This window comes from Carnobacterium funditum DSM 5970 (genome assembly GCF_000744185.1).
Lineage (GTDB): Bacteria > Bacillota > Bacilli > Lactobacillales > Carnobacteriaceae > Carnobacterium_A > Carnobacterium_A funditum.
The window spans coordinates 1211101-1268771 of record NZ_JQLL01000001.1; the positions used below are offsets into that span (position 1 = coordinate 1211101).

Below are 57671 nucleotides of genomic sequence, written 5' to 3' on the forward strand. Positions count from 1 at the left end.
CTGATTGATTCCATCATCGACTGATCTAGCTTTTGATTCTGCACCTGAATTAAAAATTACGGTTACGGATTTACCTTCTTCTTGTTGAATCAATCCAATTTGTTGTTTTCCTGCTGATAAAGACAATTCAATAAATCCTTCTTTGTTATTAGGCGTTTCTTTTATTTCTATTTCGATTTTTTTATTTCCTTTTGTCATAAATAAGCTCCTTTTAGTTGGTTTCTCTTTTTTAGTATACTCTATTTCATTATTTTTTTCACTTCTCATCCATTACAGAATACGGAAAAAGAAAAAAAGCTGAGGCATCCAAAAACATGAATGTCTCACCTTTTTAACTTCTTTAATAAATGAACGTTTTTTATTAAATCAAGTTATGCAATTCCTTTACCTGTTGCTTTATTCAGAAACGATGGCTACTCCAGCACTTGCGCCAATTCTTGTTGCTCCTGCTTTGACCATTTCTTCTACATCCGCTTTTGAATGAATCCCACCAGATGCTTTGACTCCAATCGTTTCTCCAACTGTTTTTCTCATTAATGCGATATCTTCTTTCGTTGCTCCACCGGTTGAAAAACCAGTTGAAGTCTTCACATAGTCTGTACCCGCTTGAACAGCCAGTTCACAAGCACGTACTTTTTCTTCATCCGTTAATAAGCATGTTTCAATAATCACTTTCACTAATGCTTTTCCTTTAGCAGCTTCAACTACTTTTTGAATATCATTTAAGACTTGCTCATCTTCTTTAGACTTTAATGCTCCAATATTAATAACCATGTCTACTTCTGTTGCTCCATTATTAATAGCGTCAGTTGTTTCATATACTTTTACAGCTGTTGTATTCGCACCTAATGGAAATCCAATAACCGTACAAACATCAACATCTGATCCTTTTAACTGTTTTGCAGCTTCTGTTACCCATGTTGGATTAACACACACTGAATAGAAACCATATTCTTTAGCTTCCGCAGTTAGTGTTAGGATTTCTTCCTTTGTCACAGCTGGTTTTAAGGCTGTGTGATCAATTAGATTAGCTATTTTATTCATTTGTTTTCCCCCTAGTTTTTTTAAATAGTTTTTTGAACATATGTCCATATATACAAGAAATTACGTTCAAGTTCGAATACTTCTATTATATCTTAAACGCCATAAAATGTAAACGTTCTAACATGAACTATTAAGCTTTTTCAACTCCACTCCAGAAGCTCTTTTGCAGTGAATTGATCAATTATTAACACGTTCGCATACTGTCCTTTTAAGGCTCCGTCAATGGCGGCTAGTTTTCTGTGTCCGCCAGCTACTAAAATAGATTTTTCTTTGTGTCTTAGTTCTTCTAAATCAATACCCATCGTACGATTATTTATTTCTTGATCACTTATTTCTCCTTGGTCATCAAAAAAGCGCGAGCAAATATCTCCAACGGCTTGTTTTTTTAAACGGCCTTTTTCTTCTTGATCAAAATACCCTAGTCTGAATAACAATGCATTTTCACGCACTGTTCCGACCGTAAATAGCGCTACCGTTGCTTGTTTACCCTTTTCAATGATGTATTGCATATGTCGGTCTTGCTCCACTAATTCCTTAGTCGTAACATGATCAAAGATAACAGGTAACAATAGATTAAGCGGTGTCGTTTGGAATGCAGCAGAAAACAATGAAATCGTTTCGTTAGCATAAGTCTGAACGGTTGAATGACTAATACCACCTTTTAGCTGAACAACTTCAACACCGTTAACTTTTTTAGGGGTTAATTTCCTGGCAATTTCGTGCATTGTCGTCCCCCAACTTACTCCTAAAATAGTCCCATCTACAATCACCTGTTCTAGATAATCTGCTGCAAAGCGAGATAAATAAGCTGTGATGATTTCATAATCAGATTCCGGTGAGAATACAACATGAACTTCTGCTAGTGAGTATTTTTCTTTTAATTCTATTTCTAAATGAGCGAGGTCAAAAAAGGGATCTATTATTTTTATTTGGATATACCCTTTATCTTTAGCCCTCTTTAATAAGCGAGAAACAGTTGGTCTTGAAATACCAAGTTTTATTCCAATCTCTTGTTGGCTATAATCCGATTGATAATACAACTTAGCCACTTCAATCATTAGTTGTTCTTTTGCTTCATTTTTTATAGTACCCCTCCTCACTTTGTATCTTTTACTCAGTATAACGGATTCCAAACCTTTGTGGAATACATGTTAGTCGAGTTGGTTTTTAGCAAACAAGAGGCTGGGACTTTTTGTCCCAGCCTCTTCACATATCCGAATTTTCATTCTAGAATGTGCTTCAAAAAAACAAACCTGAATCACTTCACGAACAATGCTCGATGGTTACTTATTAAAACAAGTGCTTGCTTCGAAAAATTCCATGTCTAAAGATTGAGCAACTTCTTTTTTAGTCAATTTATGATGCATAACGTTTATTCCACCATATACAGTCGGGTTTTCTCGTGCCGCTTTTTCGACACCTTTTTCAGCGATTTCTAATGCATAAGGAATCGTTACGTTAGTTAAAGCCATTGTTGACGTTTTCGAAACGGCTCCTGGCATATTGGCAACTGCATAATGAAGAACCCCATGACGAGTATAGACAGGGTCATCATGTGTTGTTACTTTATCAGCTGTCTCAACAATTCCACCTTGGTCGACTGCAATATCTACAATCACTGATCCAACTTCCATTGTTTTAACCATTTCTTCTGTTACTAATGTTGGTGCTTTAGATCCATGGATCAATACCGCTCCAATAACTAGGTCAGCTGTTTTAACTTGTTTTGCAATATTAAATTTGTTTGACATCAATGTTGTCACTGAATTACCGAAGATATTACCTAACTCAGCTAAACGAGCCGGATTGACATCTAAAATAGTGACATCAGCACCAAGACCAACAGCCATTTCAGCTGCGTGCATTCCTGAAACACCACCACCGATAATAACAACCTTACCTGCTGAAACGCCTGGTGCGCCACCAAGTAAAAGACCTTTTCCACCATAAGTGTTTTCTAAAAATTGTGCGCCAATTTGAATAGACATCCGACCAGCTACTTGACTCATTGGAGTTAATAATGGCAACTGGCCATCTTTCGTCATTGTTTCATATCCAATAGCGGTTACGCCTGATTCAACTAATTTAGCTGTTAATTCTTTAGCTGCTGCTAAATGCAAATAAGTGAACAGAATTAGACCTTCACGGAAATAGCCATATTCTTCAGGTATCGGTTCTTTTACTTTAATAACCATATCCGCTGCCCAAATATCTGCAACACTTTCCACCATTTTTGCTCCTGCTTCTACGAATGCTTCATCAGTGAAGCCTGCTTTTTTTCCAGCTAATTCTTCAACAATAACTTCGTGTCCTGCTTCTACGAGACTGTGAACTCCCGCTGGTGAAATAGCCACTCGATTTTCGTTGTTTTTGATTTCTTTAGGTATACCGATTATCATAATCATTTACCTCCTATTGGAAATACACTGACCTCAATTCGGACAGCTTTATTCACCACTATATCGCTTAACTTGCAAAAAATGAAATATGAACCTAAATTTTTTTATGAAAATCTTTAATTCTTTTAGTGTAAGCATGTAGCGGTTCTTTATTTTTTTAAACAATCCTTTTTTGTCCTTATTTAAACCTTATTTAAGCCCTATTATTCTATTATTTTTTGTACTCTTCCAACTTGATCCTTTTCTTTTAACATCACTTTTATTCCATGAGGATGTTGTGCACTATTTGTCAAAATCCGCTTAACGTGGCCTCTTGTTAACGTCCCTGTACGTTGATCTTTTTTAAGCACAATATCGACTACTGAATCTAGTTTTATGTTCACTCTTTTCTTTCCATCCATTTTATTTCCTCCTTATTTCGTTTACTTTATTTTTTTATTGTACCACATTTATTTTCCTATTCGCTTTGTCATTTTTTTACCATTCAATTTAATTGGCTAACCAAGAGAAATTAAGTTCTCGTCACTTTTTTCTGTTTGGCACTTCTTTATTTTTCAGCCTTTCAACAAATTACTTTCCAAATACACAGCCATGTCGCATAATAGATAAAGGACAGGGGGATTAATCTTGACATACAATCGAACTATTGATGTTGTAAAGGGACTTGCGATTCTTTTTGTTATTTTGATACACAGTTTAACAAGTGAAACCATGTTAACTATCGGCGGACCTTTTTATATTCTACAAGCTGTACCTTTATTTCTTATTATTGCAGGATTCAATAATGCTATGTCGTATGAACGGCATCACACTCAAACACTAATTGATCTTTATCAGCCAACCTTACTTTTAAAAAAGTTGAATCGTATTTTATTACCTGCTGTTGTTGCTTACCTAGTTCAAATGATTATCGGTCCATTTATTGGAAAAGAAGCCACTATCTTCTTTTATTTATTTGGCCGTGGTGGATTTGGCGGTTTTTTCATTTCGATTATGATTCAGCTTATTTTCTTTTTACCTTTTCTTTATTATCTTGCAAAAAAAAATCATCATCTAATGTTAATTATGAGTTTCTCTATTAATTTGGCTTTTGAGTTGGCTAGCGATATTTTGGGACTGCCACCGTTTTTATACCGGTTATTTTTCTTTCGATACTTGTTTGCCATCGCCTTAGGTATTTGGTATTTCTTTATTCAAGAAGACAAAAAAGCTCTGAATTTGATGAAAATAAGTGCCTTATTAAGTATTCCTTATCTTATACTGGTTCATTATTTTGAGTATGAAGCGCCTTTTTACTCTTTTGATACGTCATGGAGAGGTCAAAATCCCTTGACATTCTTTTATCCTTTATTGCTGTTTCATTTAGGGCTCACTTACTTGCCTAAGTTAAGATGGAATATTATTTATGAAGGTTTAGCGCGTTTAGGCACTCAATCGTACCACATCTTCATTGTTCAAATGGTTTACTTTTGGATTATCTATTCCTATACTGATAAGACAGAATCTTTGCTAATTGTTGATTTAGCTATTTGCTTAGTTGTTGGGATAGGGTATTATCACCTAGAGCAAACTTATTTAAATCGCAAACAGTAAAAAAGCTATTTCCAGCATCTATTTGTCGTGAAAATAACCTTTTTACTTTTTTAAATAGGAAAGATAAACCTATTCGACGTTTACTTACTAAAAGAAAGCTGTTATACTATTTGAGTAAGTTACCTTAAAGGAGGAATTATCCACATGGAAAACCCATTCATAGATTTATTAAAAGAGCGTCGTTCCATTTACGCTCTAGGAAAAAATGTACCCTTATCTAATGAGCAAATTACAGAATTAGTACAAAAGGCTATTAAAGAAAGTCCAACTTCATTTAATTCACAAACATCCCGTGCCGTTGTATTGTTTGGAGATTCCCATGATACATTATGGGATCTAACAGAAGCAGCTTTAAAAGTTGTTATTCCTGAAGGACAAGATTTTGCTCCCACTGTTGGAAAATTAAATTCTTTCCGTGCTGGTTATGCAACAATCTTATTCTTTGAAGATATGAGTATTGTCAAAAACCTACAAGAACAATTTGCACTATACGCAGATAATTTCCCAGTATGGTCAGAACAAGCTTCTGGAATTGCACAACACTCAGTATGGACGGCATTAGCTACTGAAAATGTTGGTGCTAGCTTACAACATTACAATCCACTAATTGATAACGTTGTTCATTCAGAATGGAACTTATCTTCTGACTGGAAGTTGCGTGCACAAATGCCCTTTGGCTCAATTGAAGCACCCGCTCAAGATAAAGAGTATATGGATGATGATGAACGAGTTCTTTCGTTTAATTAATTCAAAAAGGAAAGAGGCTGGTGCAAAATATGTACCAGCCTCTTTCCACATACTCAGATTTCCATTCTAGAATTTGCTTCAAAAAGCAAACCCGACACCTACTTCACGAATAATGCTCGGTGGTCTGTGACCACCGAGCATTATTCGCGAAGTGATTCGGGTCTAACTGCTTTATGTGCCACTCCTTTTATTTTTATAGTCTTTTGTACTTTTTTCCACATAATCAGGTAAGTTAACATCATTTTACCTTTCATCAATAACTAGCCTTGTCTTGAGCTAATTTATGCCCTTTATAATCAAACAATTGACCAAAGTAATTAGGATAAGAATGCGTTTTGTAAACCTGAACCACTAGTTGCATTTGATTATTAATGATAGCTTCTTCCATATCCTTTTCAACATCGTATATAAACTTATAGGTCTTCATACCCACAACTAAACAGTCAAACGTTCAATCATCAAAAACAAGTTCGAACTTACAGAATGGATTTGAACTCATAGCGTTCATTACTTTTATTTCAGATATAATTATTCCTGTGACAATAGCTGAGTTCACCCTTCCTCCTCCTACTCTGATCTTTTATTTATTTTATAATTCTTCTAGTCATTCCATCCTCTATTTAAGTACCTTCGTCAATTTTTATTCATTTCTTCAATAACCACAATTACTGGTTGACAGCCAAAAGGGACACCATCCAATCTATCCCTTCCAATGGTTCGCATATTTATATCAAAAAATTCAGCTGCGTACTTAGAATAAAAATTTTTATTTTGTGTGGGATCTATATAATCTATTACTTCCTTACTCACATCGCTCATCTCATCTTTTATAAAGACTTTTTTTATCCACAAATATATAATTTAAATCATACTTTTCGATACTTACTTTTTTATCTGCCATCTCTCTCACCTCAATCCTTATCGTACGAACGAGTGTTCGGTAATTAAAGAGAAATCCTCAAAAAAGATTGCCGTTCCTGCGACTTAGCAGCACGTGCAATCTTTTTTAGGTTAGATCATTTAGGGTCTGGTGATAGCTATTTTAACCCCCTACGTTTTTCATTCATCAGATTTTAATGGAATAATGTTTTTTCTCTCTAGCTTAATTTCATATCTAAGTTAGTCCTTTTTTCTTTTGAAAGCTCAAGAGCTAATCTGAGTTTTAAAGATAAGTTAGGATCGTTGATGGGTGTTTCAAAAATTTCTTCACATTTAGCAATCCGATATTTAACGGTATTGCGATGAATAAATAATAGTTTAGCAGTGAGGGTGATATCACATTGAGATTCCAAATATACTTTCAATGTTTTTCTTAATTCTTTATCCATTTCACTGATTGGAAAAGCTAGTTTTTTTAAAGTAGTGGTACAAAAATGTTCTACTTGTGCTAAAGGAGTATGCTCAATTAACTTATTAAATCCTTTAGTTTGATGATAATGAACGATTCCAAGAGAATTGCTTTGTAAAACCATTTTACAAGTTTCTCTTGCTTCTTTGTAAGAAAAATAGATTGAGGTTATCTTGCTTACATCATTCCCAATTGAAAAGTGAAGTGTGATTGGCAATCTATCTTTTAACTGCTGATGAATGAGGCAAAGTTTATCTTTTAAATTTGGTTCAGCTTTTTGCAAAAGTATTCCATAATAACTAGTATCTTTAATTGGAAACAGTAACGCATTCTCAAAATCATTAGAAAATTGCCTTTCTAACCATTCATATGTCAAATGATACCGATCTATTTCAAGGCCATTATCCATTATATCCGACTCTTGATTCTCAAAATGAACGATAATGATAGTATAGATAGATGAATCAACTAGACCATAATCTTTTCCATAATCTAACCAATGAATAACAGGTTTACTTATTTGATTGGTTTCTTGCATTAATTGAGAGAAAAAAGTTTCTCTTAATTGTAACCTACTTTCGGTTATTTCCAGATTTTTATAAATGGTATGTAAAAGAACTGTATTTGTTTGTTCAATGGCGAATTGAGAAAAAGGATAAGGAATCTGATCCGCTTTAAAAATTACTAATAAATAAGGAAAATACGCATTGATTTTAATTGGAAACACCGAAACAAGTAATTTATTCTCATCATCTATTTCAAAAAGAAACCAAGATTCTTTATCCTTATTTTGAATTTTTTTAAGATATGGAATTAATTGTTGTTGATGATAATTTTCAAAACGTAGATCTTGTTGAAACTGTTTTGATTCTGCAATAATCTCTGTAAATGGATTAACCAACATAACTGGACGTTTTAAAATAGTCCCTAAATGATGGATTAAAGTCTTTAAATCAGCTCCTTTAATCATCAAGTTAGAAAATTTCTTCTGAATGTCTAATGCATAATATAATTTGTCCGTTTGCTGGTCCCAAATATAAGAAAGCATTTGATGAGAAATGGTTCCTAAGTTAAGGGTACATGGAATTTGTAATAAAGGGAAGTTTAGGCTATCCGCAAAGGTTATCACCTCTTCGTCTAATTCACTTATAAACCTCCCTAACTTAATTCCTAACCCAGCCACTGGTAATTCATAAAGCGATTGAATGAAGTCGCATAACATTTTGGGATTATCTTTGAAAGCCATAGCTGTTGTTAATAAGAACGTGTTTTTAGGTAAATATAAAGCAACGTCTGGTGTTTCGGTAATTTTAATTGCCTCTACTTCTTTAGATAAATCAGCTTGCTTATTTAAAACCTGAATATCGGAAAAGTGTGGTATTTCTAGTATTGCTTTGAGAGTAGTCATTTTATTGCCTTCATACTTGTATACGGTTGATTTAATTAGATAAACTTCTAACTTACAGTCACTTTTTCGGGGGTGTTTGTGCTAAAACTAATGCATGTTTTAGTTGTTTTAAATAATGATAGTGGCACTTAATGTACTATACACTAGTAATTAAAGAATTCAAATTACTAAAAAAAATTTTTATCAAGTGTATTAGCTGCAATGAAATTTTATAATAAAAAAGAAATGACTATTTGAGCAATAAAAAAGGCCAACGATTTAAAACGTTTGGCCTTTTTTGGAATCTTTTAGATTGATAGTTGCTTAAAGGTTTCACCAACAGCATCTTCAATAACTAAATCAATTGGAAAATCAATTTTCAGAGGCGTTTTATTAATGACAACAACCCGTTTCCCTTTAAAATAGTGAATCAAATTTTTAGCCGGATTAACAGTTAAAGACGTGCCTGCAATGATGAGTAAGTCAGAACTAGCAATGAGTTCTTTTGCTCTTTCTAAAATTTCTGGCTTAATATTTTCTCCAAATAAAACAACATCTGCTCGAATAATGCCATTATCAATAGGACACCTTGGAATATTTAGTTCATCTCTTTGGATTTCTTTTGGCTTGTATTCTCGGCCACATTCCATACAGTGAAAATGACGATTGTTACCATGTAATTCAACGACAAGTTTACTTCCAGCAGTTTGATGCAGACGATCAACGTTTTGAGTGATGATCCGGACATCTTTCGGTTTACTTTCTAGCTCTGCCAAATAAAGATGAGCGGCATTCGGTTCCGATTTTATTCGTTTCTTCTTATTATTAGTCTGATTAAAAAATTTTTCAGGAGAATTTAATAAATAGCGTTTACTCATCACTCTCCTAGGATCCAACTTTTGTCTCTCTAATTTAGTATATGCACCATTATCTGACCGATAATCTAAGAGTCCACTTTCAGTCGATACTCCAGCCCCTCCAAAGAAAGCGATATGCTCTGCCTCATCAATAAATTGTTGTAATGTGTCAATCGGATTGGCCATATCTATGCCTCCTTTTTATAATTGTTAAGCACTACTATACATATAGTAGAAAAATTTATAAGATAGGCTACTCTTATTTTCTTAATAAAAAGTAAACAGTCAATAGACAATAAATTTAATACTATTCCGTTATTTCAACGGCATGAATAAAGAGTCTACCATCTTTAACATCGTAATTACAAGTAACAAGAGTTAAGATATTATCTTCTGGAGAAACAGGAGTATCTGATGAGAAAATGGATTCATTTTTTAATGTTTCAACAAAATCAGGAAATTCATTCTCTTCAAAGGATACATCGAGAAATTTAGGGTTAGCATCAGAAGGGTGTACGGAAAAAATTTTATACGTTCGTTTTGTAAAGGAATCAGTAAAAACAAATTCAGAATGATTCGTTAAAAAATCTTCTGATAGATAACGATCCAAATCCTTGAACATTTGTCCGTATTTAGCGTAATGACCATAAAGAATTGTGTGCTTGTCCAGACCCATACCAGCGTTTCGATAGTCCATAAAGATTGCACCTAAAACATCTTCTTCTTTATAAAAGTTATGTTTTAAATAAAATTCGTTATCTTTTCCGCGTACAACTGGATAATCAACAGCTGTATCCTCAATATTTAGCCAACCAACATAATCAGAGTTGAGATCATAATATTCTGTTGCCGCGTTTTTTTCAAATATTATTTCTTCTTCAGCATTTTTTTCGGTATCGGTTTTTGTAGTAGAAGTGGCTTCTTTTGGGACTTCATTATCTTTAGCAGTTGTTTGAATCAGAGCACTTTCTGGAACTTTAACGTCTTTGCGTTGAGCCGTTACAGTATTGTAATAATAAACGATTTGCACTAATAGTAGACTAGATAAAATCGCTAACCAATATTTTTTTTTCATGTAAATCCCCCATCTTCTTTTTTCGGAGTTATCTTTTGACAACGGTTACGTTATGATGATAGTATAACTTATGTAGACAGAGATCACAAAATATAACTCTGTCGCAAAGGAGATGGATAGAAATGAAAAAGTTTTCGAAGATTGCATTTTCCCTTGTCACTCTACTGTTACTATCGCCAATTTTTGCCGCAACTGCTAATGCAGAAAACCATATTACAGATGACGTAGTAGGTGTCGCTCTAGGTAACCCTGATTTCAGTATCCTTGTATCGGCTCTTCAAAAAGCTGAACTAGTTGAAACACTTCAAGGAGACGGACCATTCACTGTATTTGCACCAACTAATTCCGCATTCGAAAAACTGTTAACAGAATTAGATATTACAGCAGACGAATTACTAGCACAACCTGATTTAGCAAAAGTTCTTACCTATCATGTTGTTCCTGGAAAAGTTATGGCTGCTGATTTAACAGATGGAATGAACGCTGCAACAGTAAATGGTGAAGAGTTAATGTTTGATCTTTCAGGAGATCCAATGGTTAACAAATCTATGATTACTACAACAGATATTGAAGCAACAAACGGTGTTGTCCATGTTATTGATACTGTCTTGGTTCCTTCAGACTTCATGTTACAAGAAGTTGATATGGAAGAAACAACAGTGGCAAAAACAGGCCTTGAAAGTAGTACACCGCTTCTTGTAGCTATGTTGGTTACAGCTAGTGCACTTGTTTTTATGGTTATCAAAAAGAAAAAAGCATAAACTAAAGGCTAAATGAAATCAAATAAATAATCTAATAAACAAAACCCTTTGAGAGACTATCTTTATTTTCTCAAAGGGTTTTGTTTAAAAAAGATTGCCGTTACTGCGACTTGGCAGTACGTGCAATCTTTTTTAATGAGGATTCAGAACAAAAAAAGACTTTACAAAAGTTTACATGACCATTGTCATATCAACATTTGTAAAGTCTTACCATATTATAACATGGAGACGGCGAGAGTCGAACTCGCGTCCAAATATGTCGGCACCTAGATATCTACGCTTATAGTTATGTTATTTAAGGTTCGCTGGGTATCAGCCACACAACCGGCATCATACTTTGCTAGTCTGATGATCTCTTCTAAAACTTGCAGACGGAAACTTTTAGCGTATCCCACTAATTATAGGACCCTTGCTCGAGCACATGGGCGATGCCGAGAGGATCTACACTAAGCTGTTATTACGCAGCTAAAGCGTAAGAGTTGTTATTGTTTTTATCAGTTGTTTTAACTGTAACGTTTTAACGTAGACGTAACCTACGAAGCGCAACCCAAGCTCGACCTATACCTGTCGAATCCGTAACGCCCCCGAATGGGAAGTGTATACAGAGTTGTAAAGTTACCTCTTAAAATCCATTACCTGTTTAACTCTCTAAAATAAGTATAACATAAAGTTAACAAAGTGGAAATGAAAAGATGTTAGGGAGATTATACCTAACAAGAAACCATCGCTTAAAATGAGATAATCAAATACAATACATGAAACCCTCCGTATCTTAAAAGAATTCGGAGGGTTTTATCATATAAATTTAGTTAATTATTTAATCAAAGCCTGCGACTTCATCTTCTTTAACGAAACTAAAGACAATCATCCCTACCAATAGTAGTACAGCAGATACGTAAAAGCCTATTTGCATGGATCCGAACTGGTCTGTAATCCAACCTGTTAAGAAAGGGGCTATAATCGAACTAGACATTCCGATAAAGTTATATGCACTTAGAGCAGTAGATAGAGAGCCTTTTGGTGCGTTTTTAGCAACAAATGCTACTAGAATAGGGTCAAGGGCTAATTTGCCAGTTAAGCCGTAAGCGATTAAAGCAACGATCAACAATGTACGATCTGTTACGAAAGCAATAGAGAAAATAGAAATCATTGCGATAGGAACTAGAATGTAAACAAATATTTTTGTACGATTAACTTTATCAGATAAACGAGCAAATATTAATGCTCCAGGAATAGAAGCCCAAGGAACTAGGGAAGAAATGAAACCGACGCTTGTTCCTTCAAAACCACGTTCCACCTGTAAGAATTGTGGCAGCCATGTGAGTACGACAAAGAATCCGTACAGTGAACAAAAACATAAGATAAAGGTTAAGAGTAGATTACGATTTTTAAAAATAGAAGTGAGCGATGCTTTTTTAACCACTTCAGCAGGTTTATCATCATTTTCAGTAGATGCATTTTGGTCTTCTGGACGAACAACTTTTTCCTTTAGCAGAAAAAAGAATAACAACCCTATAATAACGGTAGGAATTGCCATTATTTTAAAGGGTAGTGTCCAGTGTTCTCCGTTTTCTAAAACTAATTTACTAGAAAGTAACTATCCTGCAGAAGTTCCCAAGGCCATTCCACTATTTATAATGGCATTTCCTAGTGTTAGATTCTTTGTTGGAATTGCTTCAGTTGATAAAGCGTATTGCGGACCGTAGTATGCTCCTTGGCCTGCCCCTGTAAGAGCCCTAAATATCATGAACATACCAAAACCTGAAAGAATCCCGCTAAAGTAGGTTGTGATTCCCATTATAACAAAACCAATTGAAATAACCATTTTTCTTCCATACTTGTCACCTATCACTCCAAAAGGAATTTGTGTGACTGCGTAGGTTAAGAAAAAGAAACTGCTGACTAATCCTAATTGTGAATTATTTAAGCTAAATTCTTTAGCGATTTGTGGCATTAGAGGATTTAAAATCGTTCTATCTGCATACATTAATACCCATCCGAAGAAAAACAAGGTAACTGTTTTCCACCAATATTTTTCTGATACGTAAGTTGCCCCATTGACTACTCTGAGATTTGCTTTATTCTTTTGACTCATTTTTCATTCCTCCATTGTTATGATTGCCTAAAATGATAACGCGTGCATCTATATAAAAAATTTTGATTAAAGTAATCAATAAAAACAGTTGGTTCACTGGTAGCTAAGGCATTTCGAGAGTGGCTTAGCTGAAAATTTATAAAATGATAGGTACCATAAAAAAATCAATCGTTACTTTTTAAAAAGAAAAGAATTTCTATAATGGACATCTATCTGAGATTCATTCAGCATAGTAGCCTACGTGAACTTCTCCGCGGGAATGACTCCCATGCGCATCTGCAAAAACTAACGTATCCGCAACGCAGGAGAAGACTATTCTTTGGAAAGACTCGCTTTTTCAAGTTCGGCTTGCATCAAATGATAAAACTCTTCTTCTATAACTTTTACCATCTCTAACTCCGTTGTTTTTCCTACCTGCTTTCTGTCTTAAATTTTAGAATCATGGTTACAGTATTTTGAATAGATGTAGCTTACTGTCTTGCCGCGCCCTACTGCATAAGTTGCTTGTGGTGCGTCTGTTCCCATAAAGACAGATCTCCTTTTCCAACTAGAATCGACTCTTTGTTTAAAACACTATTTCCTTCCCTTCTCTTTTAAAGCACCCCTTCATTTTAAGGTCATCCTTTACATCTTTTATTGTAAGTGCTATCTACTTTGATTACATTGTACAAATAAGCTAAAAATTAATAGGCTATTTTGTTCTATTCAAACAATTTTCATCTTCGTTGTCATGAAATCCCTTATAGGACAAGAGCTACTGGCAACTAAAAAATGCTAAGCATCCCTTTAAATTGTATTGAGATAAAGAATATATGTAACGAATAATAAAAAAGGGTACAAAAAAAAGGAGGAGTTCAATATGAACTCCTCCAATAAAACTAACTTTTATACTTAATCTCACACCCTATTTATAATACTCTTTTTTAGGTACCAAAATAATACGTAAAGTACTTCAACTACCCTCTTTTAGAAAAAAGATAGTTCAACCAGATTAAAAACAGCTCTTTTATTCGTTTAGCTTAAATAATAATTAAATCAAATCAAAGTATTTCAAGCCTTCAATAATTCCACCGTGAGTATTTCCAGAAGTAACATACGTGGCTTTCTCCTTTAAAACAGGTATTCCATTTCCCATTGAAATGCCGTAATCAACATGGTCAATCATTTCGATGTCATTTGGTCCATCCCCAAATGCATACGTTGGCAGATTTTCAAATGCCATTTTTTTCATTAATTCTGTAATGCCTGTAGCCTTAGAATTTCCTTTAGGAATGGTATCTATGCTATAAGGTGTATTGCGGTAAAAGGAAAGTTCTGGGAAATGCTTTTTGAAATAAGCATCTTCTTCTTTATTTGTACTCAAAATTAATGCCATCAGTATTTCTTCAGTCAAATGTAAAGAACCATCTATTGAAGGTGCGTCTGAATGGATAAATTGATAGGCTTTTTTTAAACTAGACGTCTCACGAGTTGCTCGTATTTTATCAGATGTATAAAAGGATAGAGCAAAATAACGTTCTTCAGTCGCTTGTTTTAAACGAATTAGTGTATCTGTGGAAATGCTGCTACGATGAACTTCTTTTCCTTGATACACAATGTATTGTCCATTAAGCGAAATAAAAGAATCTATCGTTGTTGACTTCAAAATAAATTGAATTTCCAGTGGACTACGGCCTGTCGCGATAAATGGGATATGGCCATTAAGTTGCATTTGTTCTAACGCTTTTACTACTTCAGGTTCAACTTCTGATTCATTGTTTAATAACGTACCATCTAAATCAAAAAATACAAATGATTTTGGTTTCAAGCTTTTTATCTCCTTTAAAATCAGTTTAATCTTTTTCTAAACTTTTAAAATGATCTATCTGATTGTAGCTTTTTAAATGATAAAGTCCATCATAGTAACTTACTTTTGACACGCTTGCATTTAATAATGGTTGAGGATCTATTAGTTCTGGTACTAATCCACTTAACATATAACGTATCGTGTTGCCATGAGCTACAACTAAAACCGTATCACCAGTATCTCGATGAGTTTTTATTAGTTCTATTAATCCTTTTTCGATTCGCGTCCAAAATTCAAGGTAATTTTCAGCATGATGATAAGGATCTGCTTTTTTTGTTGCATTCATTCGCTCAGGTACAGTTGCTCTTGACCATAAATCGCCAACCGTAGGATAGCCCATAACTTCATTGATGCTCGCCCATACTTCATCCACACCCAAAGCTTCAAATGATCCAAAGAAGACTTCTCTCAATTCAGGCATAGCATGAATAGTCAAATCGTCGGCCTCTTTATTCTCTTCTAAAATAATACCGGCTGTCTCAATTGTACGATTAAGGTCACTCGTATAAACAGCATCAAATTTAACATCTGCTAATCCTTTGCCGCTTCTTCGAACATCATCTCTTCCTTTTTCAGTTAGTTGAATGTTACTCCAACCTTGCATTCTTCTGTATAAATTTAAATAAGTTTCTCCGTGTCGAACAAAATAGAATGTACATCCTTTACTCAAAAAATCTCCTCCAGTAACTTAACATTTTCATGTCTAGCCTATTCATCTTCTATTGTACCAAAAACAATCAACTAATGAACCCATCCAAGGAGTTTTAATAATTAAGTCCTCTTTTTAATTTTTTGGAGAATTTCTCCTTCATGATAAGCTGTTAGCAGAATTTTCAAATCTTTTACTTGCTCGGTCAAACGTCTTCCCGTATCTGTTTCTCTTACCTTTTTCCGTTCCATTTCACGGTCTACCACTCGTCTCGTAGACATAATATCGAATTCATCTTCAATAGCGTGTTTAACGGATGTGAATGGCTGATGAGAAACCAGTTGCATTCCAAAAGAATTGTAAAGCAACGTATAGCCTGCTAAGCCCGTTGTATGTTGGTAAGCCTTGGAAAACCCGCCATCAATAACAATCATTCGTCCTTCTGCTTTAATAGGGTCTTCGCCACGTTTTTCTTTCACTGGTGTGTGTCCATTAATAATGTGTCCTTTAGTAGGATCCAAACCAAATTCAATCAGTATGTTTCCACAAGTGACTACATCGTTACGCAGATTATAATAAGAATTTTTCTTTTCTTCATGTGTTTCTTTATCTTCAATATAGTATCGTTCAAAAGTCGTCATTTGATTTTTCCCAAAAAGTGAAGAAGCTGCTCCTGTCCATAAATACCAGATAATATCTAAGTGTTTTTCTTTATTTTCTTTGTCTCTTGTTAAATAACCTTTACGAAGGACTTCTTCGAATTTATCCAATAAGGCTTTGCCGCTATAGGTTTTTTCACGGATTTTGAATGACATAAAACTTCCATCTTCATTTAAAGGAACACACCCATGAAACAATAGATTGTCATTATATGTCAAATACATACTCCCTTTATTGTATAAATAAGATATATGTTTCTGCAGTCGCTCACTCGTTTTAAACGCATAAATTAATTTTTCTACGATACTTTCTTCTTCTTTAGTTAACTGGTATGGATTATCTGGATCGATTGTTGGAAAATAACTATTCGTTAACGGATACGTTTTTCCTTTTATAGAAATCGTTTCTTTCTCATAGTCAATCCTATCCAAAACCATTCGATCATCCATTTTGAAATTAGGCTGTCGTTTAATGATGACACCTTCCAATTTGAATTGAATAATCGCTATGGCTTGATGCATTTTTGTGATTTGTCTAATTTCTTCTTCAAAAAAATCTACTTCTTCTTTATCAACCTTAGGGTAAAAACCCTTCGTTTTATCTTGTGTATAAGTCATCTCGGCAAACGTTAATAATTGGCGCAATGAGATACCATAAGCCTCTTCGATAATCTCAAGGTTATCATAGCGAGCTGATATTCTAAGAACATTAGCAATACAAACAGCTGACCCACTAGCTGCTCCCATCCATAAAATGTCGTGATTACCCCATTGAATATCAACAGAATGATGATCCATTAATGTATCCACAATTTTATCTGGATAAGGACCTCTATCATAAATATCCCCTACAACATGCAAATGGTCTACTACTAAACGCTGAATGAGATAAGAAATAGCCGTGATAAATTGAGGTGCTCGATCTAATGAAAGGATACTTTGAATAATTTTACTATAATAATCTTCTTTATTTGGGAAACTAGTATCTTTAGATAATAATTCTTCAATAATATAAGCAAATTCAATTGGCAAGGCTTTTCTGACCTTCGAACTAGTATATTTTGAAGCAACATAAACACATAGTTCGATTAAACGTGATAATGTTAAGCGATACCACTCATCCATTTCTTCTGTCTCGTTTATTGTTTCTACTATATTTTTTATTTTCTCTTCAGGATAATAAATCAATGTAGCCAGTGTATTTCTATCTTTTGTGCTTAAGCGCTCGCTAAAAACTTCATTAATTTTCTCTTTGATATTCCCAGAACCATTGCGCAAAACATGTTGGAATGCATCATATTCTCCATGAATATCGCTCAGAAAATGTTCTGTTCCTTTGGGCAAGTTCATAATGGCCTCTAAGTTAATGATTTCTGTCGTTGTTTCCCCAATTGTTGGGTACTCTTTAGCTAATAAATTTAAATATTTATTTTTGCTACTCATAATCATTCTCCTTTAGGGATTATATGTATGTCATTTCATTTTATCATAAATCAAATGGTTTAAACTAGCCATTTTAAGAGCCTCAAAAAAAATGAACTGACCTATACATAGGCAGTTTCATTTCTTTTTCCAACTAAATTATTCGATTTTTTCATGTTCGTTAAGCGGCTAGGGCTGCTACAATTGAATCCTCTATTTTTTCTGGTTTAGTCATCGAACTAAATCGTTCAATAATTTCACCATCTTTACCGATGAGAAATTTAGTGAAGTTCCATTTGATTTTTTTATTACCCGTTTGTTCAACTAGATACTTATATAAAGGACTAGCCTCATCTCCATTGACGCTTATCTTTTCATGCAAAGGAAAAGATACATCATACGCCATCTGACAATGAGTCGCTATTTCTTCATTAGAAAGAGGTTCTTGATTCATAAACTGATTAGACGGGAAGCCTAACACAACGAATCCTTGTTCCTTATATTTTTTATACAACTCTTCTAAGCCTTCAAATTGAGGAGCTAAGCCACATTTACTGGCAGTGTTTACTATCAATAAAGGCTTTCCTAAGTACGTACTAAGCGAAACTTCTTCTCCGCCAATTTCGGTAACTGTAAAATCATAGACTGACATAAAATAAATCCCCCTTCTTTCTGTTATTTATTATTAAGTATACCAAAGAAAAAAAAAAAACCTCTTATTAAGCACTATAAGAGTTGTTTTATTGTAAAAAAAACAGCCTGGACAATTTTACTTGTCCGGACTGCTTAATCTTATGTTCTCTTTAACTTGAAGATTGCCATGTTTTTTTACATTTATCTTTCTCTTAATGATCGGGCCAAATCGCGTTTTTGATCTTTGCGCTTCAAGTCTTCTCGTTTATCATAATTTTTCTTACCCTTTGCTACGCCAATCAATACTTTAGCATAACCATCTTTAATGTAGACTTTTAATGGAACGAGTGTGTTTCCACTGCCCTTCATTTCATTTTCTAGACGTACTATTTGTTTTTTATGCATCAGTAATTTCCTCGTTCGTAAAGGATCATGATTAAATTGATTGCCTTGATCATAAGGACTAATGTGAACATTGTGCAAAAATATTTCTCCATTACGAACACGTGCAAATCCATCTTTTAAGTTTATTCTAGCTGCTCTAATCGATTTTATTTCTGTCCCTTTAAGAACAATTCCTGCTTCAACTGTGTCTAAAATAGTATAATCAAATCGTGCTTTTCTATTTTGAGCCAGCAGTTTCCCTTCTCCTTTGGGCATGTTTTTGCCTCCCTACTTGCTTAACTTTTTTTCTTTTTAGGTTTCCCTTTTTTGGCAACGTCTTTGTAAAAGGGCTTGTTTTTCTTTTTATCATTGGAATTAGTATTTTTAGTATCTTTATCTTGATAACCTGTTTTTTTATTCGTTGACCCTTTTGATTGTTTATATTTGTCCGGTTTACGATTTCCTGTCTTCTTTTTATCTTTATCGCCACTTTTTTTCAATTGTGAAAAAGAATCTGCTTTCGGTGCATCAGGATCTGGTATTAGTTCAAAATCGATTTCGCGTGTTTCAGGATTGGCTTTGGTCACTCTAATTTCAACTTTTTGACCAATTCGATAAACAACTCCTGTACGTTCTCCGACTAACATCAGTTGCTCTTCAACGAAATTATAATAATCATCTTTCATATTGGAAATGTGGACAAGCCCTTCAACTGTATTCGGTAATTCAATGAACAAGCCAAATCTCAATACTGAACCAATGATTCCTTGGTAGGTTTCGCCTACCTTATCCACCATATATTCTGTTTTCTTCAATGCATCTGTTTCTCTTTCAGCATCTACTGCCCGACGCTCCATTTTAGAACTTTGGATAGCAATTTCAGGAAGCAATCCGCTCCACTTAGTTTTTTGATCTGAACCTGTTCCATTTTCACTATATGAACGAATCAAACGATGCAAGATCAAATCAGGATAACGTCGGATGGGTGATGTGAAATGAGAATAATAGTCAGCAGCTAATCCGTAATGTCCTAGAGGCTCAACATCATATTTCGCTTGCTTCATACTGCGTAACATCATTGTTGAGATAACCGTTTCTTCAGGTTTACCTGCTACACTTTTCAAAACTTTCTGTAAATTTTTTGGTGATACATTTTCACTTAGTCCTGTTACGGAGATACCAAATGCCGTCACAAATTCCATAAATCTTTGCATCCGATCACTATCAGGCTGTTCATGGACGCGGTAAATCATTGGAACTTTCATACGTGTGTAATGTTCTGATACCGTTTCGTTGGCTGAAAGCATGAAGGACTCAATGATTCGCTCACCAATGCCTCTTTCACGTAAAACAATATCTAAGGGATGTCCTTCTGGATCGACAATAATCTTGGCTTCTGGAGATTCGAAATCAATCGCTCCTCGAGTTTTTCTGCTGCCTTCTAAAATCTTATGCAACTCGGCCATTTCTTCAAACATTGGTACAAGGTCTTCGTTTTCTTTGCGAACTGTCTCATCTTTATCCATGATTATTTGATTTACTTGTGTGTAGCTCATCCGACGATAAGAACGAATGATACTTTGGAAGATATCGTGCTTCACAACTTTACCAGTTGCATCAATTTCCATTTCACAACTCATTGCTAATCGATCTTCATTTGGATTCAAAGAACAGATGCCATTTGATAAGCGATGTGGCAACATAGGAATAACTCGATCGGTTAGGTAAACACTGGTTGCTCGATCGTAAGCTTCCATATCTAACGGGCTATTTTCTGTTACATAATAAGATACATCTGCAATATGAACACCTAACTTAAAGTTACCATTTTCTAGTTTTTTAACGGTTACCGCATCATCCAAATCTTTAGCATCTTCGCCATCGATTGTGACGACTATTTCATCACGTAAATCACGACGGTTATCCATATCTTTTTCAGTTATTTTATCTGGCACTTCATTTGCTTGGGTCATCACTTCATCAGGGAATTCAGTTTGAATACCGTGTTTATAAACAATCGTTAAAATATCAATACCCGGATCATTTTTGTGTCCGATAATGGATTTGACAATTCCTTGCATACTTCTAGGAAACTCGCCGTCTGGATACAAGGTTATTTCTACCAAGACAATCGCTCCATCAACTGGTTTGATTCCTTTTTCTTCAATAAATACCCTGAAATCAGTTAATTTTTTATCTTTTGGTTCAATATAGCCATATAACCCAGTTTCTTCAACGCCTTCTTCGGTATAAGCAAAAAATTCTCCAACTAGTTGAGTGAATTTGCGTTCTATAATCGCTTTAACACGTCCTTCAGCACCTTTATCAAACCAAGGCTCAGCTGGACGAATAATATCCACCGTAACAATATCTCCATCTAACGCGAAATTTGTTTGATTCATAGGGATATAAATATCATTTTCTTCATCTTCAATGGATACAAAACCAAACCCTCGGTCACTTGCTCGGAAAATACCAGATATAACCGCGTCTTTTTCCGCTAGTTTAAATTCACCTTTTTTATTTAGAAAAACAGTCCCTTCACGTTCCATTTCAGCTAATGTTGAAACAAGCATTTTAAAATCAGCTGAACTAGTTAGTGCCATTCCTTCACTTATTTTTTTCACTTTAAAAGCTTTTTGTTCTTGCCCATTCATATACACTAAGATAGCTTCTTTTATTGTTTGATTATTTTTCATTCATTTTACTCTCCATTCCAATTCAAATCAGATAGGAAATGTAGTACATCATTTTCTAACTCTCTTCTATCTACACCTACTGTAATGACATGTGTACTATTTTCATACCAGTTGAAATCTACTTTTGCGTGTATCAGTTTATTTTTAAATTTCACCGCAACTTGCGGATCAATTAATTCATCTTGCCCAGCTTGAGCAATAAATACAGGTTTTGTTATCTTTTCATAAGTTGGTTCCATTGAAGAAACCATTGAAGAAATAGCAGCTAATTGTTGATTGAGCTTTTCTTCAACTATTACCATACGAGATTCTATACTTTCATCTGTTTGTCCAGCTAGTTTTTTTACGTGTCTTACATACCGTAAAAAGGAAGGACGTAAATTACTTTCCTCGTCATTTATCGTTGGCGAACAAAATGTACCGCTTGCTAAAATAGATTCTGTGGTCATTATGTTGGTTGCTATCACGCCACCCAATGACAAGCCAAAGACAGCAACTTGTTGGTATCCTTTTTCTGCCAAAAACTGTAAGGCCTCTTTTGCATCTTGTATCCAGTCTGCAGGAGTCGCTGCCAAGATGTCTTCTGGATCAAATGTACCGTGTCCTTTAAACATCGGTGCATATACAGTATAGTTTTCTTTTTCCAAAGCACGTCCCATCATTCTAACATCATTTGGGCTTCCTGTGTACGCATGCATCAATAAAACTGCTTCAGGCCCCTTTTCAAAAAAAAATGGTTGCGGTAGTGTTTGTTTAACCATTGTGAAATCTCCTCCTGTGACAATTCCTATTACTTTCTATTTTACTTTATATTTCACTATTTTCATACCCATACACTGTCGAAACATACATTTACTCTTTACTCTTGTTTTTTATCCCTATTTTTTAAATTTTAAAAAAAACTAGCACTATAAAACCATTTCTCTGGCTCTATATTACTAGTTTTTCATGAAACTTTATCATTCGTTTTATTTGTTTAAGCCTTCATGAATTTTTGTTAGATTCCATTCCATCATATCGTAATAACTATCTCCATTTTCTCCTTCTCTTGCAATAGAGTCAGTAAAAACAGTTTCGTAAATAGGAATACCGGTTTCTTTTGATACGCTTTGCATACTTCTTTTATCCACACTTGTTTCTACAAATAAAGAGGGAATATTGCTTTCTCTTACTGTATCAATGATTGTACTCATTTGTTCTGGTGTGCCTTGACTTTCTGTGTTAATTTCCCAAATATAATCACTTGTTACCCCGTAAGCTGCAGAGAAATACTTAAATGCTCCTTCACTAGTGACAAGTAATTTTTGATCTTCAGGGATATCTTTAAATTCTTTTTTTGCTTGAGTATCTAATACGGTTAATTTTTCAATATAGGCTTCTGCATTTTTTTTGTATGTTGCTTTATTATCTGGGTCTTTTTCTTCTAAGACTTTACTAATATTTTTAACATACCTAATTCCATTGCTAATATCTAACCATGCATGAGGATTTTGTTCGGATTCTTTTCCTTTTGAAGTTAAGAACATAGGTTTAACACCTTCACTAGTAGAAAAATAATCTTGTCCTTCTACTTTTTTTGATGTTTCCATTAACTTAACAAACCACCCGTTTCCACCCGTTTCAAGATTTAAACCATTATAAAATATCACATCTGCATCCGTTGACTTTTCAATATCTGCTGGCAAGACTTTATAATGATGTGGATCTGTCCCAACTGGAACGATACTGTGCAAATCAATCTTATCACCTGCTACATTTTTAATCATATCAGCCAAGATAGAATTCGTTGCCACAACTTGCAATTTTTCGCTTTTTGCTACTTCTTTCTCATTGCTACAAGCAGATCCTAAGACAGCTAAAAATAGTAGTACCGTAATAATTTTCAACTTTTTCATTTTAGGGCCTTCCTTCTCTTTATTAGTAGATTTTGTTTTGGCGAAAATAAAAAGGCAATGATAAAGAATACTGTTGTTGTTAATACTATTGCAGCACCAGAAGCCAAATTATAAGAATAACTTAGGAATAAACCGACAACAGCACTAATTACTCCAATTGTAGAAGCAATAACAATCATAATGGAAAGTCTGTTTGATAATAGATAAGCTGTTGCTGCAGGTGTAATCAACATAGCTACTACTAAGATGGTTCCTACTGTTTGTAAAGCTGAAACAGCTACTAACGTAAGCAATAACATTAATGTGTGATGAATTAAATGGATTTTCAAACCATAAGCTTGCGACATTATTGGATCAAAAGAACTGATAAGAAGTTCCTTATAAAAAATAATCACGAATAAAATAACTACAATTGCGATGATTACGGTAATAATCATATCGCTTTGTGTAATAGCTAGTACATTTCCAAATAAAATATGGTACAAGTCAGTTGAACTTTTTGCAAAAGAGATCGCTATAATACCCGCTGCAAAAAATGAACTGAATACAATCCCGATAGCTGTATCACTTTTTAATTTACTGTGTTGAGTAACCAAGCCAATAAGAAGAGCTGAAAATAGGCCAAAAACAGTTGCTCCAATAAAGTAATTTACTCCTACGATATAAGAAACGGCTACTCCTGGAAGAACAGCATGAGATATTGCATCTCCCATCAATGACATTCCTCTTAAAATGATGAAACAGCCAATGACTCCAGACACAATTCCGATAACGATAGATGTGAATAAAGCATTTTGCAAAAATTCGTATTTTGTTAATCCTTCTATAAAATTAGCAATCATTCGTCTTTAACTCCTTTAATCATTAAATCTCCCATAGAATCACCATATGCTGCTTTAATATTTTTAGTCGTGAATGATTCAGAAATGGGTCCGTAACTAATCAGTTTTTGATTTAGTATAATCAAATCATCAAAATAAGTTGTTACTTTACTTAAATCATGGTGGACAACAACAATCGTTTTGCCTTCATCCCTCAATTTTTTCAATAAATCGATGATGACTTTTTCACTATTCATATCGATACCAACAAACGGTTCATCCAGAAAAATAATATCTGCTTCTTGAGCTAGCGCACGGGCGATAAAGACCCGTTGCAACTGTCCGCCTGAAAGTTCTCCTATTTGGCGATTTTTAAATTCTTCCATTTTAACTTGCTTAAGACTATCAATTACTTTTTGTTTTTCTGTTTCTTTCGGACGATGAAAAAGTCCAAGTTTAGGAAATGTTCCTAGCAAAACTGTTTCCTCTACTTTTATTGGAAAAGTTAAGTCAATAGTATTTCTTTGTTCCACATAAGCTATATTTTTTCTCATACTGTCTAAAGGTTTGTTGTTAACTGTTGTCACTCCTGATGTTTTTCTTACTAAATCCATCATTCCTTTTATCAACGTTGATTTACCTGCTCCATTTGGTCCAATGATCCCCGTTATAGCTTTGTCTCTGATGGTGAGTGACACATCAGAAAGAGCTAGTTTATCTTGATAAGTAACCGTTAAGTTTTTTAAGTCAATCATATTGCAACGTCCTTTCTTTCTCTATTCAATTAATTATTTATACGCCCGGAATTATTTAAGGCATACCTAAACCTCGTTTGAAGTATAACTAAATAGAGCGATTTTAGCAACCTTTTTTGTTCAAATAATTGATAAATTTCACTAAATAGTGATAAAATATAGGGAAATGAAATGAGCTATTATTTGTAAGCGAATACTTATTCTATTGGTACGAGTGAAAAAAGCTTCTATATTGATTCCTTAAAAATTTCTTTCATTTTATAGAAAAAAAGATAGAAAAAAAGAAAGTCCTAAAAACAGATTTTTTCAATCTACTTTTAGGACTTTTTTAGTTTAACTCAAATTTATTTTTTATAAAAAAAGTTACCCATAATTTACTAGATAACTCCATACACTCGTTTAATTGGTCGACAAATAGGCTAATGCTAGCGCTATTACAAAAAAGGCAATTCCTAATACAACCGTCACACGCTGCAAAACAGCTTCGAAACCACGTGCCTTTTGTTTTCCAAATAATTGCTCAGCTCCACCAGTAAATGCACTAGCTGCATTATTTGTTTTAGTTGGCTGCATCACAACCACAATAATAAGTAAAACTGATACAATAAGTTCAGCAATTAAAAATGTGTCATACACGTTTAATGCCCTCCTGTCTAACGTTTCTCTTGCAACTTACTTTACCATAATGGACACTAAATTACCAGAAGAGTTTCGGCTTATTTCCTATCCGAAATTGAATCATCAGCTTTCTAAATCATGAACGAATAATCCACTCAAAAGTTTAGGTTCAAACCAAGTTGATTTAGGTGGCATAACTTCTCTGCTATCTGCCACATTCAGCAAATCTTCCATACTCGTCGGGTACATTGAAAAAGCCACACTAAACTTCTCGCTATCTACTTTTCTAGCTAATTCTTGCATACCACGTATGCCTCCGATAAAATCAATCCGATCGTCTGTCCGAATATCCTCAATACCAAAAATGGGTGTCAAAATTTGGTCTTGCAAAATAGAGACATCCAAGCCTTTAACAGGATCCTTAGATTGAACAGTAGTTTTAGCTTTTAATTCATACCATTCTTTATTTAAATACATTCCCATCGTTTTAGGCTCTTTCGGTTGAAAGGGTATCGTTCCTTTTTTTTGTATCTCGAACGCTTCTGACAACTTTTTAAAGTAATCTGATACAATTGGAACATTTACTACACGATTGTAATCCATAATGGCTAATTGTTTTTCAGGAAATAAAACGGATAAAAAGAAGTTGAATTCTATTTCAGGAGTGGCATCAGGAAATTGTTCTCGTCGTTTTAATGCTACTTTTACCGCTGATTCTGCCCGGTGATGTCCATCTGCAATATATAAAGAATCTACTTGTTGGGAAAACAAATTTGTCAGCTCTTCAATAGTTTTTTTCTTTTTTATTGCCCATACACGATGAGTTACTTCATGAAACCCAATAAAATCATATAAAGGATGATTGTTGGTTATCCAGTTTTGAATGATGTCATTAATGGATTGATTATCACGATACGTTAAAAAAATAGGACTCGTATTCGCATCTGCCGTATCAATATGGTTAATACGATCTAACTCTTTTTCAGCGCGTGTAAATTCATGTTTTTTTATTTTTCCATTTAAATAATCTTCTACTGATGTACAAACAACCAATCCCGTTTGCACGCGATTATTCATAATTAACTGATAAACATAAAAATGTTCTGTCAAATCTTTTATTAGCCATTGTTTTTCAATAAATTTTTTTAAATTATCCGCAGCTTTTTGGTAGACTACTTTTTCATATGGCTGCTGTTCTTTTGCCAAGTCTATTTCGGATTTATCAATATGCAAAAAAGACTTCGCATTCTGATTTCCTATCTCTCGAGCCTCTGTTGAACTCAACACATCATAAGGGAGTGAAACTACTTCTTTTACAAGTGCATCGTGAGGACGAATTGCTTTAAAAGGCCTTATTTGTACCATAGGAATCTTCCTTTACTGTTTGTGTTTATGTCTGATTAACCGGACCGTAAGGATACCATCAACATTTTTGATATCTTGACTATTTTTTCCTGCTTGTTCTCGTGATAAGTCTTTATTATCAATTAACGTATAGGCCTATGCTCCTCGTATACGATTAATAATATTGCTGATATTATCCTCCAAACTAATAGACATCTGACCAACCCTATTGGTCACATTGCGATTCACAATGGCTAGCTGACTTATTATTTACACGTTCTCCTCTAGAAAAATTTAATAATACACAACCTTTTTTAATTTTACCTAACTGCTCTGCATCAAATAATTTTTTAGTTTCTTTCAGTAAAGGAGCATGAACAGTGATGTAATCGGATATTTCCAACACTTCTTCCAATGAATGGACGCGTTTGACTCGTCTTGAAATTGTCCAAGCCATTTCTACGAAAATAAATGAATCTTAATCATCGCTCTAATTGAATGAGCTTAGAGCACTCACCCAAATAGCCCCTTCAATGATTGATTGATAAGCTAAAATAGATAAGTCAACATGAGTTCTTTAACCGTATTAGCATTTAGCAACTGGCGTGTTAAAAACAACAACACCTTGTCCAGGATAAGCCTCTACAGGAATATTATTCGTATCCGCTCCAGCTCTAGCTCTAGCAATTGCTTTTAATTTCTTTAAAAAAGTCTTTGCATGTAAATTTTCACTTCTTAATAAGATTGCATCTCGTTCTTCAGCTTAATTTAATTGATATTTTTCTAATCCAAACTTATCGATTTCCTCAGTTGCGATAGCGTTATACGTTTTTATATCTATCCTATGGTCATCCTTTTGTTATCTTTTTTTCAAATTGTTGCATAAATAAAATGAGTGCTTGAACCCCTTCCAATGGAAAAGCGTTGTACAAGCTAGCACGCATCCCACCAACTGAACGATGACCTTTCAAGTTTACAAATCCTGCTAATTCTGCTTCTTTAATAAATTGTTTATCTAGCTCATCATTATCTGTAACAAATGGGATATTTGTCAATGAACGCGAAGATTTTTCTACTGGCGCACGAAAAAGAGCAGATTCATCAATTGCTTTATAAAGTAACGTTGATTTTTCTCGGTTTATTTTTTCTATCGCTGCCACTCCACCTAAATCTTTTAGCCATTCTAGCACTAATTTTGCTGTATAAATACTAAATGTTGGAGGCGTATTATAAATTGAGTTGTTATCTGCTTGAGTCTTGTAATCTAGCATAGCTGATAGTGACTTATTTAACCCAATTAGATCTTCACGGATAATGACAATAGTTAAACCTGATGGTCCGATGTTTTTTTGAGCACCTGCATAAATTAATCCGAAATCTGATACATCATAATAACTAGAAAGAATGTTTGATGACATATCGGCTATTAATGGAACAGATCCTGTCTCAGGTAATTTAAAAAAGGCCGTTCCTTCTACCGTATTATTTGTCGTTATATGAACATAATCATTATCTTGCGCAACCATTGGAACTTCTGGTACGGCATTAAAACTTTTATCTTCTGAACTAGCGATCACTTCGACTTCTAATGAAGCTATTTTTTCAGCTTCTAAAATAGCTCTTTTTGACCAAAGGCCCGTATTAATATACGCTACTTTATGTTTAGCTAAATTTAATGGAATCATACTAAATTGAAGACTGGCACCACCTTGTAAAAAAAGAACTTCGTAATTTGAAGGGATCTCCATCAACTCTCGTAACAGCGATTCAGCATCATCTATGATTTTTTGAAATAAGGACGATCTGTGACTCAATTCCATTACTGACATACCACTTCCCTGATAGGAAAGAAATTCTTTTTGTATTTTTTTTAACACCGATTCTGGCATAGTGGCTGGCCCAGCCGAAAAATTATATATTTTTTTCATTCAAACTCCTCCTAATTAAACAATTTTAATTCTTTTAGTTTTTTAGTTTTTTAGTTTTTTAGTTTTTATAGTAACCACTCACTACTATTATTATGAAGGAAGATTGGTCCTACGTCAAATAACGTTAAAATAATAATGATAGAAAGTAAAAATAACGTTCGTATTTTTTACTCGCCAACGTTATTTTTTCCAACCGGAAAACTTTATATTCCTTTATAAAAAAAATTCCATAATCCCATATAGGGTGAGGAATTTTTTTCGTATCTCAACATTTTATTTTAGTGCCTATTTTCAAAAGTTATTTAAAATCATTTTATTTATAACATATTTTCTTTTTTTAAAAGCTCTATCATATGAGTTTTGCTATCTGATGCGACTTTACGAATTTCTAGTTCAATTCCCTGTTCATTTAAATAATTGAAATCCTCAACATCTTGTGCATTTACAGCAACAGCATTCGTAATCATTCTTTTTCCAGCAGAAAAACTCATTCCTCCAATGTTAACAGAATTAAATTTAACTCCACCTTCTACCACTCTTTTTACATCATGTGGGTTTGTAAACAATAACATCGCTTTAAAAATATCAAATTGCGGATTTTGATAAATAGCAATCATTTTATCTATTGTAATAACGTTAGCTGTTCCATCAGAAGGTGCTGCATGTTTCAACAGTGTTTTTCTTAGTGTATCTTTTGCAACCTCATCGCTTACAACTAATATACGATTTATTTTCAGTGTTTTGGTCCAAACTGTTGCTACTTGACCATGAATCAAGCGGTCGTCAATTCGTACCAAACGAATATCCATTACCATAATCAATCATCCTTATCTTTAGCCCATTCTATTGCTAATAACAGGAACTTCTTCTTCCTTTGTCAATCGCTTCGTGGCTATGTAAAACAAACTTTTCTAAACGAATATAACCGTCGAAAGAGTTTGCTTTTTCCGAATATTTTTATCCTTCTGTTTGTGTATCAAAAATTTTTAAGATATAGACTATTTCCGAATCAGGAATGACCAGATTTAATTTCATTTTCACCAAGGCATTCGCTTTAGATACTGCATCAAAATAAGGATTATTTTCTTGGTCCTCTTCTTTTTCTGAAGATAGAGCATCGTTTAAAAGTACCCGTTCAAGTACACCAGCTATGTGCATAATTAATCCGATTTTCAAACTATTACTAAAGGTTTGCTTCATATCTGTTTCTATTATTTGACTGTATTCCCAAAGAATTGTAATTAGTTTTTGAGGGTTCAAAAACGTAAAATACATGCCTAAATATTCTTCACATAATTCTTTTGTGTCAATCGATTCAATTAAATCGGATTCTGAATTTTGACTATCCAGCACTACTTGCTTAATTCGCTCTTTACCAAAAGATTGAAACAATTCTTCAAGTGTCAAATGGGGTACTTGAATCGTAGGCTTACTTACACCAGCAGTAGCTAAAATTTGATAATTTTCTGCTATTTTTTTAACTGTTGAGTTCATATCTAATAAAGAAATAGACATAACTTCAATCTCTTCATCTATAAAACTGGCTAATAATTCTTCAACACGTTGTTTGATTATAACGGCAGTTCCTTCTCCAGTTGAACAAATAGTAATAATCGCTTTTGGTTGATAAACTTTTTTATTCAATTCTTCCAGTTTAGAAGGATGTGGGTAATCTAAAAAATTACTATATCCTCTAAAATTTTTCAACGTATCATGAATTTCATCTAATGAGCTATCCATCAAAGAAATCTTTCTAGCTGCTTCTAATACAACAGGTGTCGTCACCATATCAATGGTCTTGATGGGAATATCCATTTCCCGCATTAACTTATTGCCAAAAGTAGTTAATGACCCCATATCCACTAGTAATAGAACCCCATTGCCTTCATTTACTCGTTGAACAGCATCTTGAATCACGTCATAGACGCGGTGGGGACTCATTTCTAATGGCATATCTACTGCAATAATATTTTGGACATTTAATAACTTCGTTACCACTTGAACCATACTTGTTGCCGTACTTCTACCATGTGCAGCTACAACTATGCCCACTTGACCGACTAGGTTTTGCTCTCTTAAAGAAACTAATAACATCGTCAAGTACCAACATTCTACTTCAGGAACAACGATTTGGTATTTCGTTTTGATGTGATCCTTAATCATCAATGCTACTGAATATTCTTTTTTATAATTAGAAATTAAATTTTCTAATTCTTTATTTGTTTTAGTTTGAACAACACCTTCTTTAGAACGTTTAATGAAGGAACTCAAATGCAAACTCATCGCATATAAAAAATTATCCTTAAAAAGATATTCTAAATGTTCTTCTGCCATTGCCCGGATTTCTTTAGTTAAAGTAATGATTTCTTGATCGACAATATCCTTTAGGCTTTTTTCATTATCAAAGTTTAATTTATTAGTTTTATAGAATGATTTCAGATGTAAGTTGATATCTGTTGTGATGAAGTTTTCGATATTTTCTGCATTCACACCTTCAGCTTTTAATAATGCCGCTTTATCTCCTATAATTTCATATAAATTAAAAGGTAATTCATAGGTATCTTTTTCTAAAATATAGACAGGATTATCAGGATGCAATACCAATCTCGGCTCTAAATAATTAGAAATTTCATTCAATTCTTCACGATGCTTAGCTAAATTGATTAACCCATCTTGTAATACAGGAGTTAAATCATCCATGACAATTAGCACTTCTTTATGATTATCCATACTATTTAAAAAGCCTTTAGCACAAGCTAACTGAACATTAGATTTCAATTGCCCGACGTTCCCATAAGTTACACTTCCTAGTAATGCTTTAACTACATTCTCATCTACTACGATTCGCTTATTGATTCGTTTAGCTTCAATGGATAAAAGTAATTTTACTAATTGGACGCGTTCTTTAGGTGGACGATCATTAAAGGAAGGCAGTTGAATCGTGATGGGTATTCGTCGTACAAACGTTTTTAACAGTGCTGAATCTGGATCTTCTGTTGTGGCACAGATAATGCGGACATTGGCTGTTAAACGTTCTTCTGTGTCACCCATTCGCTGAAAGGTTCCATTATCCATGAAATAAAACAGCATTTCTTGACCTTCTGGTGGTAAACGATGAATTTCGTCTAAGAACAACATATTCTTGTCTGCTTTGAGGAGTAAACCATCCTTATCTGCCGTTGCACCTGTATAAGATCCTTTACTATGCCCAAATAGATGTGACATTAGCAACTGTGGATTTTGAGAATAATCAGCACAGTTAAAAATGACCATTGACTTATTTTTATCGATTACCCCTTTTGATTGAGAATATTCATACATGGCGTTTGCAAAAAAAGTTTTCCCAGAACCAGTAGGTCCAATAATCAGACTATTTAAACCTTTTGGAGGATAAAATATCGCTGCTTTGGCTTGTTCCATTTGATTCTTTAAACTGCCATTTGAACCAATCATATAATCAAATAAATTCTTATCTAATTTATTTTTTTCTTTCTTTCCTTGTTTTTCATTATTTTTATTTATTGCTGTATGCTCTTTATAAGAATTTACTTTAGTGGTTAATGGTTTCCAACTCAAACATGTAGTATCTACATACCTAACCGGCCGTCCATTTATTTTTACTATTTTTTCTTCACGAACTAATTCATTCAATTCTTTACTAACATTATTGCGTATAATATCCAAATGCTCCGCAACTTCAATGGTTGTTAAACCATTGCCAAATGCAATTTCTTCTTTGGTCAACTGTTCTGTATTTCTTTTTACATATTGATAAATCAAATCTTTGCGTTTCATCTGTTTCCCGCCTTTTTTCTATTATCACTATGAGTATACCACATTATAAAATGATACACTATTTTAATAGTGTATGAAATAAAAAAACCTTCGTTGCTCGGAATGGGTCCGACCAACAAAGGTTTTAGTTTTCTTGCTTTTTAGTTTTAAATAGGAGCTAAATGGGTTAACTCATACTTGTTTTAGTTTAATTATTTTTTTAGATTGTAGAAAGCTTTTACTCCGCCATATACAGCTAAGTCGCCTAATTGATCTTCAATACGTAACAATTGGTTGTATTTTGCAATACGGTCTGTACGTGAAAGTGATCCTGTTTTAATTTGACCAGCATTTGTTGCAACAGCGATATCAGCAATTGTTGAATCTTCTGTTTCACCAGAACGGTGAGAAACTACTGCTGTAAAGCCAGCTTTTTTAGCCATTTCGATAGCGTCAAATGTTTCAGTTAATGTACCAATTTGGTTAACTTTGATAAGGATTGAGTTTGAAACTCCCATATCAATTGCTTTAGCTAATTTTTCAGTGTTTGTAACGAACAAGTCGTCACCAACGATTTGAACTTTATCGCCTAGAGCGTCAGTTAATTTCTTAGTACCTTCCCAGTCATTTTCATCTAATCCATCTTCAATAGAGATGATTGGGTATTTAGCACATAAATCTTCGTAAATTTTAATCATTTCGTCAGCTGTTTTTTCGCCTTCGCCTGAATCAGCTAAGTCATAAACACCTTTTTCTTTGTTGTAGAATTCAGAAGAAGCAGCATCCATAGCAAGAAGAACATCTTCACCAGGTTTGTAGCCAGCTTTTTTAATTGCTTCGATAATAACTTCAAAGCCTTCTTCGTTTGATCCAAGGTTAGGAGCGAATCCACCCTCATCACCAACAGAAGTTGTTAATCCTTTAGCTTTTAAGATACTAGCTAATGCATGGAAAACTTCTGCTCCCATACGTAATGCTTCTTTAAATGTTGGCGCTCCAACAGGCATAATCATGAACTCTTGGAAGTCAATACTGTTGTCAGCATGTGAACCACCATTGATAATATTCATCATTGGAGTTGGCAAAGTTTTAGCGTTAAATCCACCTAAATATTGGTATAAAGGAAGATCTAGGTAATCAGCAGCCGCGCGTGCTACAGCGATAGAAACACCTAAAATAGCATTTGCTCCTAATTTTTCTTTGTTTGGTGTTCCATCTAAGTCGATCATTGTTTTGTCGATTGCCATTTGATCACGTACGTCAAAACCTAAGATAGCTTCTGAGATAATTTTATTTACATTATCAACAGCTTTAGTAACACCTTTTCCAAGGTAACGATCTTTGTCTCCGTCACGTAATTCGATTGCTTCATGCTCACCAGTTGATGCGCCTGAAGGAACCATTCCACGGCCAAATGCTCCGCTTTCTGTGTAAACTTCTACTTCGATTGTTGGGTTTCCTCGTGAGTCTAAAACTTCGCGAGCTAAGATATCTGTAATAAATGGCATTTATATTTCTCTCCTTTGAGTTTCAATAATTTTTACCTAGGACATCATATCCATGGCTTCATTCTAGTTGCATTTTGCTTAAGATGCAATGTTTTTCCATCAATTCTTACTTAATTTTTTTATAAAAAATTCTGATTCAACTTTATACTTTATTCTTATCAATGAGCTGCAGACTCATTCTAATTCTAATTGTGTACAAAGCCTACCGTAAATCATCATTAAGTTGACTTGCGCAAATCAACATTTCAAAAAATCAGCATAAGTTTATTCGATTTCTTCATTGCATCAAATCTTTACCTGTTATCAATCTACATTCTTAAGTTAAGCTGTGCATGATTTACTTTTGAATTAAACTTTCCCCAGTCATTTCTACGGGTTTTTCAAGATTTAAAAGATCTAGCATTGTTGGAGCAATATCTGCTAAACGTCCGCCCTCACGTAATGCAACTCCTTTTTTGGTTACAATTACAGGTACAGGAACAGTTGTATGAGCGGTATGTGGTTTTCCTTCTGGGGTAAGCATTGTGTCTGCGTTACCGTGGTCAGCAAAAATAATTGCATAACCGTCTTTAGCAACAATTGCATCAACAATACGTCCTAGATTTTCGTCCACTGCTTCAATCGCTTTAATCGTTGGTTCTAACATACCTGAGTGACCAACCATATCTGGATTAGCAAGGTTCAAGATGATAGCATCTGATTGATCTGATTCAATATCAGCTACTAAGGCATCCGTCACTTCGTAAGCACTCATTTCAGGTTTTAAATCATACGTTTCTACTTTTGGAGAAGGAATCAAAATACGATTTTCTCCTGGGAATTCTTCGTTACGACCACCATTCATAAAGAATGTTACATGTGGGTATTTTTCTGTCTCTGCAATACGCAATTGCTTCAAACCATTGTCAGAAAGAACTTCTCCAATCACATTTTTCATCGGGATTGGTGCAAATGCAACTTCAGCTTTAATGCTTGGGTTGTATAAAGTCATTGTAACAAATTTAACGTTTTGAGCTCTTGTGCCACGTTCAAAGTGTTCCCACTCATCGTCTGTAAAAGCATTAGACAATTGGATAGCGCGGTCTGGTCGGAAATTGAAAAAGATAATAGCATCATCACTTTTTATAGTTGCTACAGGCTTGCCATCTTTTTCAATCACTGTCGGAAGAACAAACTCGTCAAATTTCTCTGATGCATAGCTTGTTTGAACAGCTTCCATCGCACTAGTTGCTTTAACACCTTCGCCATGAGCGATAGCATTGTAAGCTTTTTCGACACGTTCCCAGCGCTTATCTCTATCCATTGCGTAAAAACGTCCAGAAACCGTTGCAATTTCGCCTGCTCCAATTTCTTTCATCGCTTTTTCTAATTGTTCAACATAGCCAATACCTGAATTAGGCGCTACATCGCGTCCGTCAAGAAAGGCATGAACGTAAATATTGCGAACACCTTTTTCTTTTGCTGTTTTTATTAAAGAAATCAAGTGGTTAATGTGACTATGCACACCACCGTCAGACAATAATCCAAATAAATGTAAATCTGATTGATTTTCAATCGTATGATTCATTGCTCCACTTAAAACTGGATTTACTTGGAAATCGCCATCTTCGATTGCTTTATCAATTCGAGTTAAACTTTGATAAACAATGCGTCCAGCACCAATATTGGTATGTCCAACTTCGGAATTCCCCATTTGGCCTGCTGGAAGGCCTACGTCTAGACCGGAAGCTTTCAACTGACTGTGAGGATAAATACCCATGTAGCGGTCAAAATTAGGCTTTTTAGCTTGTGCTACCGCATTACCCATGACTTCATTACGCCATCCAAGTCCATCAAGAATAATGATGGCTACTGGTGATTTTTTCATTATTTAATTGCCCCCAATAATGCTAAGAAAGAATCTGGTTCCAAGCTAGCTCCGCCAACTAATGCTCCATCAATATCTGATTGAGCCATATATTCTGCAATGTTTCCAGGTTTTACACTGCCACCATATTGAATACGTACAGCTTCAGCTGCTTCTTTTGAAACTTCTTTAGCGATTGTTTCACGAATAACAGAACAAGTTTCATTTGCATCTTTAGATGTAGATGATTTACCCGTTCCAATTGCCCAGATTGGCTCGTAAGCAAGAACAGATTTAGCAACTTGTTCTTTTGTTAAACCAGCAATTGCTGCTTTAATTTGCTCGTTTACCCATTCATTTGTTTGTCCAGCTTCACGTTGTTCTAACGTTTCACCACAACAAATAATTGGTGTCATACCATTGTTAAAGATGGCATGAGCTTTTTTGTTAACGTCTTCGTTTGTTTCATGGAAATACTCACGACGTTCTGAGTGCCCGATGATAACATAGTCTACCCCGATGTCATTCAATGCTGCTGGACTAGTTTCGCCAGTAAAAGCACCAGAATTTTCGAAATAAGCGTTTTGAGCTGAAATTTTCAACTCTGTACCTTTAGCAGCATTTGTTAATTCGTGTAAAAATAAAGTTGGTGCTCCGATAACAGAGTCAACTTTTTCTGCTGAAGGAATACTTGACTTAACTGCTTCAACAAAAGCTAAGGCTTCTGAAGCTGTTTTATTTAATTTCCAGTTGCCTGCAATAATTGGTTTACGCATAGAAAATAACTTCCTTTCATCTACTTAAAAATTGTCCTATTTTTCAGAAATTGATGCTACTCCTGGTAATTCTTTGCCTTCTAGATATTCAAGAGAAGCTCCGCCACCAGTAGAAATGTGAGTGAATTGATCGGCGAAACCTAGTTCCATAGCTGCTGCTGCAGAATCTCCGCCTCCGATAATAGTCGTTGCATCTGTTAAGTTTGCAATAGCTTCACACACACCAATTGTTCCTTTAGCATAATTTGACATTTCAAATACACCCATTGGTCCGTTCCATACAACTGTTTTAGCACCTTGTAATTCGTTAGTGAATAGCTCAATTGTTTTTGGTCCAATGTCTAGTCCCATTTGTTCATTTGGAATGGCTTCATGAACTTCATTAGGAACATCATTGCTAAACTCAGAAGCTGTGATTGAATCAACCGGCAAAATCAATTTGTCGCCGCCTTTTTCAATCAGAGTCTTAGCTAATTCGACTTTATCTTCCTCAACCAATGACTTACCGATTTCGATTCCTTTAGCAGCATAGAATGTATAGGTCATTCCTCCACCGATAAGAACTTTATCCGCTTTATCTAATAAGTTTTCAATAACTCCGATTTTATCACTAACTTTTGCGCCACCTAAAATAGCAACAAAAGGACGTTGGGGTTCATCAACTGCTCCACCAATAAATTTGATTTCTTTATCCATCAAAAATCCAGCAGCTGTTTCAAGGTTAGATGCGATTCCGACGTTTGAAGCATGTGCTCTGTGAGCTGTACCAAATGCGTCGTTTACAAATACGTCACCTAGACTAGCCCAGTATTTACCAAGATCAGCGTCATTTTTACTTTCTTTCTTGCCATCGATATCTTCAAAACGAGTGTTTTCGAATAATAGAACTTCGCCAGCTTTCAAAGAGGCAACAGCATCTTCTAATTCTTTACCACGAGTTTCAGGTACGAATGTTACTTCTTTACCTAATAATTCTCTTAAACGCTCTGCGATAGGACGCAATGTTTTATCCGCTTTGTCTTCTTCTGTTTTCACTTTGCCTAAGTGAGAGAAAAGAATCACTTTTCCGCCTTGTTCAATAATGTATTGAATGGTTGGTAAAGCTGCCTGAATACGGTTATCGTTGGTGATTTTACCATCTTTCATTGGTACATTAAAATCTGCACGGACCAATACTTTTTTGTCTTTTAAATCTAAATCAGTTACAACTTTTTTTACCATTGAGAGATCCTCCTCAATTCAAATTTTCTAATCAAAAAGAAAAGCAGGAAGCGCGCTGCTCCCCGCTTTTCAAAACGTTTTTATTGATTATTTGCTTAATTTAGCAAAATACTCTAACGTACGAACTAATTGTGCAGTGTATGACATTTCATTGTCATACCAAGAAACAGTTTTAATTAATTGCTTGTCTCCAACTGTCATTACTTTAGTTTGAGTTGCATCGTATAATGAACCAAATGTCATGCCTAAAACGTCTGAAGAAACGATTGCGTCTTCAGTGTAACCGTAAGATTCGTTTGAAGCTGCTTTCATTGCTGCGTCAACTTCTTCAACTGTTACTGTTTTGTTTAAAACAGTGATTAATTCTGTTAATGAACCAGCTGGTACAGGCACACGTTGTGCTGCTCCATCTAATTTACCTTTTAATTCAGGAATAACTAAGCCAATTGCTCTAGCAGCACCAGTTGTGTTAGGAACGATGTTAGCTGCTGCAGCGCGAGCACGACGGAAGTCGCCACCTGCGTGTGGAGCATCTAATGTATTTTGGTCACCTGTATAAGCGTGAATAGTAGTCATTAAACCTTGAACAATTCCATATTTGTCATTTAGTACTTTAGCCATAGGTGCTAAACAGTTAGTTGTACATGAAGCTCCGGAAATAACTGTTTCAGAACCATCAAGAATTTCATGGTTTACATTGTAAACGATTGTTTTCATGTCGCCTGATGCAGGTGCAGAAATAACAACTTTTTTAGCTCCTGCTTTTAAGTGTAATTCAGCTTTTTCTTGAGAATTGAAGAAACCAGTACATTCTAAAACGATTTCTACATCTAATTCTCCCCATGGAAGTTCTTCAGGGTTACGGTTGCTTAAAACTTTTACTTCTTTACCGTTAACGTTGAAAGAGCCATCTTTAACTTCAACTTCACCATTGAAACGTCCTTGTGTTGTATCATATTTCAACAAGTGAGCCAACATTTTTGCATCTGTTAAGTCATTGATTGCTACTACTTCCATACCTTCTACTTCTTGAATACGGCGGAATGCAAGACGTCCAATACGTCCAAAACCATTAATACCTACTTTAACTGTCATAACTAAATTTCCTCCTTTAGGAATCATAAAAAATTTATTTTAAAGGGTTATCCCTCTTAAAATCTGATTAGCGGCACCCTCATCTGTGATTAACCACGTCTGAGCGGGTACTTTCTTCATATGTGCTTCAATTGCTTTTGCTTTGGATTTTCCGCCTGCAACCGCGATTACGCTTGGTATTCGCGCAAGATCTTTTGATTGCATACCAATACGTGGAATTTTATAAACGACTTCTCCAGTTTGGTTATAGAATTCTCCGAAAGCTTCTCCAACTGCTGCTTTGTCTTTAATCAGAGCTAGAACTTCTTCGTTCATACCTCTGCGCTTTGCCATGTGTGTTGCATCTCCAATACTATAGAGAACACAATTAGCTTGTTCTACCAGATTCAGCGTTTTTTTGATTTCTGGCTCTTGTAAGAGGGGCTTATACGTTTCTTCGCTGACTTGTTCTGGTACATACAGAACGCGGTTCTTCCCACCAGTTCTCTTGGCCATCTGTGCACTAACAGCGTTAGCTTGAATATCCACTGATTCTCCAAGTCCACCTCTAGCTGGTACAAATATTAATTCTCGGTGATGAGCAAGACTTTCATCCATATGATTTGCAACTTCAGCCATTGTCGTACCACCCATAACCGCAATGATATTAGTTCCTTCGGGCAACAATACTTTCAAAGAATCCATTGTTGCTCGTCCTAATTCATCTTGAACTTTGGACTGCTCCTCAACATTCCCAGAAACAATTACGCAATGTTCTATTTTAAAATAAGCGGCTAATTGATTTTCTTTCTCTCGCATTCCTAATAATTGACCCATTATTACATCTAAATCATGGTAAACAATTTCTCCATTTGCAGTTAATTGCATCCCTACTTTAGACGTTCTAATCAAGCGTTGTTTTCTTAATGAATCTACTTCTGTTCTTAGTACACGCTCAGTAATACCCATCTTGTCGGCGAGTACTCGACGTCCAACAGGACCCAACAAGTAAACATTACGCAAAATTTGATATCGTCTTCTCAGCGTATCCATAATGTCTGGTGTTACTTTTTCGATAATAGACAATACATCCTGCATGAGTTCCCTCTTCCTCAGTGGGTCAACTAGCGGCCATGTGAGTCGTTAGGCGACCCTTGTTGACTAAAAAAACAAGAGATCTAAGTGAAACAAGACATTCAGTTAACTGCATGCTTTATTCTTGTTTTCCTCCGCAGTCTAAAATAGCACTGCTTTTGTCTCTTACAAGTTTTATTATATCATTTAGTCTTTTTACTTTCAAGCTTAAAGGGGTAAACCAACAAATATTATCCGCATTTTTTTAGCTTCCTTAAAGAATAAAAAATAAAACCACTCAGTGTGAGTGGTTTTATTTTTTATTTTCGTTCCCTTATCCAGGCTGCATAACTCCTGCAAAAGCTAACCAAGCTAACGCAGACTTAGCAACTAGACTTAAAATAATATAAGCACGTTCTCCATAAAGATAATTTTTCCATGGCCCAACCTTTTTATATTGTAAAATCATGTTTACTGGAAACAGATTGAAGAAAACAAAATAGGTGCCTGCTAAAGCATATACAAACCAAGGAACTTCAGCTGGATCAGCATTTCCAAATGCGTATAATAAAATAACTACCCATGGAACGAAACCAGCGATTGTTCCAAAAACAAACGACTTCCAATCTGTTGACTTTCTATAATAAGTCATTTCTTCCATCACTAAACCGAATAGATTCATCATAGCATTAAGAACAAATATCAAAATAAGTGAACCGATATCGTATACACCAAACAACATCGCTATTAACATGATCATTAATGATGAACTAATCGCATATTCATACCATCTAAAGCGATTCATATTTCTTTCTAAATCTTTATTATATATTTTATTTCCCCACGGTGTCACAATAATAAAATGTGCTAATGCAGAAATAAATAAAAATAAAGAAACCATGATTCCAAATGGCGCATTAAAAATTTCTTTTTCTTCGGTTAACAACCGCATTTGAGTTGTATCAAATGTTAGGAAATAAGATCGAATAGGAATTTCAAACTCAGCAATTCGATCAATAAAAATAGCAAATCCAAGCATTAAGCTTCCTTGAACTAAATGCAATAACCCCATGATGATATTAAATCTTTTTAACGATTTAAAATCTATTGCTTTGGCCATTAAAATCACTCCTCATTTTTTTAGTTACACCAGAATAGTCATTAGACTATCCCAACCTGCTACTCATGTTGCTAGTGTATTATTATTGTACTCTTTTTTTATAAATAGTACTATTTATATCCTTCGATATTTAACTGTTTATATCCTTTAATGTTTAATACTATTATCTTTTTCATTATCAAAAAAAGACAGCAAAAGTCTTTAGCTCTTACTGTCTGATCATTGTATATTTATTCAACTGATTTTAATTTATCCTCAATTAATGTTTGCAGTTCATCTACTGTAATGTGTTCATCAAAAATTTCTTCGCCAATGAAAACAGTCGGAACAAGCTCCACAATAGATCGGTTCGCTTCTTCAATGATTCCATTTATTTCTTTTTCATTGGTTTGTAACGCTATGTCTCGCTTATCTTCAGCATAAGCTGCAATTTCACCCAAGCTTTTTAAGCTACCCCATTCATCTTGATTTTCATAAAAATACTCAATTTCTGCTAAAGCTGCTTTAGGATTCGAATAATCTAAATAACGATGAATCACATTACCTTTCTCCAAATGTGGCGTTTCTTTATTGAAGTGTTTGATAACGCGTTGAACTTTTCCTTCTTCAACATATTTAGCTAAAAGTTCTTTTGAATCATCATGCCATTTCTTACAGAAAGGACAACTCAAGTTAATAAATTCTATGACTTTTACAGGTGCTTTGGGATCCCCAATTTTTAATCCGTAAACGGTATCTACTTCACTTGCTTTTATTTTACTAATATCCATTATAAAATCCCCTTTGCTCTTCAGTACTTAATAGTATAAAGAAAATTCGAAAAAATTGTTGCTTTTTTGATTGCACTTTTAAAATTAATCCTTCTTATCCTCAATTATTCATAGCTTTTTTACAGGGCTGCTTTTATCATTATTGAAGAAATAAATTTTTAGTGGTTTTCTATAAAAACATGACCTATTCAGGCTTTCAGGCTTATAGTAGCAGTAAATAAAAAAGATGAGGATTGTACTAACCTCATCTTTTTTATTATTTTCACTCTTTTAATTCTGAACTACTTTCCATAATTTCATCAATTAGTCCGTAGGCTTTAGAATCTTCAGCAGTCATGTAGTTATCACGATCCGTATCGCGTTCAATCACTTCAATTGGTTGTCCAGTGCGTTCAGACAAAATTTTATTTAAACGGGCACGTGTTTTCAAGATATGGCGTGCAGCAATTTCAATTTCAGTTGCTTGTCCCTGTGCTCCACCAAGTGGTTGGTGAATCATTACTTCTGCATTTGGTAAAGCATAACGTTTGCCTTTAGTTCCAGCTGTTAATAAGAAGCTTCCCATTGAAGCTGCCATTCCCATTGCGATTGTTTGAACATCTGCTTTGATAAAGTTCATTGTATCATAAATAGCAAATCCAGCTGTTACACTTCCTCCTGGGGAATTAATATAGATGTAAATATCTTTTTCAGGATCTTGCGCATCCAAGAATAGCAATTGAGCTATAACGGAGTTGGCTACATCATCATTTATTTCTCCACTTAACATAATGATACGGTCTTTTAATAGGCGAGAGTAGATATCGTATGCACGCTCACCTCTTGATGATTGTTCTATTACTGTAGGCACTAAATTCATAACTTGTTTCCTCCTTAAAATGGTATCCTTTTATATTGTAACATAAACTTCTTTCAGTCTTGCTATTTTGTATCTTACTCTATTGGTCAATAAAGGTCAAATAATAGAATTGTATTGCCTAAGATTTTTTGTGCAAAAAATCATTTCTCTTTTTATTTTCATTACGTTTTCATTTTTTTATCTATTCCTATCGTTATTTCAATACCTATTATGTCATATCAATCATATGATTGCAGTATTTAATATAGCTACTAGACAAAATAAAATTGTAGGTTTAATTTTAAAAAACGCCAATCCTTTTTTGGTGGAGGACTGTTTAATTTTCTCAGATGGACCCTTCTAAGACCCGCTGTCACTGTGCTAACTTTAGGAATTTGTTATCCTTGGACATTGTGTCTGGTATCTAGTTGAAAAATTAATCATACCGTTATAGCGGAAAAAAGACTGACATTTGTCGGTTCAACAGTTGGGTTATTGGGTCATTGGATTAAACGGTTCTTCTTATGTATTATCACTTTAGGTATTTATAGTTTTTAGGCTTCTGTTAAACTAGAAAACTGGAAAGAAGAAATCCACTTTCTGCAGAATAAACAAAACCACCAATTGTCTTGGAAGATATGAAACCCTCGACAATCGGTGTTCTTTTTATTTTTTGCGATAATTGTGCGATACATTTTTAAAAATACTGTAAACTCAACATTTAAAGGTCTTACTAGATGTCTCCTGAGGGAATCGAACCCCCATCTCAAGAACCGGAATCTTACGTGATATCCATTACACCAAGGAGACTACTTTAAAATTATCAACTACTTTATCTTAGCTGATATCTCGTTAAAAAACAAGGTTTTTAATTATGCATTCCCTTTTTTAAGACTCGCCATTATATATAAAACACGCTAGTCCTTTATGTTACAATAATGGGGTATCTATCATTTTAAAAAAGGAGGCTGCTATATGAATTTTGAACAATCATTTACTCAAAAACAAAATCAAGTTCAAAAAATGGCAATGACACAACAACTCCAACAATCTATTCAAATGCTGCAATACAATCAAGAAGATTTGCTAGCTTTCTTAAATCAAAAAGCATTAGGAAACCCCTTAATAGAAGTTAGTGTGCCTCAAGAGAGGCTAATCGAGAATTTTCCGACTACGACTTATAATAAGGATGACGATGAAACCAATTATATGAATCAGATTCCCGATACGTATGTGTCTTTGTTTGAATACATTTCTGAGCAAATCCACTTAACTATGCGTGAAACTCGTTTAAGAGATTTGGTGATATGGCTTAGTGAATATTTGGATACCAATGGTTACCTAACCATTGCATTAAAGGATGCTGAAAAGTTAACGCAGGCTCAGCCTCTTGAAATCATTGATGCGTTAGTTTTACTTCAACAGTTAGAACCAGCAGGTGTTGGTGCTAGAAATCTGCAAGAATGTTTGATGCTTCAAACAGAGCGTAATGAAAATGCTCCAAATATGGCTTATATAATTTTAGAAGAAGAGTTCGATTTTTTCACAAATCGTAAATGGAAAGACATCACCAGAAAGCTGGATATCTCATTAAATGACATTCAGCTAATTTCAGATTTCATTCAAACTCTAACCCCCTATCCAGGTGCATTGTTTAACGGAGAGAAGGACCAATTTCTTAAACCTGATTTATTTGTAGAAATAGCGTCAAAAGAGTTAAAAGTCATTTCTGTAAAATCTGGGTTGCCTGTTATTTCATTTCAATCCTCTTATTATGAAGATATGATGCAAGTGAAAGATAAAGATGTTACTCATTTCATCAAAGAGAAACAAGCTGAATATGAATGGCTCCAACGCAGTCTTACACAAAGAGGTGATACTATCTTGCGTGTAGGAACAGCTATTGTAAAAAAACAAAAAGGCTTTTTCATTCTCCCAGAGCGTCCCATCCAACCGTTAACCTTAAAAGATATTGCGACAGAACTTGAGATACACGAGTCAACCGTTAGTCGCTCTATTAATGACAAGTATTTAGAAACGGCTTTTGGTATTTTTGAATTAAAACACTTTTTTACTAATGCTTTGAATACTAGGCCTACGGACAAGTCTGATTCAGAACAGCCTGATTTGGTCTCTACAAATGAAGTTAAAAAGAAATTAGCTCAATTTATTGATTCTGAAAACAAACAAAAACCATTATCAGATCAAAAATTGGCTTCGTTGCTGACAGAAGATGGTATTGAAATATCTCGTAGAACCGTTGCTAAATACCGTGAATCTCTTTCAATCCCGACTTCTCTCAAACGAAAGCGTTTTGAAGCTTAATATTGTCTTCCTTATACTAATAAGAAATCCTCGAAGAACTGTATCACTACACAGTTTCTCGAGGATTTTTTCGTGACTTTTTAAAATCTGACATTACTATTAACCGTGTGTTGCGTTCTTAATTTTTCTGCAATTTCATTTAATTTACGTAGACGGTGGTTAATGCCTGATTTACTAATTTGACCACTAGGAATCATTTCTCCTAGTTCCTTTAAAGAGACTTCAGGAGATTGAAGCCTTGCCATAGCAATTTCCTGCAACTTATTCGGTAATTTATCTAACCCCATTACATCATCAATGTATTTAATACTTTCTATCTGCTTACTAGCTGCATCAATTGTTTTATTCAAATTAGCATTTTCACAATTTACTAATCGATTAACGGAGTTTCGCATATCTCGAACAATACGCACATCTTCAAACTTCAACATCCCACTTGTAGCACCTATAAGTGCTAAGAAATCAGCAATTTTTTCACCTTCTTTTAAATAAGTAATAAATCCATTGCGTCTTTCCAATGTTCGAGCATTCATATTAAAATAATTCATCATCTGACAAATATCATCATTGTGCTCTGCATAATTAGAATAAATTTCTAAGTGGTAACGACTTGTCTCTGGATTATTGACTGATCCGCCTGCTAAAAATGATCCTCTTAAATAAGAACGCATTTTTTGAGAATTTGTCATGATTTCTTCTGGAACATGACTGTGTATAATCATCCCATCCATAATAGAAAGATCAGACAATACTTTTTGTGTCCCTCTTTTTAATCGTACAATATAAACATTATTTTTCTTTAATTTCATTTTTCGTCGAACCAACAATTCACTTTCAACTGCAAAATGATCTTTTAATAAGACATAAATTCTTCTTGCAATTGCTGCATTTTCTGTTTGAATATTCAGTACGAATTTCTTGTTCACTAAACTAACTGCTCCATTCATTCGAATTAATGCTGCTAATTCTGCTCTAGCATGCTCGCGATGAACCTCTAGTTGAGTCAGCTCCTTTTTGACCTCTGAAGCATAAGACATTATATCCACCTCCTTCACTTTTTCTCAGCAAATCTATTATGCTTTGGCATAGCGAATGCGATTTCTCTCATAAGCCAACTTAAACAATTCTTCTACAACTTTATCCCCATCGTGAAAGACCCCTTCGTCTCTAAATAAAAGGAAATTATCTGAAATAACACGCGGAACTTCTTGGGATAGACCCCTAAAGTTATGTGCTACCTGTAGTAAATATTCTTCGTATCTCTCATGATCCACATAATTCTCAGGTACATTTTCTGTATTAACTAATACTGTGTCAATAAATTTTCTTCCTAAATGTTTATGCAGGACCGTTACATGATCTGAGTCAGTAAAACTTTCTGTCTCGCCCAATTGGGTCATAATATTGCAGATATAAACAACTTCAGCTTTTGTATTCAATACTGCTTGACCTAAATCACCAATCATTAGGTTAGGTAAGATACTCGTAAACAGACTTCCGGGTCCTAAAACAACCATATCTGCTCCATGGATAGCATTTAAAACCTCGCGAGATGCTTTTACTTCATGGTTATCTTCATTAGCTGTTACATAAACTTTTTCAATTTTTTTACTTTCTTTAGCAATTTTTGATTCTCCTTCAATTTTTGAACCATCTTCAAAAATGGCATGCAAAATTAGAGGCTCTTCAGCTGCAGGATAAACATGTCCGTCAACGCCCATCATTTCCGCTAAGGATTGAATGGCTTCGAAAATGCTGCCTTGCATTTCTGCCATCGCAGCAATAATTAAATTGCCAATAGAATGCCCAGCTAAAAAACTATCCGCGGTATCAAAACGATACTGAAAAATGTTTTTTTGACATTCAGGGATATTTGATAATGAAACTAAAACATTTCTGATATCTCCAGGAGGAACGACATTAGCGTAATTACGCAAAGAGCCACTGCTGCCTCCATCATCTGCAACAGTGACGATAGCCGTTACATCCGCTTGTTTTTCCTTTAATCCTTTTAAAATAACAGGTAAGCCGGTTCCACCACCTATTACTACAATTTTAGGTTTCCTCACTTTTTTTTCATCTATCATGACCGGTTAACCGTTTCTTTGACCTTGTCTTTGTCCCGATGGGTAATATGAACCGGATACCCATCAGTTGTAATTTTTTGTCCAATACGTTCTGAAAGGGCGACTGAACGGTGTTTGCCACCTGTACATCCTATTGCGATGGTAACATTATTTTTCCCTTCTTTTTTATAACCTGGTAAAACAATGTCTAACAATTCAGTGAATTTGCGATAGAAAATTTCAGTTTCAGGTTGTTTCATTACGTAATCATACACAGGCTTATCTACACCTGTTAAAGGTCTTAGACTATCAATATAATGAGGGTTTGGTAAAAAACGAACATCCATTACTAGATCTGCATCAATCGGTAAACCATATTTAAAGCCAAATGAAACCAACTCAATACGGAACAAATCTGCTCCAGCTCGTTTATTAAATGTTGTTTGAATTTCTTCTCTCAATTGACGAGGAGTTAAATTACTTGTATTAATAACTTTTTGAGCACGGCCTTTGATATCATTCAGTAATTCACGCTCTTTTTTAATTCCTTCAATTAAACGATCGTTCATTGCTAAAGGATGAGTCCGTCTTGTTTCTTTGTAACGAGAAACCAATTCTTCGTCGTCTGCCTCTAAAAACAATATTTTCGTGGTGATGAACGTTGTATTGTCCATACCTTCTAACGCCGTCACAATTTCATCAAAAAATTCACGCGCACGTAAATCAATGACCAAGGCAATTTTGGTTAACTTGCCAGATTCTCTGACTAATTCCCAAAATTTCGGCAATAAACTAGGAGGCATATTATCTACACAGAAATAGCCCATATCTTCAAAACTTTGCATAGCTACTGTTTTACCTGCGCCACTCATACCTGTAATAATGACTAATTGTAAATTTTCTACCATCCTTGGCACTCTCCTTCGAGTTCTCATTTTACAAGCCTTCGTTTAATTATAACATTCCGGGTGTGTCGTGTATAGTTAAGTTTAAAATTTGCTTAATTACTAACAGACAAAAGCCATGAGGAGCAAAAATGCTCACCATGGCTGCTGCAAAAAAATTAGGCATTTACTACGATTTCAATTGTTGCTTCGAAATCTCCTAGCTTTCTATTTACTTCACTAGCAGAAGTTGCGAAAGATCCAATATAGAATTTTATTTTTGGCTCTGTACCTGAAGGTCGAATAGCTAACCAACTGCCATCTACCATTTTATATTTCAATACATTAGATGAAGGCATATCAATTGTCTCTTTTGTACCATCTCTATAAGTACGTTCTCTGGTTTTAAAGTCCTCCACACATTCCACACCAATTCCGGCAAATTCTCTTGGTGATTCTTTGCGGAATTTAGCAATTAACTCTTTTATTTTCCTAGCGCCTTCAATACCATCCATCGTCATAGAAATCGTTTTTTCTTTATAATGACCAAATTCATGGAAAATATCTTGCAGACCATCATAAAGTGTTTTATCTTGCTCTTTATAAAAAGCTGCAACTTCAGCGATTAAAACAAGTGCTTGAATCGCGTCTTTATCACGAACAAATGGTTTCACTAAGTAACCATAACTTTCTTCAAAACCGAATAGGAAGGTTTGACTTTTATCAGCTTCATATTGCTTGATTTTTTCTGCAATAAATTTAAATCCGGTCAAGACGTCAACTATCTTCATTCCAAAGTGTTCTGTGATAGCTGTTGGCAACTCACTCGAAACAATTGATTTTAAGACGACGCCATTCTCTATTAATTTTCCTGTTTCTTTCTGAACAGTTAACAAGTAATAAAGCATTAAGCTCGCAATTTGGTTGCCTGTTAAAACTTCATAATTGCCAACAGCTGTTTTAACAGCTATTCCTAAGCGATCTGCATCAGGATCGGTTGCGACTAGAATATCTGCATCAATTTTTTTCCCTAATCGAAGAGCGTATTCAAATGCCGCTGGATCTTCAGGATTTGGCGATTTTACTGTAGAAAAATCAGGATCGGCCACAGCTTGTTCTGGAACAACTGTAATTCCTTTAAACCCTGCATTAGCCAATGCACGTTCTCCTAACATCTGACCTGCACCATGTAAAGGCGTGAAAACAAGTTTCATCTTATCACTCATTCGTTTAATCAATTCAGGATCGACACTCACTGCCTTCACTTGCTCAAGATACAATTGATCCATGTCTTCGCCTAAAATAGTCAATAGTCCCTTAGATTGGAGTTCATCTTCTGACAATACAGCAACGGTTAAGCTATTCTCAACATTTCTCACGTATGAAGTCAACGCATCCGCTTCTTTTGGTGGCATTTGTCCTCCATCTTCGCCATATACCTTATAGCCATTATATGATGCTGGATTGTGACTAGCTGTAATCATGATTCCAGCATAGGCATTTAACTGACGAACAGCAAAAGATAATTCTGGTGTAGGACGTAAACTTTCAAAAACAAACGCAGGAATATTATGAGCACCTAATGTTTTTGCAGCTTCCATGGCAAACTCTGGAGATTGATGTCTTGAATCATAAGCAATTGCGACACCACGTTTTTTTGTTTCTTCTCCTAAACTATCCATAAATAAGGCTAACCCCTCTGTAGCTTGACGAATCGTATATTGATTCATCCGGTTAATTCCAACGCCAATTATTCCGCGCATCCCAGCAGTACCAAATTCCAAGGGAGCATAGAACGCATCTTCTAACTTATGATTATCTCCTTTCAAAGTAAGTAATTCAGCCTTTAATGTTTCTTCTAACGGTTCATAATTGTCCCAAATTTCATATGTTTGTTCCCAAGTCATATTTAATCATCCTTTGCTATTTGATAAAAAACGTTTACATCACTCTTTTTGCAAGTATACCATTTTTCTCAGTTTCTTTCATTAAAAGTACATCGCAAAAAAAAACAAGAGTCCAGGATTAACCCAGTCTCTTGCTTTATTATCATTAAACTAATTTACTTTTTCAGCTTCTAAAGATTCATTCAATTTCTCAATATAATGAAAAACATTGTCGCCAGCTAAACTGCCATCTCCAACAGCCGTTGCTATTTGGCGTAGCGGTGTCAAGCGAACATCGCCGACAGCAAATATTCCAGGAATGGTTGTTTCCATTCTTTCATTTGTCTTAATCCAACCTTCATCATCTGTGATACCTAATTTTCTGAATTGTTCTGAGTTCGGCAAAATACCGACATAGATGAAAACTCCATCAGCAGGAGCATCTCTAAATTCGCCTGTTATAGTATCTTTTAATTTTACTCCAGTGACCTTCATATCATCACCAAAAATTGTTTCAACAGTAGCATTCCAGATGAAGTCTACTTTTTCATTTTTAAATGCACGATCTTGAAGTATTTTTTGAGATCTTAGTTCATCACGTCGATGGACGATTGTTACTTTATCAGCAAACTGCGTTAAATACGTTCCTTCTTCTACAGCTGAATCGCCACCACCGATAACCAGTAAATGTTTGTTTCGGAAAAATGCTCCATCACAGACAGCACAATAAGATACACCGCGACCATTGTATTGGTTTTCTCCATCTACACCTAATTTGCGATGCTCAGCACCTGTTGCGATCACTATCGCTTTTGCTTTGTATTCTTTTTTACCTGATATTAAGGTCTTATATTCTCGGCCTTCAATTATTTCTTTTATATCGCCGTATATGTGTTCTGCTCCGAAGCGTATAGCTCCCTGGTACATATTTTCAGAAAGCTCTGGTCCTAAAATGCTGCTAAATCCAGAATAATTCTCTACCTCAGCCGTATTCATCATCTGACCACCTGGTACTCCGCGTTCTATTATTAAGGTACTTAAATTAGCACGTGAGGCATAAAGAGCTGCTGTTAGGCCGCCCGGTCCAGCCCCGATAACAACCACATCGTATATTTTTTCTGCTGTCTCCATAGTATATCTCCTTTAACTTCATTCAGTTTATCATTTATTTCTCTATTCTACACTGTATCATTAAAAACTTCCATTTATTTGCTTACTAAATGGAAGTTAATTTTTAAAATTCTTTTATTTCTATTTCGATGACTTGCTTCAAAGATTCTGCTTCATCAGAAAAATCACCATCTGGTTCAAGTTGCAAGTATTGGATTACTAATTCTAATGCTTTTTCTAACTCATCTAAAAATGCATAATTATTGGCTTGAAAATAGTAAGCTTCAGGAAAAATATCTCCATCACTACGAATTAAATCCTCTAATATTTCCATTGATTCTGCAAATTCACCTGTCTGTTGGTAGCAAATAGCTAACTGGCAAAGAGCGAAAACTCTTTCTTCTTCAGTTTTACTCAACGTGCTTGCACGTAGGAGGTACTCTTTAGCCTTTGCCATATCATTTTTTTGAAAAGCTTTAATTCCTCTTTGAAAATAAAAGTCGCTAGTTGGAATAAATGGTATGATTGTAGCTGTTTCATTTTCCCCATCTGACATGTGGCTTCCCCCTTTTTATTGCACTTTATTTTGATAAACAAGTATAGCACAGACGCTCTTGATTTGATATACCTCCCTATGTTCTTCAATAGGATTATTTTCAATAAAAAAAGCGTTCCATCGCACCACCTAAAATGGTGAGCGGCTTCTCGCTAATTTATTTTTGTTCAGATAAATGATTATTTTTTTTCGTTTTCTTCAAGTTTTTGTCCTAATTTAATGATGTATTCACGTAAAGCATCTTTTACTTCGTTGTGTTTTAAACCATACTGAATACTAGTTTTCAGGAATCCAAACTTATCCCCCACATCAAAACGTTGTCCTTTAAATTCATGTGCAAAAACACGTTGCGTTTTATTTAAAGTATCAATAGCATCAGTTAATTGAATCTCTCCACCAGCACCAGGTTCTTGTTTTTCTAAAATATCGAAAATTTCAGGAGTCAACAAGTAACGTCCAATAATAGCTAAATCACTGGGTGCATCTTCTGGCTTAGGCTTTTCCACAAAACTACGTACATTATAAGTTGTTTCATCTACTTGTCCTTCAGGATCAATAATGCCGTATTTATAAGTATCTTCATGTGGGACTTTCATTACTGCTATATTAGAAGCATGAGTTTTATCGTAACCATTGATCAATTGTTTTGTCAAAGGAACTTCGTCTTCCATCAAATCATCCCCGAGCATAACCACAAATGGTTCATTCCCAATAAATGCTTTAGCTTGTAAAACAGCATGACCTAGTCCTTTGGGATAAGATTGACGAACGAAAAACAAATTCAAACCTGTCGTTTCTTCAACCAACTCTAAAAGAGCGAGCTTATCTTTGGCTCTCAAATTTTCTTCTAATTCTGGATTTGAATCAAAGTGATCCTCAATTGGACGCTTACTTTTCCCAGTTACAATTAAAATATCTTCAATCCCCGAATTAATTGCTTCTTCTACGATAAACTGAATGGTTGGTTTATCAACGATTGGCAGCATCTCTTTTGCCATCGCTTTTGTAGCAGGTAAAAAACGTGTGCCCAAGCCTGCAGCTGGAATGACCGCTTTACGAACTTTTTGCATTTTTATTTTCCTCCAATACTTTGTTTTCTGTAATCCATGTACTTACTAGTAACTTTCTGATTTCCCATCGCGTTTCATTAAGGAATCGACAGCCTCTTTAACGTTTGCTTCATTATACAACACCTCATAAATTACTGCAGTAATTGGCATTTCAATTTCTTTTTCTTTTGCTAATTCATATACCGCTTTAGTCGTCGTAATCCCCTCAGCAACCATCTCCATGTGGTCTAAGACTTCCGTTACCGTCATGCCTTTTCCTAAGAAATTACCTGCTTGCCAATTACGCGAATGCACACTAGTACACGTCACAATCAAATCGCCAACCCCACTTAGACCAATAAACGTTAATGGATCCGCTCCAAAAGCTACACCTAAACGACTGATTTCTGCCAATCCTCTAGTCATTAAGGCTGCTTTAGCATTATCTCCATAGCCTAAACCGTGGAGAGCGCCCGCTCCAAGAGCGATAATATTTTTCAAGGCCGCTCCAAGTTCTACTCCAATAATATCTTTATTGGTATACACTCTAAAATAATCATTCATAAATAATTGTTGAACAAAAGTAGCCGTTTCTATATCGGATGATGCTGCAGTAATAGTGGTTAAATCCTTTACGGCTACTTCTTCTGCATGACTAGGTCCAGACAAGGCAACCACGGCTTTACGTTTATTCTTAGAAATTTCTTCTTCTAGAATAATTGAAATACGCTTATGCGTTTCTTGTTCTAGACCTTTACTAGCATGAATGATAACTACAGGATTTTTCAAGGTAGCTTCTACCTTTCTAGCTACTTCGCGAATAGCTTTCGTTGGAACAACAAATAAAACAGCATCGACTGAATCTAAGACTTCTGCTAAATCAGTAGAGGCTTTTATTTTTTTTGAAAGCATCACTTTTGGCAAATAATGCTTATTTGTATGGTATTGATTGATTTCGTCCACTTGCTCCTGGCTATGACTCCACAAATGAACCTCGTGTCCATTTTCTTCAAGAACCATTGACAAAGCTGTTCCCCATGAGCCAGCACCCAATAGCGCAATTTTATTCAACATGTTATTTCGTCACTCCTTGTCATGATTTCAATGTCTTTATTCTCTATTCGTTAGTTTTAAGATATCTTGGTTGTGATGATCAAATTCAGTTGATTTGAGTGATTTTTTTCTCTTCGTCTGCAGTTAACCCCTCTAGATAATAAGGAACTGGAGGATAGTCTCTTCTTCTCGTTGCCCAGATAATCAGTGCAGCTATGAATAAAACAACTGATAATGCTTGGGATACACGCAACCAATCCACTAACCATAAACTATCTGTTCTTAGTCCTTCAATAAAGAAACGTCCAAATGAATACCACAAAACATAAGTTAAGGCTACTTCGCCACGACGCAATAAGGATTTACGATTTCGCAATAAGACAATCAATACAAATCCAGTTAAACTCCAAAGAGATTCATAAAGAAAAGTCGGGTGATAATAAACACCATTGATATTCATTTGATTAATAATGAATTCGGGCAAATAAAGATTTTCTAAAAAGTTTCTTGTAACTTCTCCACCATGTGCTTCTTGGTTAATAAAGTTTCCCCAACGTCCCATCGCTTGTGCTAACAAGACATTAGGTGCAAGAACATCTAGCATCAACCAAATAGGGATACCATGCTTTTTAGTGTACCAATAAACCGTTAGACCTCCAGCAATCAATCCACCATATATAGCAATTCCACCATTCCAGATGGCCATTATTTCGCCTGGATTTTGCAAGTAATACTCTAATTCAAAGATAACGTAGTATAAACGTGCCCCGATAAAAGCGATGGGTAGCGACCAAAGAGCCATATCAATGACATGATCTCCTTCAATCCCGCGTTTTTTTGCTTCGCGCATGCTTAAAAATATGGCTACAAAAATAGCAGAAGCAATAATAACTCCATACCAATAAACTTCAAGAGGCCCCAATGAAAATGCAATAGGGTTGATTGCACTGAATAAAAAGTTCATCTTCTAATCTCCTTTTTTAAGCTTCTCCAGAATTGCTTTTGATTAATTTTTCAAGATTTCTTTCAAATGTTTCAGTTGCATTATATCCCATTTGTTTGGCTCTATAATTCATAGCAGCTGATTCAATAATGACCGCTAAATTACGTCCAGTTTTAACCGGTATAGAAATCAAAGGAACATCAACATTAGAAATTCTTCTTTTCCCATCAGAGGATCCCAGACGGTCAAATTTAGTATGTTTATCCCATAATTCCAAGTTAACAATTAGATTAACCGCTTTACTTAGTCGGATGGCTCCTACTCCAAATAAATTAGCCACATCGATAATGCCAATTCCACGAATCTCAATTAGATTACGTAAAATTTCAGGCGGCTCACCAATTAAACGGTTTTCTCCAACCACGTGAAGTTCAACTCGATCATCTGCTACTAAACGATGACCTCTTTGAATGAGTTCTAAAGCTGTTTCACTTTTCCCTACACCACTGTCCCCAGTAATCATGACACCCATTCCGTAGATATCGATTAACACACCATGAACGGATTCTCTTTCAGCTAACCGTTCTTCTAAAAAATTCGTGACATTACTAGCTAGACGAGTAGTAGCATACGTTGATGACAATAATGGGATTTCTTTTTCAGTTGTCGCTTGAATCAATTCTTTAGGTAATGTCAAATTACGTGAAACTAAAAAAGCAGGTGTATCTGGCTGACACATCCGTCGAAAAACCATTAACCGCTCATCACTAGACATGCGTTCTGAAAATGAAATTTCTGTTCTGCCGAATAGTTGCAGGCGCTCTTGCGGGTAATAGTTAAAATAGCCTGTCAATTCCAAACCTGGTCTTGAAAGGTCAGTTGTCTGGATTGTTCTGTTTAAAAATTCCTCTCCATTATGTACAACTAACTTAAGAGAGTCCACTAATTCTTTTACTGTTACACTATTAGTCATACTTTATTCTCCTTTGAGCTCCATTTAGCTGGTTGCTATTATTTATAAGTTGATTGATTTAAAAAAAGTTGCTTACATTTCCTATTTTACCATTTTAAACTAGGCTATTAAAGAGAATCACACTTTTTTTGTATGAATACTGTTACTATTGCTTAAATTTAGTTTCTTTTTGTGTGTTTTACAAAAAAACAGTATGCATAGACTAATTCGTCATACACATACCGCAAAACACATTGTTCTATTTACTATCTATTTACAACTATTCTGCTACTAATAAATGTATTTACAAATGACAGAATAATTGCAATTAAAATAGTTGTTCCAAATGTCCTGAATTGAAACCCTGGACCCACAATTAGAGAGGTTAAACTTAGCATGCTCGCATTTATAACAATACTGAACAGACCTAAAGTGAGTATTGTTATTGGTAAAGACAAGAGAAATAAAATTGGTTTAACTGCCATATTTAATACAGAAAGGACTAAACTTGCTACTAACGCAATCCAGATATTCGCTACGTAAAAAGAATTTTGGAAAAGCCCTGATAAAGCTAAGAAAATCAGTGCATTAACGACAATTACTTGCCAATATTTCACTAGAAGTCACTCCAGTCATTATGGGTTCCTTTCTTCTCTTCGTTTACCTTTTCAGCTTCTTTACGGGATTTATTCTCACTTTCCGTTCCATTAAATCCTCTATGCCAATCAGATTTTTCTGACCCTGGAGCCTCCGGCATAATTAATGCCAAGATAATATATAAAATAATAGGCGAGCCTACCCCAAAAACAATAGCAATGGAGTATAGGATACGCAAGATACTAGGATCAAAATCGAAATATTCTGCAATTCCACCTAAAACGCCACTGACTACCTTATTATTTTTTGATTTTGTTAATTTTTTCATTTTCTAATCACCCTTTCAAAATATTTCAATGAGCCTATCCATAAATAACCGTTATTCTGTTTTACTTTTTTCATTATCTTTTAAGAATATATTTCCAGTCGTTGTGCTAACTGTTAATATTACAGGATTACCATCATTTTGTCTTCTAAATTCAAGTAATTGATTGGTGCGATCTTTTTTCTCTTTGATTATTTCTGTTTTTTCCATTCGATTTTGAATGGTGCCTAAGTTACTTTTTGCATTTCCTTCTATACTTAATTCTTTTGGAACAGAAACTTTAACTGCACCATTGACGGATGAAGCTTCTAAATGCTGCAAGTCTGTATTCAAGACAGTAACCTTAACCGTGCCATTAACTGTTGATAAATCAACACCGTTAAAACCTCCTTGAGCCACAATACCACCATTAATACTGTTAACAATTAGATCTCTTGTAGTGCTATCTACAAGAGATACTTTTCCATTTACGCCTTCTGTTTCAATCATCGTAGCTTTTACTTTTTCAAAACACATGTCACCATTTGTGCATTTAACGTAAATATCTTCACCTTCAAACTCTTCTATTCTCACGTTTCCATTTAATAGCTTGATAGCTGTGTGATCATATACTCTTTCAGGTAAATAAAAAGTCATATCGCAACGAATACGTTTGTTTGGAATATGAAACAAGATTTTTTCTTCTGTTACATCAATTGTACTACGCTTTGAGAATGCTTCAAAAGGACTATCAGAATCAAGTTTTCCATAAATTTTAATCTCTGTTTCAACTTTGATATCTTCACCTTTCCAAGTTTTAAAAAGAACATCACCATTGGCTACTTTCACATCAATAATAGACGCCATCGAATTAGGATAACTAAATTCGTGTGTGAATTTCGTAGAAGCTAATCCTGGAACACGCACATTAACATCTTTCCAATCCATATTTTCCATTACTGAAGAAAAAGTATTCTTCATTAACT

52 protein-coding genes, 1 tRNA gene, 1 other RNA gene and 2 pseudogenes (2 of these 56 only partly in view) are annotated in these 57671 nt (G+C 34.8%); 4 read left to right on the forward strand and 52 right to left on the reverse strand.

Annotation, left to right across the window (positions count from 1 at the left end; translation table 11 throughout):
• From BR44_RS05585 to BR44_RS05605, 5 genes are all read right to left on the reverse strand, one after another.
• A protein-coding gene (locus BR44_RS05585; protein ID WP_034551112.1) for a DUF2969 family protein crosses the window boundary here: on the reverse strand, positions 1–198 show its 5' portion. 33 nt of this gene lie to the left of the window's left edge; the window shows 198 of its 231 coding nt (coding positions 1–198); its start codon is at positions 196–198; the stop codon falls past the left edge of the window.
• A gap of 198 nt (positions 199–396) precedes the next feature.
• Positions 397–1044, reverse strand: a complete 648-nt coding sequence (gene deoC / locus BR44_RS05590) for a deoxyribose-phosphate aldolase (RefSeq protein ID WP_034551113.1) — start codon at positions 1042–1044, stop codon at positions 397–399.
• Positions 1045–1184: 140 nt separating this feature from the next.
• On the reverse strand, positions 1185–2144 hold the full coding sequence (locus BR44_RS05595; protein WP_281173130.1) for a DNA-binding transcriptional repressor DeoR: 960 nt from the start codon (positions 2142–2144) through the stop codon (positions 1185–1187).
• 183 nt (positions 2145–2327) lie between these two features.
• The gene (ald, locus tag BR44_RS05600; protein WP_034551115.1) at positions 2328–3443 is read right to left on the reverse strand and encodes an alanine dehydrogenase; all 1116 of its coding nucleotides are present in this window, start codon (positions 3441–3443) and stop codon (positions 2328–2330) included.
• A 203-nt stretch (positions 3444–3646) separates the two neighbouring features.
• Entirely contained in the window at positions 3647–3844 is a 198-nt protein-coding gene (locus tag BR44_RS05605) for a YwbE family protein (RefSeq protein WP_034551117.1), read from the reverse strand.
• Positions 3845–4070: 226 nt separating this feature from the next.
• On the opposite strand from BR44_RS05605, the gene BR44_RS05610 reads away from it, so the two are divergent.
• Together BR44_RS05610 and BR44_RS05615 are read left to right on the forward strand one after the other, a co-directional pair.
• Positions 4071–5036: an acyltransferase family protein gene (locus BR44_RS05610; RefSeq protein WP_034551119.1), complete on the forward strand. Its 966-nt coding sequence runs from the start codon at positions 4071–4073 to the stop codon at positions 5034–5036.
• A 144-nt stretch (positions 5037–5180) separates the two neighbouring features.
• The gene (locus BR44_RS05615) at positions 5181–5783 is read left to right on the forward strand and encodes a nitroreductase family protein (RefSeq protein ID WP_034551120.1); all 603 of its coding nucleotides are present in this window, start codon (positions 5181–5183) and stop codon (positions 5781–5783) included.
• A 253-nt stretch (positions 5784–6036) separates the two neighbouring features.
• Here BR44_RS05615 and BR44_RS11875 read toward each other — a convergent pair whose 3' ends face one another.
• From BR44_RS11875 to srtB, 5 genes are all read right to left on the reverse strand, one after another.
• A complete protein-coding gene (locus BR44_RS11875; RefSeq protein WP_245592926.1) occupies positions 6037–6210 on the reverse strand; it encodes a hypothetical protein in 174 nt (57 codons plus the stop codon).
• A gap of 206 nt (positions 6211–6416) precedes the next feature.
• Positions 6417–6602, reverse strand: coding sequence for a hypothetical protein (locus BR44_RS11490; RefSeq protein WP_211249864.1), 186 nt, complete (start codon positions 6600–6602; stop codon positions 6417–6419).
• Between the two features lie 278 nt (positions 6603–6880).
• A complete protein-coding gene (locus BR44_RS05625) occupies positions 6881–8539 on the reverse strand; it encodes a PucR family transcriptional regulator (RefSeq protein ID WP_034551122.1) in 1659 nt (552 codons plus the stop codon).
• A gap of 287 nt (positions 8540–8826) precedes the next feature.
• Positions 8827–9561: an NAD-dependent protein deacylase gene (locus BR44_RS05630; RefSeq protein ID WP_034551124.1), complete on the reverse strand. Its 735-nt coding sequence runs from the start codon at positions 9559–9561 to the stop codon at positions 8827–8829.
• Between the two features lie 121 nt (positions 9562–9682).
• The gene (gene srtB / locus BR44_RS05635) at positions 9683–10450 is read right to left on the reverse strand and encodes a class B sortase (RefSeq protein WP_051912560.1); all 768 of its coding nucleotides are present in this window, start codon (positions 10448–10450) and stop codon (positions 9683–9685) included.
• 122 nt (positions 10451–10572) lie between these two features.
• On the opposite strand from srtB, the gene BR44_RS05640 reads away from it, so the two are divergent.
• Entirely contained in the window at positions 10573–11211 is a 639-nt protein-coding gene (locus BR44_RS05640) for a fasciclin domain-containing protein (protein WP_084676102.1), read from the forward strand.
• Positions 11212–11431: 220 nt separating this feature from the next.
• On the opposite strand, the gene ssrA is transcribed toward BR44_RS05640, so the two are convergent.
• From ssrA to BR44_RS05775, 29 genes and pseudogenes are all read right to left on the reverse strand, one after another.
• Positions 11432–11797, reverse strand: a transfer-messenger RNA (tmRNA) gene (ssrA, locus tag BR44_RS11285).
• A 231-nt stretch (positions 11798–12028) separates the two neighbouring features.
• Positions 12029–13306: pseudogene (locus BR44_RS05645) on the reverse strand (MFS transporter).
• Positions 13307–14336: 1030 nt separating this feature from the next.
• Complete coding sequence (locus BR44_RS05650) at positions 14337–15113, reverse strand: Cof-type HAD-IIB family hydrolase (RefSeq protein WP_034551126.1); 777 nt, start codon at positions 15111–15113, stop codon at positions 14337–14339.
• Positions 15114–15138: 25 nt separating this feature from the next.
• Positions 15139–15822, reverse strand: a complete 684-nt coding sequence (locus BR44_RS05655; RefSeq protein ID WP_034551127.1) for a histidine phosphatase family protein — start codon at positions 15820–15822, stop codon at positions 15139–15141.
• A gap of 101 nt (positions 15823–15923) precedes the next feature.
• Positions 15924–17903: a fructose-bisphosphatase class III gene (locus BR44_RS05660; RefSeq protein WP_034551128.1), complete on the reverse strand. Its 1980-nt coding sequence runs from the start codon at positions 17901–17903 to the stop codon at positions 15924–15926.
• 160 nt (positions 17904–18063) lie between these two features.
• The gene (locus BR44_RS05665; protein WP_034551129.1) at positions 18064–18534 is read right to left on the reverse strand and encodes a glutathione peroxidase; all 471 of its coding nucleotides are present in this window, start codon (positions 18532–18534) and stop codon (positions 18064–18066) included.
• A gap of 182 nt (positions 18535–18716) precedes the next feature.
• Positions 18717–19175, reverse strand: a complete 459-nt coding sequence (smpB, locus tag BR44_RS05670; protein ID WP_034551131.1) for an SsrA-binding protein SmpB — start codon at positions 19173–19175, stop codon at positions 18717–18719.
• A 20-nt stretch (positions 19176–19195) separates the two neighbouring features.
• Positions 19196–21598 carry a ribonuclease R gene (rnr, locus tag BR44_RS05675; RefSeq protein ID WP_034551132.1) on the reverse strand — a complete coding sequence of 801 codons (2403 nt, stop codon included), beginning with the start codon at positions 21596–21598 and terminating at the stop codon, positions 19196–19198.
• 5 nt (positions 21599–21603) lie between these two features.
• Positions 21604–22359, reverse strand: a complete 756-nt coding sequence (locus tag BR44_RS05680; protein ID WP_034551133.1) for an alpha/beta hydrolase — start codon at positions 22357–22359, stop codon at positions 21604–21606.
• A 207-nt stretch (positions 22360–22566) separates the two neighbouring features.
• Complete coding sequence (efaA, locus tag BR44_RS05685; RefSeq protein WP_034551135.1) at positions 22567–23493, reverse strand: Mn/Fe ABC transporter substrate-binding lipoprotein EfaA; 927 nt, start codon at positions 23491–23493, stop codon at positions 22567–22569.
• Complete coding sequence (locus tag BR44_RS05690) at positions 23490–24335, reverse strand: metal ABC transporter permease (RefSeq protein WP_034551137.1); 846 nt, start codon at positions 24333–24335, stop codon at positions 23490–23492. The genes efaA and BR44_RS05690 overlap by 4 nt, the downstream gene beginning before the upstream one ends.
• Positions 24332–25069: a metal ABC transporter ATP-binding protein gene (locus BR44_RS05695; RefSeq protein WP_034551139.1), complete on the reverse strand. Its 738-nt coding sequence runs from the start codon at positions 25067–25069 to the stop codon at positions 24332–24334. Before BR44_RS05695 ends, BR44_RS05690 begins: the two co-directional genes overlap by 4 nt.
• Positions 25070–25468: 399 nt before the next feature.
• Complete coding sequence (gene secG / locus BR44_RS05700) at positions 25469–25705, reverse strand: preprotein translocase subunit SecG (protein ID WP_034551140.1); 237 nt, start codon at positions 25703–25705, stop codon at positions 25469–25471.
• A 105-nt stretch (positions 25706–25810) separates the two neighbouring features.
• Positions 25811–27052 carry a DUF1015 domain-containing protein gene (locus tag BR44_RS05705; RefSeq protein WP_034551142.1) on the reverse strand — a complete coding sequence of 414 codons (1242 nt, stop codon included), beginning with the start codon at positions 27050–27052 and terminating at the stop codon, positions 25811–25813.
• 205 nt (positions 27053–27257) lie between these two features.
• On the reverse strand, positions 27258–27488 hold the full coding sequence (locus BR44_RS05710) for an NAD(P)-dependent oxidoreductase (protein WP_034551144.1): 231 nt from the start codon (positions 27486–27488) through the stop codon (positions 27258–27260).
• A 107-nt stretch (positions 27489–27595) separates the two neighbouring features.
• Positions 27596–27782 (reverse strand): annotated as a pseudogene (locus tag BR44_RS12165) (phosphoglycerate dehydrogenase); the annotation flags it as partial.
• Between the two features lie 97 nt (positions 27783–27879).
• The gene (serC, locus tag BR44_RS05715) at positions 27880–28959 is read right to left on the reverse strand and encodes a 3-phosphoserine/phosphohydroxythreonine transaminase (RefSeq protein WP_034551149.1); all 1080 of its coding nucleotides are present in this window, start codon (positions 28957–28959) and stop codon (positions 27880–27882) included.
• Between the two features lie 317 nt (positions 28960–29276).
• A complete protein-coding gene (locus BR44_RS05720) occupies positions 29277–29774 on the reverse strand; it encodes a mannose/fructose/sorbose PTS transporter subunit IIB (RefSeq protein ID WP_034551150.1) in 498 nt (165 codons plus the stop codon).
• 142 nt (positions 29775–29916) lie between these two features.
• Positions 29917–32754, reverse strand: a complete 2838-nt coding sequence (locus BR44_RS05725) for a sigma-54-dependent transcriptional regulator (protein WP_034551152.1) — start codon at positions 32752–32754, stop codon at positions 29917–29919.
• A 191-nt stretch (positions 32755–32945) separates the two neighbouring features.
• Entirely contained in the window at positions 32946–34241 is a 1296-nt protein-coding gene (eno, locus tag BR44_RS05730; RefSeq protein WP_034551154.1) for a phosphopyruvate hydratase, read from the reverse strand.
• 337 nt (positions 34242–34578) lie between these two features.
• On the reverse strand, positions 34579–36108 hold the full coding sequence (gene gpmI / locus BR44_RS05735) for a 2,3-bisphosphoglycerate-independent phosphoglycerate mutase (RefSeq protein WP_034551160.1): 1530 nt from the start codon (positions 36106–36108) through the stop codon (positions 34579–34581).
• Positions 36108–36863, reverse strand: coding sequence for a triose-phosphate isomerase (tpiA, locus tag BR44_RS05740; RefSeq protein WP_034551163.1), 756 nt, complete (start codon positions 36861–36863; stop codon positions 36108–36110). The genes gpmI and tpiA overlap by 1 nt, the downstream gene beginning before the upstream one ends.
• A gap of 36 nt (positions 36864–36899) precedes the next feature.
• Complete coding sequence (locus BR44_RS05745) at positions 36900–38084, reverse strand: phosphoglycerate kinase (protein ID WP_034551164.1); 1185 nt, start codon at positions 38082–38084, stop codon at positions 36900–36902.
• An 87-nt stretch (positions 38085–38171) separates the two neighbouring features.
• Positions 38172–39179: a type I glyceraldehyde-3-phosphate dehydrogenase gene (gap, locus tag BR44_RS05750; RefSeq protein ID WP_034551166.1), complete on the reverse strand. Its 1008-nt coding sequence runs from the start codon at positions 39177–39179 to the stop codon at positions 38172–38174.
• 39 nt (positions 39180–39218) lie between these two features.
• Positions 39219–40256, reverse strand: a complete 1038-nt coding sequence (locus BR44_RS05755; RefSeq protein ID WP_034551168.1) for a sugar-binding transcriptional regulator — start codon at positions 40254–40256, stop codon at positions 39219–39221.
• A gap of 310 nt (positions 40257–40566) precedes the next feature.
• Entirely contained in the window at positions 40567–41352 is a 786-nt protein-coding gene (heR, locus tag BR44_RS05760) for a heliorhodopsin HeR (RefSeq protein WP_034551169.1), read from the reverse strand.
• Positions 41353–41582: 230 nt separating this feature from the next.
• Positions 41583–42122, reverse strand: coding sequence for a DsbA family protein (locus tag BR44_RS05765; protein ID WP_034551170.1), 540 nt, complete (start codon positions 42120–42122; stop codon positions 41583–41585).
• A gap of 262 nt (positions 42123–42384) precedes the next feature.
• Entirely contained in the window at positions 42385–42981 is a 597-nt protein-coding gene (clpP, locus tag BR44_RS05770) for an ATP-dependent Clp endopeptidase proteolytic subunit ClpP (protein WP_034551172.1), read from the reverse strand.
• A gap of 717 nt (positions 42982–43698) precedes the next feature.
• A tRNA-Arg gene (locus BR44_RS05775) sits at positions 43699–43770 on the reverse strand.
• Positions 43771–43935: 165 nt separating this feature from the next.
• Here BR44_RS05775 and rpoN point away from each other — a divergent pair.
• Positions 43936–45285 carry an RNA polymerase factor sigma-54 gene (rpoN, locus tag BR44_RS05780; protein ID WP_034551174.1) on the forward strand — a complete coding sequence of 450 codons (1350 nt, stop codon included), beginning with the start codon at positions 43936–43938 and terminating at the stop codon, positions 45283–45285.
• A gap of 80 nt (positions 45286–45365) precedes the next feature.
• Here rpoN and whiA read toward each other — a convergent pair whose 3' ends face one another.
• The 13 genes from whiA to liaX all read right to left on the reverse strand — a co-directional run.
• Positions 45366–46322 carry a DNA-binding protein WhiA gene (whiA, locus tag BR44_RS05785; protein ID WP_034551175.1) on the reverse strand — a complete coding sequence of 319 codons (957 nt, stop codon included), beginning with the start codon at positions 46320–46322 and terminating at the stop codon, positions 45366–45368.
• Between the two features lie 36 nt (positions 46323–46358).
• A complete protein-coding gene (locus BR44_RS05790; RefSeq protein WP_034551176.1) occupies positions 46359–47372 on the reverse strand; it encodes a gluconeogenesis factor YvcK family protein in 1014 nt (337 codons plus the stop codon).
• Positions 47369–48259 (reverse strand): RNase adapter RapZ, encoded by an 891-nt coding sequence (gene rapZ, locus BR44_RS05795; protein ID WP_034551177.1) that lies wholly within the window; start codon positions 48257–48259, stop codon positions 47369–47371. The genes BR44_RS05790 and rapZ overlap by 4 nt, the downstream gene beginning before the upstream one ends.
• A 155-nt stretch (positions 48260–48414) precedes the next feature.
• Positions 48415–50142 (reverse strand): phospho-sugar mutase, encoded by a 1728-nt coding sequence (locus tag BR44_RS05800; protein ID WP_034551179.1) that lies wholly within the window; start codon positions 50140–50142, stop codon positions 48415–48417.
• 150 nt (positions 50143–50292) lie between these two features.
• Positions 50293–51252: a thioredoxin-disulfide reductase gene (gene trxB, locus BR44_RS05805; RefSeq protein ID WP_034551181.1), complete on the reverse strand. Its 960-nt coding sequence runs from the start codon at positions 51250–51252 to the stop codon at positions 50293–50295.
• Between the two features lie 103 nt (positions 51253–51355).
• Positions 51356–51787, reverse strand: coding sequence for a tetratricopeptide repeat protein (locus tag BR44_RS05810; protein WP_034551182.1), 432 nt, complete (start codon positions 51785–51787; stop codon positions 51356–51358).
• Positions 51788–51966: 179 nt separating this feature from the next.
• Entirely contained in the window at positions 51967–52857 is an 891-nt protein-coding gene (gene galU, locus BR44_RS05815) for a UTP--glucose-1-phosphate uridylyltransferase GalU (RefSeq protein WP_034551185.1), read from the reverse strand.
• Between the two features lie 45 nt (positions 52858–52902).
• Complete coding sequence (locus tag BR44_RS05820; protein WP_034551186.1) at positions 52903–53910, reverse strand: NAD(P)H-dependent glycerol-3-phosphate dehydrogenase; 1008 nt, start codon at positions 53908–53910, stop codon at positions 52903–52905.
• A gap of 85 nt (positions 53911–53995) precedes the next feature.
• On the reverse strand, positions 53996–54853 hold the full coding sequence (gene lgt / locus BR44_RS05825) for a prolipoprotein diacylglyceryl transferase (RefSeq protein ID WP_034551187.1): 858 nt from the start codon (positions 54851–54853) through the stop codon (positions 53996–53998).
• Between the two features lie 16 nt (positions 54854–54869).
• A complete protein-coding gene (gene hprK, locus BR44_RS05830; RefSeq protein ID WP_034551188.1) occupies positions 54870–55805 on the reverse strand; it encodes an HPr(Ser) kinase/phosphatase in 936 nt (311 codons plus the stop codon).
• Between the two features lie 245 nt (positions 55806–56050).
• Positions 56051–56401 carry a phage holin family protein gene (locus tag BR44_RS05835; RefSeq protein WP_034551189.1) on the reverse strand — a complete coding sequence of 117 codons (351 nt, stop codon included), beginning with the start codon at positions 56399–56401 and terminating at the stop codon, positions 56051–56053.
• Positions 56401–56709 carry a PspC domain-containing protein gene (locus tag BR44_RS05840; protein WP_034551193.1) on the reverse strand — a complete coding sequence of 103 codons (309 nt, stop codon included), beginning with the start codon at positions 56707–56709 and terminating at the stop codon, positions 56401–56403. The genes BR44_RS05835 and BR44_RS05840 overlap by 1 nt, the downstream gene beginning before the upstream one ends.
• Positions 56710–56760: 51 nt before the next feature.
• Positions 56761–57671 carry the 3' portion of a daptomycin-sensing surface protein LiaX gene (gene liaX, locus BR44_RS05845; protein WP_034551195.1) on the reverse strand. The gene runs 670 nt beyond the window's last position, so the window shows 911 of its 1581 coding nt (coding positions 671–1581); its start codon lies beyond the right edge, outside the window — the gene reads right to left on this strand; the stop codon is at positions 56761–56763.

Bases quoted from the DNA above. Each gene is read 5' to 3' on its own strand.
- deoC (WP_034551113.1), bottom strand. From the start codon at position 1,044: ATGAATAAAATAGCTAATCTAATTGATCACACAGCCTTAAAACCAGCT.
- ald (WP_034551115.1), bottom strand. From the start codon at position 3,443: ATGATAATCGGTATACCTAAAGAAATCAAAAACAACGAAAATCGAGTG.
- BR44_RS05605 (WP_034551117.1), bottom strand. From the start codon at position 3,844: ATGGATGGAAAGAAAAGAGTGAACATAAAACTAGATTCAGTAGTCGAT.
- BR44_RS05615 (WP_034551120.1), top strand. From the start codon at position 5,181: ATGGAAAACCCATTCATAGATTTATTAAAAGAGCGTCGTTCCATTTAC.
- BR44_RS11875 (WP_245592926.1), bottom strand. From the start codon at position 6,210: ATGAAGACCTATAAGTTTATATACGATGTTGAAAAGGATATGGAAGAA.
- BR44_RS11490 (WP_211249864.1), bottom strand. From the start codon at position 6,602: ATGAGCGATGTGAGTAAGGAAGTAATAGATTATATAGATCCCACACAA.
- BR44_RS05625 (WP_034551122.1), bottom strand. From the start codon at position 8,539: ATGACTACTCTCAAAGCAATACTAGAAATACCACACTTTTCCGATATT.
- BR44_RS05630 (WP_034551124.1), bottom strand. From the start codon at position 9,561: ATGGCCAATCCGATTGACACATTACAACAATTTATTGATGAGGCAGAG.
- srtB (WP_051912560.1), bottom strand. From the start codon at position 10,450: ATGAAAAAAAAATATTGGTTAGCGATTTTATCTAGTCTACTATTAGTG.
- BR44_RS05640 (WP_084676102.1), top strand. From the start codon at position 10,573: ATGAAAAAGTTTTCGAAGATTGCATTTTCCCTTGTCACTCTACTGTTA.
- BR44_RS05660 (WP_034551128.1), bottom strand. From the start codon at position 17,903: ATGAGTAGCAAAAATAAATATTTAAATTTATTAGCTAAAGAGTACCCA.
- BR44_RS05665 (WP_034551129.1), bottom strand. From the start codon at position 18,534: ATGTCAGTCTATGATTTTACAGTTACCGAAATTGGCGGAGAAGAAGTT.
- smpB (WP_034551131.1), bottom strand. From the start codon at position 19,175: ATGCCCAAAGGAGAAGGGAAACTGCTGGCTCAAAATAGAAAAGCACGA.
- rnr (WP_034551132.1), bottom strand. From the start codon at position 21,598: ATGAAAAATAATCAAACAATAAAAGAAGCTATCTTAGTGTATATGAAT.
- BR44_RS05680 (WP_034551133.1), bottom strand. From the start codon at position 22,359: ATGGTTAAACAAACACTACCGCAACCATTTTTTTTTGAAAAGGGGCCT.
- efaA (WP_034551135.1), bottom strand. From the start codon at position 23,493: ATGAAAAAGTTGAAAATTATTACGGTACTACTATTTTTAGCTGTCTTA.
- BR44_RS05690 (WP_034551137.1), bottom strand. From the start codon at position 24,335: ATGATTGCTAATTTTATAGAAGGATTAACAAAATACGAATTTTTGCAA.
- BR44_RS05695 (WP_034551139.1), bottom strand. From the start codon at position 25,069: ATGATTGACTTAAAAAACTTAACGGTTACTTATCAAGATAAACTAGCT.
- BR44_RS05705 (WP_034551142.1), bottom strand. From the start codon at position 27,052: ATGGTACAAATAAGGCCTTTTAAAGCAATTCGTCCTCACGATGCACTT.
- BR44_RS05710 (WP_034551144.1), bottom strand. From the start codon at position 27,488: ATGGCTTGGACAATTTCAAGACGAGTCAAACGCGTCCATTCATTGGAA.
- serC (WP_034551149.1), bottom strand. From the start codon at position 28,959: ATGAAAAAAATATATAATTTTTCGGCTGGGCCAGCCACTATGCCAGAA.
- BR44_RS05720 (WP_034551150.1), bottom strand. From the start codon at position 29,774: ATGGTAATGGATATTCGTTTGGTACGAATTGACGACCGCTTGATTCAT.
- BR44_RS05725 (WP_034551152.1), bottom strand. From the start codon at position 32,754: ATGAAACGCAAAGATTTGATTTATCAATATGTAAAAAGAAATACAGAA.
- eno (WP_034551154.1), bottom strand. From the start codon at position 34,241: ATGCCATTTATTACAGATATCTTAGCTCGCGAAGTTTTAGACTCACGA.
- gpmI (WP_034551160.1), bottom strand. From the start codon at position 36,108: ATGAAAAAATCACCAGTAGCCATCATTATTCTTGATGGACTTGGATGG.
- tpiA (WP_034551163.1), bottom strand. From the start codon at position 36,863: ATGCGTAAACCAATTATTGCAGGCAACTGGAAATTAAATAAAACAGCT.
- BR44_RS05745 (WP_034551164.1), bottom strand. From the start codon at position 38,084: ATGGTAAAAAAAGTTGTAACTGATTTAGATTTAAAAGACAAAAAAGTA.
- gap (WP_034551166.1), bottom strand. From the start codon at position 39,179: ATGACAGTTAAAGTAGGTATTAATGGTTTTGGACGTATTGGACGTCTT.
- BR44_RS05755 (WP_034551168.1), bottom strand. From the start codon at position 40,256: ATGCAGGATGTATTGTCTATTATCGAAAAAGTAACACCAGACATTATG.
- heR (WP_034551169.1), bottom strand. From the start codon at position 41,352: ATGGCCAAAGCAATAGATTTTAAATCGTTAAAAAGATTTAATATCATC.
- BR44_RS05765 (WP_034551170.1), bottom strand. From the start codon at position 42,122: ATGGATATTAGTAAAATAAAAGCAAGTGAAGTAGATACCGTTTACGGA.
- clpP (WP_034551172.1), bottom strand. From the start codon at position 42,981: ATGAATTTAGTGCCTACAGTAATAGAACAATCATCAAGAGGTGAGCGT.
- rpoN (WP_034551174.1), top strand. From the start codon at position 43,936: ATGAATTTTGAACAATCATTTACTCAAAAACAAAATCAAGTTCAAAAA.
- whiA (WP_034551175.1), bottom strand. From the start codon at position 46,322: ATGTCTTATGCTTCAGAGGTCAAAAAGGAGCTGACTCAACTAGAGGTT.
- BR44_RS05790 (WP_034551176.1), bottom strand. From the start codon at position 47,372: ATGATAGATGAAAAAAAAGTGAGGAAACCTAAAATTGTAGTAATAGGT.
- rapZ (WP_034551177.1), bottom strand. From the start codon at position 48,259: ATGGTAGAAAATTTACAATTAGTCATTATTACAGGTATGAGTGGCGCA.
- BR44_RS05800 (WP_034551179.1), bottom strand. From the start codon at position 50,142: ATGACTTGGGAACAAACATATGAAATTTGGGACAATTATGAACCGTTA.
- trxB (WP_034551181.1), bottom strand. From the start codon at position 51,252: ATGGAGACAGCAGAAAAAATATACGATGTGGTTGTTATCGGGGCTGGA.
- BR44_RS05810 (WP_034551182.1), bottom strand. From the start codon at position 51,787: ATGTCAGATGGGGAAAATGAAACAGCTACAATCATACCATTTATTCCA.
- galU (WP_034551185.1), bottom strand. From the start codon at position 52,857: ATGCAAAAAGTTCGTAAAGCGGTCATTCCAGCTGCAGGCTTGGGCACA.
- BR44_RS05820 (WP_034551186.1), bottom strand. From the start codon at position 53,910: ATGTTGAATAAAATTGCGCTATTGGGTGCTGGCTCATGGGGAACAGCT.
- lgt (WP_034551187.1), bottom strand. From the start codon at position 54,853: ATGAACTTTTTATTCAGTGCAATCAACCCTATTGCATTTTCATTGGGG.
- hprK (WP_034551188.1), bottom strand. From the start codon at position 55,805: ATGACTAATAGTGTAACAGTAAAAGAATTAGTGGACTCTCTTAAGTTA.
- BR44_RS05840 (WP_034551193.1), bottom strand. From the start codon at position 56,709: ATGAAAAAATTAACAAAATCAAAAAATAATAAGGTAGTCAGTGGCGTT.